This window comes from Ruegeria sp. H7 (assembly GCF_056532945.1).
Genome location: NZ_JBQFNZ010000008.1, coordinates 106,600 through 161,776 on the forward strand (window position 1 = coordinate 106,600; position 55,177 = coordinate 161,776).

The 55,177-nt window shown below is 60.5% G+C and carries 56 protein-coding genes and 1 tRNA gene (2 of these 57 running past the window's edge); 23 read left to right on the top strand and 34 right to left on the bottom strand.

The window, feature by feature from the left end; all coding sequences use genetic code 11:
* Both ACR0AC_RS16995 and ACR0AC_RS17000 read right to left on the bottom strand, forming a co-directional pair.
* A protein-coding gene (locus tag ACR0AC_RS16995) for a GntR family transcriptional regulator (protein WP_170454826.1) crosses the window boundary here: on the bottom strand, positions 1 to 305 show its beginning. It extends 343 nt beyond the left edge of the window; the window shows 305 of its 648 coding nt (coding positions 1-305); the start codon lies at positions 303 to 305; its stop codon lies beyond the left edge, outside the window.
* Positions 306 to 344: 39 nt separating this feature from the next.
* Complete coding sequence (locus tag ACR0AC_RS17000) at positions 345 to 1,031, bottom strand: M48 family metallopeptidase (RefSeq protein ID WP_480874983.1); 687 nt, start codon at positions 1,029 to 1,031, stop codon at positions 345 to 347.
* A 100-nt stretch (positions 1,032 to 1,131) separates the two neighbouring features.
* Between ACR0AC_RS17000 and ACR0AC_RS17005 the strand changes: the two genes are divergently transcribed.
* Together ACR0AC_RS17005 and ACR0AC_RS17010 are read left to right on the top strand one after the other, a co-directional pair.
* Positions 1,132 to 1,458, top strand: coding sequence for a TIGR02300 family protein (locus ACR0AC_RS17005; RefSeq protein WP_170520078.1), 327 nt, complete (start codon positions 1,132 to 1,134; stop codon positions 1,456 to 1,458).
* Between the two features lie 136 nt (positions 1,459 to 1,594).
* Positions 1,595 to 1,670 (top strand) — tRNA-Ala (locus ACR0AC_RS17010).
* 36 nt (positions 1,671 to 1,706) lie between these two features.
* Here ACR0AC_RS17010 and ACR0AC_RS17015 read toward each other — a convergent pair.
* From ACR0AC_RS17015 to ACR0AC_RS17030, 4 genes are all read right to left on the bottom strand, one after another.
* Positions 1,707 to 2,828: an alanine racemase gene (locus ACR0AC_RS17015; protein ID WP_480874986.1), complete on the bottom strand. Its 1,122-nt coding sequence runs from the start codon at positions 2,826 to 2,828 to the stop codon at positions 1,707 to 1,709.
* Positions 2,825 to 4,072, bottom strand: coding sequence for a D-arabinono-1,4-lactone oxidase (locus ACR0AC_RS17020; RefSeq protein ID WP_480874989.1), 1,248 nt, complete (start codon positions 4,070 to 4,072; stop codon positions 2,825 to 2,827). Before ACR0AC_RS17020 ends, ACR0AC_RS17015 begins: the two co-directional genes overlap by 4 nt.
* A gap of 88 nt (positions 4,073 to 4,160) precedes the next feature.
* Positions 4,161 to 4,682, bottom strand: a complete 522-nt coding sequence (locus ACR0AC_RS17025) for a DUF2478 domain-containing protein (protein ID WP_170454843.1) — start codon at positions 4,680 to 4,682, stop codon at positions 4,161 to 4,163.
* A 71-nt stretch (positions 4,683 to 4,753) separates the two neighbouring features.
* Positions 4,754 to 5,419: an NnrU family protein gene (locus ACR0AC_RS17030; RefSeq protein ID WP_170520071.1), complete on the bottom strand. Its 666-nt coding sequence runs from the start codon at positions 5,417 to 5,419 to the stop codon at positions 4,754 to 4,756.
* Positions 5,420 to 5,565: 146 nt separating this feature from the next.
* On the opposite strand from ACR0AC_RS17030, the gene ACR0AC_RS17035 reads away from it, so the two are divergent.
* Both ACR0AC_RS17035 and ACR0AC_RS17040 read left to right on the top strand, forming a co-directional pair.
* The gene (locus tag ACR0AC_RS17035) at positions 5,566 to 6,228 is read left to right on the top strand and encodes a DNA-3-methyladenine glycosylase I (RefSeq protein ID WP_480781595.1); all 663 of its coding nucleotides are present in this window, start codon (positions 5,566 to 5,568) and stop codon (positions 6,226 to 6,228) included.
* Positions 6,229 to 6,270: 42 nt separating this feature from the next.
* Positions 6,271 to 6,957 carry a hypothetical protein gene (locus ACR0AC_RS17040; protein ID WP_170624333.1) on the top strand — a complete coding sequence of 229 codons (687 nt, stop codon included), beginning with the start codon at positions 6,271 to 6,273 and terminating at the stop codon, positions 6,955 to 6,957.
* 3 nt (positions 6,958 to 6,960) lie between these two features.
* Here the strand turns inward: ACR0AC_RS17040 and ACR0AC_RS17045 are convergent, their stop codons facing one another.
* Positions 6,961 to 7,362, bottom strand: a complete 402-nt coding sequence (locus tag ACR0AC_RS17045; protein ID WP_480626947.1) for a c-type cytochrome — start codon at positions 7,360 to 7,362, stop codon at positions 6,961 to 6,963.
* Positions 7,363 to 7,454: 92 nt separating this feature from the next.
* Between ACR0AC_RS17045 and ACR0AC_RS17050 the strand changes: the two genes are divergently transcribed.
* Entirely contained in the window at positions 7,455 to 7,892 is a 438-nt protein-coding gene (locus tag ACR0AC_RS17050; RefSeq protein ID WP_480874994.1) for a DMT family transporter, read from the top strand.
* Here ACR0AC_RS17050 and ACR0AC_RS17055 read toward each other — a convergent pair.
* Together ACR0AC_RS17055 and ACR0AC_RS17060 are read right to left on the bottom strand one after the other, a co-directional pair.
* A complete protein-coding gene (locus tag ACR0AC_RS17055; RefSeq protein WP_480874997.1) occupies positions 7,876 to 8,562 on the bottom strand; it encodes an ABC transporter ATP-binding protein in 687 nt (228 codons plus the stop codon). The genes ACR0AC_RS17050 and ACR0AC_RS17055 overlap by 17 nt on opposite strands.
* Positions 8,555 to 9,850, bottom strand: a complete 1,296-nt coding sequence (locus tag ACR0AC_RS17060) for a lipoprotein-releasing ABC transporter permease subunit (protein WP_480875000.1) — start codon at positions 9,848 to 9,850, stop codon at positions 8,555 to 8,557. The genes ACR0AC_RS17055 and ACR0AC_RS17060 overlap by 8 nt, the downstream gene beginning before the upstream one ends.
* A 374-nt stretch (positions 9,851 to 10,224) precedes the next feature.
* Here ACR0AC_RS17060 and ACR0AC_RS17065 point away from each other — a divergent pair, with 374 nt between their 5' ends.
* Positions 10,225 to 10,584 carry a hypothetical protein gene (locus ACR0AC_RS17065; RefSeq protein ID WP_170454857.1) on the top strand — a complete coding sequence of 120 codons (360 nt, stop codon included), beginning with the start codon at positions 10,225 to 10,227 and terminating at the stop codon, positions 10,582 to 10,584.
* A gap of 36 nt (positions 10,585 to 10,620) precedes the next feature.
* Here the strand turns inward: ACR0AC_RS17065 and proS are convergent, their stop codons facing one another.
* Entirely contained in the window at positions 10,621 to 11,961 is a 1,341-nt protein-coding gene (gene proS, locus ACR0AC_RS17070) for a proline--tRNA ligase (RefSeq protein WP_170454859.1), read from the bottom strand.
* A gap of 167 nt (positions 11,962 to 12,128) precedes the next feature.
* Here proS and ACR0AC_RS17075 point away from each other — a divergent pair, with 167 nt between their 5' ends.
* From ACR0AC_RS17075 to ACR0AC_RS17095, 5 genes are all read left to right on the top strand, one after another.
* On the top strand, positions 12,129 to 13,493 hold the full coding sequence (locus ACR0AC_RS17075; RefSeq protein WP_480875003.1) for an FAD-dependent oxidoreductase: 1,365 nt from the start codon (positions 12,129 to 12,131) through the stop codon (positions 13,491 to 13,493).
* Positions 13,493 to 14,467: an isopenicillin N synthase family dioxygenase gene (locus tag ACR0AC_RS17080; RefSeq protein WP_480875006.1), complete on the top strand. Its 975-nt coding sequence runs from the start codon at positions 13,493 to 13,495 to the stop codon at positions 14,465 to 14,467. Before ACR0AC_RS17075 ends, ACR0AC_RS17080 begins: the two co-directional genes overlap by 1 nt.
* An 88-nt stretch (positions 14,468 to 14,555) precedes the next feature.
* Complete coding sequence (locus ACR0AC_RS17085; RefSeq protein ID WP_480875008.1) at positions 14,556 to 15,629, top strand: AI-2E family transporter; 1,074 nt, start codon at positions 14,556 to 14,558, stop codon at positions 15,627 to 15,629.
* A complete protein-coding gene (locus tag ACR0AC_RS17090) occupies positions 15,630 to 16,319 on the top strand; it encodes an HdaA/DnaA family protein (protein WP_480875011.1) in 690 nt (229 codons plus the stop codon). It abuts the gene before it with no gap.
* A 49-nt stretch (positions 16,320 to 16,368) separates the two neighbouring features.
* Positions 16,369 to 17,913: a Ppx/GppA family phosphatase gene (locus ACR0AC_RS17095; RefSeq protein ID WP_170454869.1), complete on the top strand. Its 1,545-nt coding sequence runs from the start codon at positions 16,369 to 16,371 to the stop codon at positions 17,911 to 17,913.
* A gap of 12 nt (positions 17,914 to 17,925) precedes the next feature.
* Here the strand turns inward: ACR0AC_RS17095 and ACR0AC_RS17100 are convergent, their stop codons facing one another.
* The 6 genes from ACR0AC_RS17100 to scpA all read right to left on the bottom strand — a co-directional run bounded on the left by ACR0AC_RS17100 (position 17,926) and on the right by scpA (position 23,380).
* Positions 17,926 to 18,300 (bottom strand): hypothetical protein, encoded by a 375-nt coding sequence (locus ACR0AC_RS17100; protein ID WP_480626953.1) that lies wholly within the window; start codon positions 18,298 to 18,300, stop codon positions 17,926 to 17,928.
* 37 nt (positions 18,301 to 18,337) lie between these two features.
* On the bottom strand, positions 18,338 to 19,330 hold the full coding sequence (locus ACR0AC_RS17105; protein WP_480875015.1) for an endonuclease/exonuclease/phosphatase family protein: 993 nt from the start codon (positions 19,328 to 19,330) through the stop codon (positions 18,338 to 18,340).
* Between the two features lie 4 nt (positions 19,331 to 19,334).
* Positions 19,335 to 20,015, bottom strand: a complete 681-nt coding sequence (locus tag ACR0AC_RS17110) for a molecular chaperone DjiA (protein WP_170454875.1) — start codon at positions 20,013 to 20,015, stop codon at positions 19,335 to 19,337.
* 45 nt (positions 20,016 to 20,060) lie between these two features.
* Positions 20,061 to 20,549: an N-acetyltransferase family protein gene (locus ACR0AC_RS17115; RefSeq protein ID WP_480875018.1), complete on the bottom strand. Its 489-nt coding sequence runs from the start codon at positions 20,547 to 20,549 to the stop codon at positions 20,061 to 20,063.
* Positions 20,546 to 21,148, bottom strand: a complete 603-nt coding sequence (locus tag ACR0AC_RS17120; RefSeq protein WP_480875020.1) for a VOC family protein — start codon at positions 21,146 to 21,148, stop codon at positions 20,546 to 20,548. Before ACR0AC_RS17120 ends, ACR0AC_RS17115 begins: the two co-directional genes overlap by 4 nt.
* Positions 21,149 to 21,253: 105 nt before the next feature.
* A complete protein-coding gene (scpA, locus tag ACR0AC_RS17125; RefSeq protein WP_480875023.1) occupies positions 21,254 to 23,380 on the bottom strand; it encodes a methylmalonyl-CoA mutase in 2,127 nt (708 codons plus the stop codon).
* 165 nt (positions 23,381 to 23,545) lie between these two features.
* On the opposite strand from scpA, the gene ACR0AC_RS17130 reads away from it, so the two are divergent.
* Positions 23,546 to 23,992 carry a DUF4174 domain-containing protein gene (locus ACR0AC_RS17130; RefSeq protein ID WP_170454883.1) on the top strand — a complete coding sequence of 149 codons (447 nt, stop codon included), beginning with the start codon at positions 23,546 to 23,548 and terminating at the stop codon, positions 23,990 to 23,992.
* A 76-nt stretch (positions 23,993 to 24,068) separates the two neighbouring features.
* Here ACR0AC_RS17130 and ACR0AC_RS17135 read toward each other — a convergent pair whose 3' ends face one another.
* Both ACR0AC_RS17135 and ACR0AC_RS17140 read right to left on the bottom strand, forming a co-directional pair.
* Positions 24,069 to 26,114: an acetyl-CoA carboxylase biotin carboxylase subunit gene (locus tag ACR0AC_RS17135; RefSeq protein ID WP_480875026.1), complete on the bottom strand. Its 2,046-nt coding sequence runs from the start codon at positions 26,112 to 26,114 to the stop codon at positions 24,069 to 24,071.
* Positions 26,115 to 26,233: 119 nt separating this feature from the next.
* The gene (locus ACR0AC_RS17140; protein WP_170454887.1) at positions 26,234 to 26,437 is read right to left on the bottom strand and encodes a hypothetical protein; all 204 of its coding nucleotides are present in this window, start codon (positions 26,435 to 26,437) and stop codon (positions 26,234 to 26,236) included.
* A gap of 650 nt (positions 26,438 to 27,087) precedes the next feature.
* Between ACR0AC_RS17140 and ACR0AC_RS17145 the strand changes: the two genes are divergently transcribed.
* Positions 27,088 to 28,236 carry a DcaP family trimeric outer membrane transporter gene (locus ACR0AC_RS17145; protein WP_170624361.1) on the top strand — a complete coding sequence of 383 codons (1,149 nt, stop codon included), beginning with the start codon at positions 27,088 to 27,090 and terminating at the stop codon, positions 28,234 to 28,236.
* An 80-nt stretch (positions 28,237 to 28,316) separates the two neighbouring features.
* On the opposite strand, the gene ACR0AC_RS17150 is transcribed toward ACR0AC_RS17145, so the two are convergent.
* The 3 genes from ACR0AC_RS17150 to ACR0AC_RS17160 form a co-directional block, all read right to left on the bottom strand.
* The gene (locus ACR0AC_RS17150) at positions 28,317 to 28,667 is read right to left on the bottom strand and encodes a hypothetical protein (RefSeq protein ID WP_170624363.1); all 351 of its coding nucleotides are present in this window, start codon (positions 28,665 to 28,667) and stop codon (positions 28,317 to 28,319) included.
* Between the two features lie 136 nt (positions 28,668 to 28,803).
* Positions 28,804 to 29,289: a DUF6497 family protein gene (locus tag ACR0AC_RS17155; RefSeq protein ID WP_170520000.1), complete on the bottom strand. Its 486-nt coding sequence runs from the start codon at positions 29,287 to 29,289 to the stop codon at positions 28,804 to 28,806.
* A 113-nt stretch (positions 29,290 to 29,402) separates the two neighbouring features.
* The gene (locus ACR0AC_RS17160) at positions 29,403 to 30,935 is read right to left on the bottom strand and encodes an acyl-CoA carboxylase subunit beta (RefSeq protein ID WP_170454895.1); all 1,533 of its coding nucleotides are present in this window, start codon (positions 30,933 to 30,935) and stop codon (positions 29,403 to 29,405) included.
* Between the two features lie 183 nt (positions 30,936 to 31,118).
* Between ACR0AC_RS17160 and ACR0AC_RS17165 the strand changes: the two genes are divergently transcribed.
* Positions 31,119 to 32,324 (top strand): multidrug effflux MFS transporter, encoded by a 1,206-nt coding sequence (locus ACR0AC_RS17165; protein WP_480875032.1) that lies wholly within the window; start codon positions 31,119 to 31,121, stop codon positions 32,322 to 32,324.
* A 65-nt stretch (positions 32,325 to 32,389) separates the two neighbouring features.
* On the top strand, positions 32,390 to 33,790 hold the full coding sequence (locus tag ACR0AC_RS17170; protein WP_170454899.1) for a helix-turn-helix transcriptional regulator: 1,401 nt from the start codon (positions 32,390 to 32,392) through the stop codon (positions 33,788 to 33,790).
* A 73-nt stretch (positions 33,791 to 33,863) separates the two neighbouring features.
* Here the strand turns inward: ACR0AC_RS17170 and ACR0AC_RS17175 are convergent, their stop codons facing one another.
* The 6 genes from ACR0AC_RS17175 to ACR0AC_RS17200 all read right to left on the bottom strand — a co-directional run bounded on the left by ACR0AC_RS17175 (position 33,864) and on the right by ACR0AC_RS17200 (position 39,636).
* Positions 33,864 to 34,103 carry an HP1242/YdcH family protein gene (locus ACR0AC_RS17175; protein ID WP_170454901.1) on the bottom strand — a complete coding sequence of 80 codons (240 nt, stop codon included), beginning with the start codon at positions 34,101 to 34,103 and terminating at the stop codon, positions 33,864 to 33,866.
* 78 nt (positions 34,104 to 34,181) lie between these two features.
* Positions 34,182 to 35,840: a choline dehydrogenase gene (gene betA, locus ACR0AC_RS17180; protein WP_170737516.1), complete on the bottom strand. Its 1,659-nt coding sequence runs from the start codon at positions 35,838 to 35,840 to the stop codon at positions 34,182 to 34,184.
* Between the two features lie 88 nt (positions 35,841 to 35,928).
* Entirely contained in the window at positions 35,929 to 37,437 is a 1,509-nt protein-coding gene (gene betC / locus ACR0AC_RS17185; protein ID WP_170737515.1) for a choline-sulfatase, read from the bottom strand.
* Entirely contained in the window at positions 37,434 to 38,006 is a 573-nt protein-coding gene (betI, locus tag ACR0AC_RS17190; RefSeq protein ID WP_170454908.1) for a choline-binding transcriptional repressor BetI, read from the bottom strand. The genes betC and betI overlap by 4 nt, the downstream gene beginning before the upstream one ends.
* 81 nt (positions 38,007 to 38,087) lie before the next feature.
* Entirely contained in the window at positions 38,088 to 38,996 is a 909-nt protein-coding gene (locus ACR0AC_RS17195) for a DMT family transporter (RefSeq protein ID WP_170454910.1), read from the bottom strand.
* A gap of 40 nt (positions 38,997 to 39,036) precedes the next feature.
* Positions 39,037 to 39,636, bottom strand: coding sequence for a LysE/ArgO family amino acid transporter (locus tag ACR0AC_RS17200; protein ID WP_480626957.1), 600 nt, complete (start codon positions 39,634 to 39,636; stop codon positions 39,037 to 39,039).
* A gap of 87 nt (positions 39,637 to 39,723) precedes the next feature.
* On the opposite strand from ACR0AC_RS17200, the gene ACR0AC_RS17205 reads away from it, so the two are divergent.
* Both ACR0AC_RS17205 and ACR0AC_RS17210 read left to right on the top strand, forming a co-directional pair.
* On the top strand, positions 39,724 to 40,641 hold the full coding sequence (locus ACR0AC_RS17205; RefSeq protein WP_480875041.1) for a LysR family transcriptional regulator ArgP: 918 nt from the start codon (positions 39,724 to 39,726) through the stop codon (positions 40,639 to 40,641).
* A 4-nt stretch (positions 40,642 to 40,645) separates the two neighbouring features.
* Positions 40,646 to 41,335: a nitroreductase family protein gene (locus ACR0AC_RS17210; RefSeq protein ID WP_480875044.1), complete on the top strand. Its 690-nt coding sequence runs from the start codon at positions 40,646 to 40,648 to the stop codon at positions 41,333 to 41,335.
* A gap of 16 nt (positions 41,336 to 41,351) precedes the next feature.
* On the opposite strand, the gene ACR0AC_RS17215 is transcribed toward ACR0AC_RS17210, so the two are convergent.
* Both ACR0AC_RS17215 and ACR0AC_RS17220 read right to left on the bottom strand, forming a co-directional pair.
* Complete coding sequence (locus tag ACR0AC_RS17215; protein ID WP_170454918.1) at positions 41,352 to 42,641, bottom strand: permease; 1,290 nt, start codon at positions 42,639 to 42,641, stop codon at positions 41,352 to 41,354.
* A gap of 169 nt (positions 42,642 to 42,810) precedes the next feature.
* Positions 42,811 to 43,551, bottom strand: coding sequence for a YebC/PmpR family DNA-binding transcriptional regulator (locus ACR0AC_RS17220; protein ID WP_170352472.1), 741 nt, complete (start codon positions 43,549 to 43,551; stop codon positions 42,811 to 42,813).
* 110 nt (positions 43,552 to 43,661) lie between these two features.
* Here ACR0AC_RS17220 and ACR0AC_RS17225 point away from each other — a divergent pair, with 110 nt between their 5' ends.
* The 4 genes from ACR0AC_RS17225 (at position 43,662) to ACR0AC_RS17240 (ending at position 48,789) form a co-directional block, all read left to right on the top strand.
* Positions 43,662 to 45,434, top strand: coding sequence for an SLC13 family permease (locus tag ACR0AC_RS17225; RefSeq protein WP_480781610.1), 1,773 nt, complete (start codon positions 43,662 to 43,664; stop codon positions 45,432 to 45,434).
* Between the two features lie 16 nt (positions 45,435 to 45,450).
* Complete coding sequence (locus ACR0AC_RS17230) at positions 45,451 to 46,185, top strand: glutamine amidotransferase (protein WP_170454922.1); 735 nt, start codon at positions 45,451 to 45,453, stop codon at positions 46,183 to 46,185.
* Between the two features lie 73 nt (positions 46,186 to 46,258).
* On the top strand, positions 46,259 to 47,116 hold the full coding sequence (locus tag ACR0AC_RS17235; RefSeq protein WP_170519950.1) for a bile acid:sodium symporter family protein: 858 nt from the start codon (positions 46,259 to 46,261) through the stop codon (positions 47,114 to 47,116).
* Between the two features lie 11 nt (positions 47,117 to 47,127).
* On the top strand, positions 47,128 to 48,789 hold the full coding sequence (locus ACR0AC_RS17240) for an FAD-binding dehydrogenase (RefSeq protein WP_480875049.1): 1,662 nt from the start codon (positions 47,128 to 47,130) through the stop codon (positions 48,787 to 48,789).
* Positions 48,790 to 48,793: 4 nt separating this feature from the next.
* Here the strand turns inward: ACR0AC_RS17240 and ACR0AC_RS17245 are convergent, their stop codons facing one another.
* The 3 genes from ACR0AC_RS17245 to ACR0AC_RS17255 form a co-directional block, all read right to left on the bottom strand.
* Complete coding sequence (locus ACR0AC_RS17245; RefSeq protein ID WP_480875051.1) at positions 48,794 to 49,246, bottom strand: META domain-containing protein; 453 nt, start codon at positions 49,244 to 49,246, stop codon at positions 48,794 to 48,796.
* Positions 49,247 to 49,343: 97 nt separating this feature from the next.
* On the bottom strand, positions 49,344 to 51,122 hold the full coding sequence (locus ACR0AC_RS17250) for an SLC13 family permease (protein ID WP_170454930.1): 1,779 nt from the start codon (positions 51,120 to 51,122) through the stop codon (positions 49,344 to 49,346).
* Between the two features lie 76 nt (positions 51,123 to 51,198).
* Positions 51,199 to 52,011: a TIGR00282 family metallophosphoesterase gene (locus tag ACR0AC_RS17255; RefSeq protein WP_170454932.1), complete on the bottom strand. Its 813-nt coding sequence runs from the start codon at positions 52,009 to 52,011 to the stop codon at positions 51,199 to 51,201.
* A gap of 88 nt (positions 52,012 to 52,099) precedes the next feature.
* On the opposite strand from ACR0AC_RS17255, the gene ACR0AC_RS17260 reads away from it, so the two are divergent.
* Positions 52,100 to 52,327 (top strand): putative hemolysin, encoded by a 228-nt coding sequence (locus ACR0AC_RS17260; protein ID WP_480875055.1) that lies wholly within the window; start codon positions 52,100 to 52,102, stop codon positions 52,325 to 52,327.
* Here ACR0AC_RS17260 and ACR0AC_RS17265 read toward each other — a convergent pair.
* Complete coding sequence (locus ACR0AC_RS17265; protein WP_480875058.1) at positions 52,324 to 52,887, bottom strand: 5-formyltetrahydrofolate cyclo-ligase; 564 nt, start codon at positions 52,885 to 52,887, stop codon at positions 52,324 to 52,326. The two genes, ACR0AC_RS17260 and ACR0AC_RS17265, sit on opposite strands and share 4 nt — an antisense overlap.
* The gene (gene mgtE, locus ACR0AC_RS17270; RefSeq protein ID WP_480875060.1) at positions 52,884 to 54,278 is read right to left on the bottom strand and encodes a magnesium transporter; all 1,395 of its coding nucleotides are present in this window, start codon (positions 54,276 to 54,278) and stop codon (positions 52,884 to 52,886) included. The genes ACR0AC_RS17265 and mgtE overlap by 4 nt, the downstream gene beginning before the upstream one ends.
* 140 nt (positions 54,279 to 54,418) lie before the next feature.
* Between mgtE and guaD the strand changes: the two genes are divergently transcribed.
* Positions 54,419 to 55,177, top strand: the 5' portion of a protein-coding gene (gene guaD, locus ACR0AC_RS17275; RefSeq protein ID WP_480875063.1) for a guanine deaminase. Its footprint extends 531 nt past the window's final position; the window shows 759 of its 1,290 coding nt (coding positions 1-759); its start codon is at positions 54,419 to 54,421; its stop codon lies beyond the right edge, outside the window.

Here is a 55,177-nt window from a genome sequence, read left to right on the forward strand (position 1 = left end):
AGGGCACGGCTGGCCAGTTCCACCTCAAGCAACGCGCGCAATGCAGCCAGTTCCTCGATCCGGTCATTCGTCAGTTCCGGCGTCGAAACCCGCCCCGATGAGGACAGAAACAACGCCCCTTCCGCCGCCAGACGGCGCACCGCCTCGCGCGCAGGCGTCATCGAGACATCGAACTCCTTGCCGATCCCACGCAAGGTCAGCGCCTCGCCGGGGGCGATCTCTCCGTGCAGGATACGGGACCGCAGGGTGCGATACACCCGGTCATGGGTTGCGATATGCGAGTCGGTCGGGCGTGTGGCTAACATGGTCTCATGTGATCACAAAAACCTGCGGGGTCAACTCGGCTACGCGTCAAAGCGGTATCTGTGCAGCATCGCTCCGTTTTCACGCAACCACCGGCGCGGGGCATCATAGGGGCCAAAAATACGTTCGACCTGCGCCCAGAAGGCGGGCGAATGGTTCATCTCGGCCAAATGCGCCACCTCATGCGCGGCGACATAGTGCAGAACATCGGACGGCGCGAGGATCAGGCGCCAGGAAAACATCAACCCGCCATGCGAACTGCACGACCCCCAGCGGGATCGCGTATCCCGCAGCGTCAGACTGGTGTACGAGCGCCCCAGAATGGCGGCGTAATCGTCGCAGGCCCCAGTCAGCCGATCCCGCGCAAGCTCTTTCAAAAACCGGGCCAGTCGCCGCCCCTCGGCCCCGTCAGGCACGGCCACCGCATCTGTGCTCAGCACCACCCGCCGCCCCGGCGCGGGCACGATTCGACGCTCGGTGCCTTCGATCCAGATCACACCGCCCAGACGCACCTGTTCCAGATCGGGCTGCCCTGCCAGATGTTGCCGGATCCATTCCTCTTTGCTGCGCGCGAAACTCAACGCCTCGGCCTCGGGCACGCCTTGCGGATAGGTCAGGGTAACCCGCCCGTCCAATTGGGAAATCCGCAGGCTGATCCGCCGCGCCCGCGGCGATCTGCGCAGGGTCAGCGGCACCGGCGGCGTTCCCGGCAAAGCGTGTTCTCCCATATCCCGACCTCTTCCGCGCAAAGGCTTTGACAGTGCCCGCCGCCTGTGGCAGGTGAACTGAATCTTTTAGACGACTCACCTGATATCAAGGGGATTTGACATGCCCAAGGAAGAATGGGGCGTAAAGCGCGTTTGCCCGACCACCGGTAAGCGATTTTATGACCTGAACAAGGACCCGATCGTCAGCCCCTACACGGGCGAGATCGTGGAGCTTGAAACCGGCAAAAGCCGGATGATTGCTGCCGATGCCGAGGACGCAGCGACCGCGAAAGCACGCGAAAACGCATCCGAGGATGATCTGGTTCTGGATGATGACGACAATGTCGACGTGGATCTGGACGACGATCTGCTGGACGATGATGACGACAACAACGATGACGTCTCGCTGGACGACATCAAGGACATGTCATCAGAAGACGAAAACTGATCTTAAGGCGGCCCTAGGCCGCCTTGGTTCTTTGTGCGGATGGCCACGGAAAGTTTTTGCACAATTCCATTTTTGGACTTGCACTCCCCGCCGTCGTCTCATAAACGTCCGCCCACTGCTTCGGCAGTACCCGGATGGGGCCTTAGCTCAGTTGGGAGAGCGCTTGCATGGCATGCAAGAGGTCAGGGGTTCGACTCCCCTAGGCTCCACCAAATCTACCTGGATTTGCAGTCTAACAAGACCACCCATCAATTCGGCAAGGTTTGCCACTCGTCGACTACAGCGTCGCCGCCTACCGCCAGGATTGTACCGAACTGGTTCAGAACAGCCTCGCTTTGGCTGGGGCGCAGCAGCGCAATGTCGCCGGGTTGGGCGGTGCTTGTGGCTGGTCCTGTCCAAACCTCCTGATTGCTGGAGCGGCCAAAGATCGAGGAGTAGGCGAACCCCTGTGGATGCACCGGGTGTGCGAGGTAGTGACCGCCAAACACGGCGATATCGGTTTTGCGACGGGGCAGAAAATCCAGTCCGGGCAACCCGTTGCCGGGCATGGTTTTGAGAATTGGTGTGCCGATAAACGCCGCTGGCTGAAAGGCACGGGTTGCGCTGTGGTCGAAATCCGAGGGTTTGACCAGAACCGAGCCAAAGGCGACCTCGGTCGCTGAACTGTCCGAGGCATAGGTCTGGAACGTCAGGCTGCCCCCGGTATTCAGGCACAGGTCTGCGCCTTGATCCGGCAGTGCGGCGACCGCGCAGCGAAAGGTCTGGGCCGAGGCGCGGGCCGCTCTGTTTCTCAGAAAGCCTGGCAGTTTCGCCAGATGGGCCTCATAGCCCATCACACCGCTCAGCCGTGCCAAGGGATGCGCTTGGATGCCCTTGGCGACCTCGGCGACCTGCTCGGGCGTCAGACCGCCGCGATGCAGACCGATGTCGAGTTCCAGCGACAGGCGGAGCCGGGACTGGGTCTGATCGGCAAGGGCCAGATACTCACGCAACCGGTCGGGCGTATCGATCAGCCATTGCACCCGCTCCGCCGCGTCAGGACAGGACGCCAGGACACGGGCGGCGGATCGAACCGGCAGAGGCTTTCCGCTCAGGTGATCCGTTCCGCTTTCTGCTTTCAGCAAAGCCGTCAGCATCGGCGCAGAGAACGTCATCAGGCCCGAGGTTGGGATCAGGCCCCTGATATGATCCAAAAGCGGCAGGCAGGGCAGAGATTTGGCCACCAGTCGCCGATCCAGCGCAGCATCCGCGCCAGCATCGGCGGCTGCGCAATTCGCCTCTAACCGGTCCAGATCGACGGCCACAACGGGCTGATCTACGCCATGTTTGTGCAGCGTTTCGGACAATCGTTTTAGATACGGATCGCTCATGGCCGGAACAGCCGCGCCAATGCGGGTGTCAGGAATTTATCCTGCGGGTCCAGCTGCGCGCGCAAGGCGCAGAAGCGGTCGAAATCCGGATAAAGCCCGGACAGGTCCTTGTAGGTCAGGCTGTGCATCTTGCCCCAATGCGGCCTGCCCCCGGCCTCAAGGAACAGCGGTTCCAGCGCATTGAAGTACCGGCTGTGATCTTGATCCGCATCCGTGTGAACCGCGACCGAGATCCGGGGGCCGCCCTGAAATGGAGACAGACACGCAGTATCTCCGGCGGTTTGCCGAACCTCGATCGGGAAATAGATGTCCTTGTGATCCCGTTCCAGCCTGCGAAATACTTCGTTCAGCACGTCACCGGCAGTATCGGGCGGCAGATGATATTCCATTTCCTTGAAACGAATATGTCTGTCGCTGCACAGAACCTTCCAGCTTTCACCAACATAGTCCTCGTCGGACTGCGCCAGCGTCAGCAGTTTCAACAGCGCGGATCGCAGGCCTGCGCTGAAGCGGCCCGCATTCCGGGCAAGTTTCAGCACCTTGACTGCGATCATATCCAGATCGCGCGGCGCCTTGCTTTCCGGACCATCAACAACGGCATGCCTCAGTTCGACCGCCTTGCCGGTGAAGGGGATGTAGAAGAATTCGAAATTACGGTTCTCGGCCCAGTTCTGGTGCATATTGGCCAGACACTCTGACAAATCGGTCAGGGTCACGCGTCGGCGCAGGTTGTATTTGGGCACGACATTGATGCGTGCTTCGGTCAGCACCCCAAGCAGGCCAAGCGATACCTGTATCATTTCCAGCGGCACGTCACCCGTGGTCAAGATCTCTCCGCCTGCGCTGATCAAACGGGCATCGGTGATCTCGGCCGACAAACAGGGCAAGCTGCGCCCGGTGCCGTGGGTCGCGGTTGCGGTTGCACCGGCCAGAGACTGCGCGTTGATGTCACCGAGATTGCGAAAGGCCAGACCCTGTTGACCCAGTGCGGGCGACAGGTCGCGCAGGCGGGCGTTGGCGTTCACCCAGACCTGACCATCCTTAGCGTCGCCGACTGCGGGCAGGTTCAGGTTTGACAGGTCCAGAATTCTGTCGGCCCCGGCCACAATGGGCGTAAACGAATGCCCGGCCCCGACCACACGCAGGCTTTCGGGCGCGGATACCGCCTGCTGCAACTCTGCAAGCGTTTCGGGGCGCGCGACGTTGATCTTGGCGCTTTCGTTCCCTGCCCAGTTTGACCACATGCTCCTGCTCCTCCGTTGCAAGAGGATTGCAGCCAGCAGACTGTAAAACAAGTCAGGGAATCAGCGCGTTACGCTACGTGACCCGCACCTAAGCCGCGTTGGCCCGCTGCGCTGAGACGCGCTTGAACCACTCGGACACGGCGGTCAGGTCCGGGGCCAGCTGCTCGGCCTCGCCATCCGTGAACTCTTGAAACTTTTCGCTGTTCATCCCATTCACACCGACCAGAACCGGGATGTCCTGCGCCAATGCCTCGGCAATCACAGGGCGGAACCCACGGCCATCAGCTTCATGCTTGCCGAACTTGTTGATGATCAATAGCTGCGGCGCATCCGACAGCGAGGCGGTGACATAGCCAACCGCCTGTTCCAGCGCCGCCGGGTCCAGACGACACCCACGGGATTCGGTCCCCAAGGATTGGGAAATCCGGATTGTCTCACCTTCCGGCAACACGCGCACATCCATGTCGCATTTGCTGCTGTCAGCGCATTCCGTGTTGGTCTGGACAACGCCTGCCAGCTTCGCGCCCGATGCCAGCAGGTGCTCTGCCACTGCGCTCAGCAAGCGGTCGGTTGCGCCGCGATCGGTGGTTGTGACATAGGCCAGATTCATCTTTGGACCCCCGTGGGATGAGTTTCAGAGTTTCAAATAGCACGCCGACTGCGGCTCGACCACTCCCGGCGTCAGGGAAGCGGCGACAGACCGGTCACGAGAGGGTGTAGCACAAGCAGCACCGCATAGGCCGCAACCGCGCTCACCCACACCCAAGGCCCGGGCCAAGGGCGGGGCGCGCGCAGCGACAGGCGCGCGGTATTGCGCGACAGGCGCACCCACTCTGGCCCCATTTCTCGGGCCTTGCGGCGATCGATCAGGGCCATTCCCATCAGCGCGAACCCGGCAAACAACCCAAAAAGGATCACATGGGACAGGCTGCCATTGGCGACCAGATGCGCGGCGGCCCACAGCATCAGGGCGGCAAGGATGGGATGGCGCGTGGTGCGCAGAATACCCGGGCATTCGGGGTCAAACCTGCGCGTACCCATGCCACCAAACGAGAACGGGTTTTCGATACTCAAACCGGCGACTGCCAGCCAGCACACAAGCGGCATGACCAACATCGGAACCCATCGCAGGGCCTGCGCCGGTGGGATGATCTCGACATAAGGCGCGTTTGCGGCGGCTATGATCAGCCAGATCAGCACTGCGACGGACAACAACGAATAAGCGGCGAAATAGGCCCGCCGCCCCATCGCATCGATCAGCCATCCACGAACGGGTGGGCGCACGGGTATGACGTGGCTGAGCAGAAATACTGTCAACGCTGCTATGAAGATGCCCCATCCGGCCATTTCGATCTCCGAACCTGTTTTCTGGAATTGGTAGGTTTACCGGACCGGCGGGTCTTTGTCCGAAATCAAGTCGCCGGGCCATGGATTGGCAAAACCTCCTGCAATCTGGCATCAAAGAAAAAGCGTCACAGGCGGAGGTCGCAACAATGCGTTCATTTGATGAGATTTTTGACATCGCAGCAGGTCGCCACGGCGGGGTCGACGCCCTGAATGCAAACCTGAGCAAGCCCAAAACCCCCGCAGAACTGGCTGCGATGCCCGAGGATCGCTGGCTTGCGACCCTGACCAAATGCATCTTTCAAGCCGGGTTCAACTGGAAGGTCATCGAGGCCAAGTGGGGCGGATTTGAAGAGGCGTTTGACGGCTTCGACGTGGGCCGCTGCGCCTTTATGGATGACGAGAAATTCGACGCGCTTTTGCAGGACACACGTATCGTGCGCAACGGCACCAAGATTGCCACCGTGCGCGACAATGCGGCGTTTCTGCTCGAACTGAGGGGTGAAGGCGGTGCCGGTCAGGTTCTGGGCGGTTGGCCCTCGACCGATTACATCGGCCTTCTGGCGATGCTGGCAAAACGGGGATCACGGCTGGGCGGGGCCTCGGCCCAATATGCGATGCGGTTTGCCGGGCGCGACAGTTTCATCCTGTCACAAGACGTGACAGCCCGGTTGATCGCCGAAGGCGTGATCGACAAGGCCCCGACGTCCAAAAAGGCGCTGGCTGCCGTGCAAGAGGCATTCAATGCATGGATGGATCAGTCCGGACGCTCACTGACGGAAATCAGCCGTGTTCTGGCGATGAGCATATGAAAACGGCTTGCGGAACCGATGGGGCAAGCTAAATTTTGCTTCATGGGTTTGCGTTTTTTGGTTCTGGCGTTTCTGTTTCTGGCGGCTTGCGGACGCCCGTTGACTCAGCAGGAACGCGACTTTGCTGATGCCGTGCAAGGCGAGACGCTGAATCTGGATCGCGTTCGTCTTGTAGAAGGTGCCCCGGTCGCGCCGATCACCTATTACCGCGAAGCCCGCCCGCGTCTGGCCTGCCGCGAGCGCATTCTTCCCCCGGTCGAGCCGGGACCGGTTACCGGGAAACCTGCGGCCATCGCCTTGTTCAACAAGGTTTATTTCGCCCGCGACTGGTATCTTGAGGACTATATGTCTGACTATCCCGAGCAGATGAACCTGATCGCGGCCATGTTGCTGGCGCATGAATTGACCCATGTCTGGCAATGGCAAAATCGCAAGACCACTGGCTATCACCCCCTGCGCGCAGCGGCAGAGCATGGCGGGCGCAAGGATCCGTATCTGTTCGATCTGGATACCTCGCCCGATTTCCTGTCCTACGGCTATGAACAGCAGGGCGCGATTGTCGAAGAGTATGTGTGCTGCCGCGCGCTGGACCCACAGGCGCAGCGGACCAAACGGCTGCACCGTATGCTGGGCGCGCATTTTGACCTTTCTCCGCTGCCGCAGGAAGGGCGCGAGCGTGCGGTTGCCATCCCATGGAGCGATGCGAAGGTCGAAGGGATCTGCAGCTAAGCGTCAATTACGCTGCAGGGTTTTCAGATACGCCACCAGATCGACGATTGGCTGACTTGTCAGGATAGGCTGGCCATCTTCGGTTTTCATCGACGTGTCCTGCCCGTCGAAATACGGCCCGTAAACCGGCATCGGGCTTCCGTGGCTGACCAACGGATCACGCCCGTCAATCCGGGCAACAACGCGCGCGGTTGGAAAGCCACCCCCTTTCGCCAAGCCCGTCAGGTCGGTCGGCTGAATGACCAGAACCCCGGCCATCGGACCTTGGCCGGTGGCATCTATGCCATGGCACGTCGCGCAATAGTGCTGATACAGTTCCGCGCCCGTTTGCGCATCCTGCGCCGCCGCACTGTGTCCGGCGAACAAAAGCAAGACAGATACAGTTCCGAGCTTTGACCACTTCATCGCATCCTCCTGTCAGCATTGGCATTTACAGGCTTGCCCGAGCGGCGGCTTGGCGCAATGATCCAGATCAACGAGGCAGGAGGGTTCGGGCCATGACACAATACGCAGCCATCATGCTGGCCGCCGGGATCGGCGTTCCCATTCTTGCGGCATTGAATGCGGCCCTCGGCAAGCTGATCGGCTCACCCACAACAGCCGCCGTGATCCTGTTTGCCATTGCGTTTGCCGCGTCGGCCCTGGTGATGCTGGTGTTTCCCGGTTTCGAGGCGCTGTCCAAGGTTGCACAGGCCCCAAAACACCTTTTGCTGGCAGGCGTTCTGATCGCCTTCTACGTGCTGTCGATCACCCACGTTGCCCCGCATTTCGGGGTCGGAAATGCCGTCTTCTTCGTCCTGCTGGGTCAGTTGGTCAGCACAGCCGCGATTGACCATTTCGGGCTGTTCGGCGCGCAGGTCACGCCCCTGACATGGATGCGCGCAGGTGGGATTGCCGTGATGGCCGTTGGCGTGGCGATCACTCAGCTGGCTTGAGAACGCCACCTTCAAGCCGCACCATCCGGTCCATCCGCGCGGCAAGCTCCATGTTGTGTGTGGCGATCAGGGCAGACAGCCCCTCATCCCGCACCAGCACCATCAACGCATCGAACACCTGATCCGAGGTCTCGGGGTCAAGATTCCCGGTCGGCTCATCGGCCAGCAGAACCTTCGGCTTGTTCGCCAGCGCCCGGCAGAACGCCACGCGCTGTTGTTCGCCGCCGGACAGGGCCGCCGGGCGGTGGCCGGCGCGTGGGGCCACGCCGACGCGGCCCAGTAGGTCCATGGCCCGCTCCTGCGCCGCTTTTTCAGAGACGCCATTGGCCAATTGCGGCAGGGTGATATTTTCCAACGCGGTGAACTCGGGCAGCAAATGGTGGAACTGATAGACAAAACCCACATCCTGCCGCCGCAAAGCCGTTCGCGTCCGATCGCCCTTGCCGCTGACATTCTGCCCGCCGATCTCGACCTGGCCGTCATCCGGCATGTCCAGAAGGCCCGCGATATGCAGCAGGGTGGATTTGCCAGCGCCCGACGGCGCAACCATCGCCACCGCCTCACCCGCGCGCAATTCCAGATCGACGCCGCGCAAGACCTGCACCTCGCCCGGAGTACCTTGCAGATAGGTCTTTGTCAGGCCGTTCAGTCGCAATGTCACATCATTCATAGCGCAGCGCCTCAACCGGGTTCAGCCGCGCCGCGCGGCGGGCGGGGAAATAGGTGACGATGAAGGACAGGCCCAGCGACAGGGCCACAGCCTTGAGCACGTCACTCAGATGGAGTTCAGCCGGAAGGGAATAGATGCCGCGGATAGACGGATCCCAGACGCCACCGCCCATCACATAGTTCACGAAAGAGAAGATCGGATCGATATAGATCGCAAACAGGCAACCCAGGATCACGCCCATCACGGTTCCGATGATGCCGGTGAAGGCACCGCAGATGAAGAACACCCGCAGAACCGAACCCTCGCTCAGGCCAATCGTGCGCAGAATGCCGATGTCGCGGCCCTTGTTTTTCACCAGCATGATCAGACCCGAGACGATGTTCATTGCCGCAATCAGCACGAGGATCGACAGGATGATGAACATCACGTTGTCCTCAACCTCAAGCGCGCGCAGGAACCCGCCCGAGGCGTCCTGCCATGTCCAGATCTGACTGCGCTGGCCCGACGCTTCGAGGATGGGGATCAGGATCGGGCCCAGCGTTTCGGGTTGGTTGACCATCACCTCGATCTCATCCGCCACGCCCTCGCGGTTGAAAAAGCCCTGAGCTTGGGAAAACGGCATGTAGACGCGGGTACGGTCGATGTCATAGCGGCCGGCGGAAAACACATAGACCACGCGATAGGCATTGACGCGCGGTGAGGTTCCAAAGGCGGTTTTCACCCCGTTGGGTGAGGTCAGCTTGACCGTATCCCCCACAGTGGCCCCGATGCTGCGCGCCACGCCCGAGCCGATGGCGATCACGTCCTCTCCGGTCTGAAACAGGGACAGATCCCCTGCCGCCTGTTCGGCTTGCGCAATGCCCGGCAAGTCCATCAGGTCATCGGGACGGATGCCAAATACCTCGACCCCGCTGCTGCGGTCGCGGTTGGTGATCAGCACCTGACCTTTGACCAAAGGCGCAGCCCGTTCGACGCCCGGCACCTCAGCGATCCGCGCGGCCCGTTCCTCATAATCTGCCATGGTGCGCACCGGGCGGCCCTGCGCGTCAATCTCGCCCGAGGAATACACGGCGACATGCGCGTTGGCCCCAAGGATCGTGCCCACGAACTCGGCCCGGAACCCGGACCGCACCGCCAGGGTCGCGATCAGGGCAAATACCGCCAGAGTGATCCCGATCAGCGAGATCCACGTCATCACGCTGACGCCCCCCTCGGCCCGGCGGGCCCGAAGGTATCGCCACGCGATTTTCCATTCGAAAGGGGCAAAAGGCGGGGGTGTCTTGGCCATGCCTGCTCCGGTCTTGTTGTTTGGCGGCGACCCTTTCGGCATTTCGCGCGATGGTCAAGCCGCTTATGGGCGTGTCGGTCCCGGCAGGCGAATTCGGCGTGGAAAACCCCAATATCGAACCGAATCAGTTCCGGCTGCCGGACACAGCGCTCAGATAAAAAGTGATATTAGAATCAAAGACTACACTATTGGTTGTGACGACCTTCACAGACCGCGCGTCATTGTTTCAGCTATGAAGTCAATATCGGCATTGCGTGATCGACTGAACTCAAAATGCCACATATAGTAAGCAATATTATTTCGCTTTTTGCTTATTTTCAGAAACTTTGTCACCCTGCTTGCGGGGGAACACATTTCAGAGCGGGGGTCGCTCAATGAATATTCACAATACACCGGAAGGGTTGGACCCGATTTTGGTCCGCGCATCATCAACGGAATTGGATTGCGAAACGGCCGCGTTGCTGCGGGCCGCGATCCGGCCAATCTTCGCAAAAGCAGCAAGCTGGGGCAGCTTAGCGGATCGGCTAAGGGAAAAGGGCTATCGCCTTGCCTTTCTCAAAGGCCGCCTTTGCATCACCGATCGTACAACCGGTCAGCGCATCTGCGGGATACGGTTTCTGGGCTTTGAGCTGAAAGAACTGGTCAACCGGCTGGGCCGCCCCATCGTGGTTGCACGCGGCAATCAGGCGGATGGCGAGCTGCTGATCGCCCGCCCTGCGTCGGCGCGGTTGTAACACCGCGCCAGCATTGATCGAGGCCTATCGCCGTGGTCAGGCGATACCCTGATAAATTTCAGCGATCTTGGTAACAGCCGCCTCGGGGCTTAGTTCTTCGCTTTCGCCGGTCCGGCGGCTGGTCAATTCAACCACACCGTTTTTCAAACCACGCGGTCCGACAGTGATCCGCCAGGGCAGACCGATCAGGTCCATCGTGGCAAACTTGCCCCCGGCCCGTTCGTTGCGATCATCATAGAGCGGCTCAAGGCCTAGTGCCGTCAGCGCGACGTAGAGTTTCTCACAGGCCGCATCCGCCTCTTCATCGCCCTGCTTCAGGTTGACGATCCCGCAATGGAACGGGGTCACGCCTTCGGGCCAGATGATGCCCTTGTCGTCATGGCTGGCCTCGATGATCGCACCGATCAGGCGGCTGACGCCGATACCGTGGCTGCCCATATGTACCGGAACCGGCTTGCCATCGGGGCCCTGAACGGTCGCGCCCATGGCCTCGGAGTATTTGGTGCCGAAATAGAATATCTGGCCGACCTCGATCCCGCGCGCAACGCGGCGGCGATCTTCGGGGACCTCGTTGAACAGCGCCTCGTCATGGGTTTCATCGGTGCGCGCGTATTTCGAGGTGAACTCTTCCAGGATCGCCTGACATTGGTCGCGGTTGTCATAGTCGATCTCCCGATCCCCAAAGGTCAGATCGGTCACTGCGCTGTCATAGAAAACCTCGGACTCGCCAGTGTCGGCCAGTACCAGAAATTCATGCGTGTCGTCGCCGCCAATGGGACCAGAGTCCGCGCGCATCGGGATTGCTTGCAGACCCATGCGTTCATAGGTGCGCAGATAGCTGACCAGATGGCGGTTATAGGCGTGCAGCGCGTCCTCTTTCGTCAGGTCGAAATTGTAGCCGTCCTTCATGTAGAACTCGCGCCCGCGCATAACACCAAAGCGCGGGCGGATTTCGTCGCGGAACTTCCACTGGATCTGGTACAGCGTCAGCGGCAGGTCCTTGTAGCTGCTGACATGGCCGCGGAAGATGTCCGTCACCAGTTCTTCGGCTGTGGGTGTATAGAGCATGTCGCGGCCATGGCGGTCCTGCATCCGCAACATCTCCTGACCGTAGTCGTCATACCGCCCGGACTCGCGCCACAGGTCCGCCGATTGCAGAATCGGCATCTGGATCGCGATATGACCCGCGCGCGCCTGTTCTTCATGCACGATGTTTTCCAGCTTGCGCAGCACTTTGAAGCCCAGCGGCAGCCAGGAATAAATCCCGGCGGCGGCCTGCTTGATCATCCCGGCGCGCAGCATCAGCCGGTGGCTGACGATCTGAGCCTCGGAGGGGTTTTCCTTGAGAACGGGCAGAAAGTAACGGCTGAGGCGCATGGGTGGACCTTCAAAGGTGAATTTGGACTTCAAAGGTCATTATTCCAAAGCCCCGCCGGGGGCAATCGCGCATTGGCGAATTTGCGACCCCAGACCTGTCGGTTTTTGATTGACCCGCCAGTCAGGGTTTTCAATTGTGACAGGAATGTAAAACCCATGAGGCGCCGATGCAGACGATTCAGGAACCCGCCCGCCAAATCCCTGTTGTTCACCAGACCGATATTCTGGTCGTCGGCTCAGGCCCTGCCGGGCTGGCGGCTGCGTTGGCGGCGGCGCGGGCGGGGGCCGAGGTGTCTCTGGTCGACCGGTTCGGCTGCATGGGCGGCAATATCACCGCCGTGGGGGTCGAGGGGTTCGCCTGGTATCGCCACGAACAGACCGTCGAAGCCGGCGGTATCGGCATGGAGTTCGAAACCCGCGCCAAAGAGATGGGCGCGGCAGTGCCCGAAAGCCAATCGCTGAGTTATGAGCTGGACAGCGAAGGCTTCAAGCTGGTGGCTGACAAACTGGTCGAAGAGGCGGGCGTGCATCCGATGCTGCACCGTCAGTTCGTCGCCCCGATCATGGACGGCGACCGGATCACCGGCATCATCACCGAATCCAAAGCCGGGCGTGAGGCAATTCTGGCCAAGGTGGTGATCGACGCCACCGGCGACGCGGATGTGGCCCTTCGTGCCGGAGCGCCCACGCATAAGACGCCGCGCGAAGACATGATGGCCGCCTCGGTCATGTTCCATCTGGCAGGCGTCGACAAGCGCGCGTTCATGGAGGGCGTCAAGGCCGACCCCCAGACCTACAAGGACTGGGGCGGCGGTGGTGAGTGGAACATCGAAACCAGCGGAAAAGAGGACGACATGTTCTCGCCCTTCGTGCACAAGCCGTTCCAGCAAGCCATCGATCAGGGCCTGATCCCGCCGCATCTGAACACCATCGCGGGCACTTGGGGCGCGATGCATGACACGGGTGAGCTGACCTATATGAACCTCATCCATCTGGCTGAAGTCGATGGCACCGATCCCGACAGCCTGACAAAGGGTGAGATCGAAGGCCGACGCCAGTCGATGCTGGCCATCGAAGCCCTGCGCCGGTTTATGCCGGGCTGTGAAAACGCACGGCTTCGGAATTTCGGCATGACCATCGGCATCCGCGACACCCGCAAGATCGACGCGGTTTACAATATGACCGAGGATGACGCCCGCCATCAGGGCCGGTTCGAGGACACGATCGGCATCTACCCCGAATTCATCGACGGCTACGGCATCCTGATCCTGCCGACCACGGGGCGATACATGCAAATCCCTTATCGCTCGATGCTGCCCAAAGGGGTCAAGGGCCTGCTGGTCGCCGGGCGCTCGCACGGTGCGGACCGTGTGGCCCACGCGGCCACACGCAACATGGCCTGCTGTGCGGTGATGGGTCAAGGCGCGGGCATTGCGGCCGCGCTGTCGCTGAAAAGCAATCAGGAGCTAGATCGGTTGAATCTGACCCCCGTGCATACCGAATTGGAACGTCAGGGCGTAAGGATCAGCTGATGGATACAATCCCGACCATAGATATCTCGGCACTGGCACACCCGGACAGCCCCGAATACAAGGCGACGGCACAGCAGATACTCGACGCCTGCATTGGCATCGGCTTCATATCGATTACCGGGACGGGCGTGTCGCAGGGCAGCGTCGATCAGGTCCGGCAGACGGTGCGCAAGATCTTCGACCTGGAAGAGAGCCGCAAATGGGATCAGGCCATCACGCGCGAAAACTATCGCGGCTACATTCCGATGGGGTTTTTCACCCCGAATGACGGGTCGGGCAAAGCTGACAAATACGAAGGCTACAAGCTGCATCACGAGGTGACGGAGAATGCGGACATCCGGCAGGCCTTTGCGCTGTATAGCCCGAATATCTGGCCGGACCACGCGCCCGAGGCGCGCGGGATCATTCTGGACTATTGGTCCCAGTTGGACCGCGTGACCGACCTGTTGCTTGGCGCGCTTGAGACCGGCCTGAACCTGACACCGGGGCAGTTGCAAGACGCGTTTCGCAATCCGATGACCAACATGACCCTGCTGCACTATCCGCCGCAGGCCCCGGAAGAGGATGGGTACGGCATCCATCCGCATAAAGACACCGACGCGCTGACAATCATCGCCCCCGACCCGGTCGGCGGGCTGGAGGTGCAAACCCGCGACGGTGGCTGGATCACACCTGACTGTCCCGAAAGTGGCTTTGTCGTAAACATTGGCGACATGTTAGAGCTATGGTCAGGCGGGCGGTTGAAATCGACACCGCACCGCGTCGTCAATCGATCCGGCAAGGAACGGTACTCGTTCCCGTATTTCGCCGTCCCGCGCCATGACGTGGTGGTCCAGCCGCTGCTGCCCGCCCTGCCCGGCTTTGATCGCCCGGCCGTGCATTGCGGTCATTGGTCGGCGGAAATCTGGCGCACAAACTGGCCGGACGAGGCGGCGACAAGCGACACTCCGGAATTGGGGACGCTGGCGGATTAAGCGCCTAAATCTGCGTGTCATGAACCGCTTGCATCATGTGCCGGTATAAGCGAAGAACATCCCCGACGGTCAAAGCACGAGGACGACCATGGCGCTTCCGGTAAAGGATCAACTGAGATACTGGGGCTTCGCCGCAGCGATTTTCATTCTGATCCTGTGGGCCTTGGGCGACGTCCTTCTGCCTTTTGTGATTGGCGGCGCGATTGCCTATTTCCTCGATCCGGTTGCCGACCGGCTGGAAAAGTTGGGCCTGTCTCGGGTTGCGGCGACCGGCATCATAACCGTTGTCGGCGTTCTGGGATTCGTCCTGATGATCCTGATGGTCGTCCCGGCCCTGATCACGCAGTTGCTCGAACTGGTCGACATCCTGCCCAGCCTGTTCAAGCAATTGCGCGGCTTCGTCGAACAACAATTCCCATCCTTGCTGGACCGCGAATCCAGCACCCATCAGATGCTGGTCTCATTCGGGGAAACTCTGAAATCGAAAACCGGCGATGTGCTGGAAACGGTGCTGGCCTCGCTGGGATCGGCCATCAACATCGTTGTTCTGCTGGTCATCGTCCCGGTTGTCGCGGTCTACCTGCTGCTGGACTGGGACCGTATGATCGCCCGTATCGGAGAGCTTCTGCCCCGCGATCACGCCCCCACAATCAAGCGGCTGGCCAGTGAGATCGATGCAGTTCTGGCCTCATTCGTACGCGGTATGGGCACGGTCTGTTTAATCCTGGGCACCTACTACGCAGTTGCCCTGATGATTGTCGGCCTGCAGTTCGGGCTGATCGTCGGCTTTATCGCCGGGCTCGTCACCTTCATCCCCTATCTGGGCGCGCTGATCGGGGGCACTCTGGCCATCGGGCTGGCCCTGTTCCAGTTCTGGGGCGATTGGGCCCATATCGGTCTGGTTGCCGGGATTTTCGCGCTGGGTCAGGTGACCGAGGGCAATTTCCTGACGCCCAAACTGGTCGGCAGTTCGGTTGGATTGCACCCGGTCTGGCTGTTGTTGGCCCTGTCGGTCTTTGGGGCGCTGTTTGGTTTTGTCGGAATGCTGATCGCTGTGCCTGTCGCCGCAGCCTTGGGGGTTGTGGCGCGGTTCGGCACATCGCTTTATCTTGACAGTCGCCTTTACACCGGCCTGGAAAGCCCGGATCAGGAAGACAAATAAATGGCTCGACAACTGAGCTTTGATCTACCAGCCAAAACCGCGCTGGGGCGCGAGGATTTCTTTGTCTCGCCCTCAAATGCGCTGGCCGTGGCGATGATTTCGGCCTCATCCTGGCCCGGCAACAAACTGGTGCTGAGCGGCCCCGCAGGCGCGGGCAAAACCCATCTGGCACATGTCTGGGCCGCCGAAACCGGGGGACGTATCGTGTGCGCGGCGGATCTGCACCATGACGAGGTGCCGGAACTGGCACGCTCGGCCATCGCGGTCGAAGACGTGCCGGATATTGCGGCTGATATCGAACAGCAAAAGGTCCTGTTTCACCTGCACAATCTGGTCCTTGCCGAAGGTCACGCCCTGCTGATGACCGGCCGCCTTGCGCCTCGGTTCTGGCAATTGCCGCTGGCCGATTTGCAAAGCCGGGTCGAGGGCGCGCATCACGTTGCACTGGATCCCCCCGATGACGCGCTGTTGGGCGCGGTGTTGGCCAAGCTGTTCGTCGACCGCCAGCTGAACCCCGGACCCGAGGTCATTGCCTATCTGGTCAAACACATGGACCGCCGCTTTGAAACCGCAGCGGACGTTGTGCAACAACTGGACCAACTGGCCCTGGCCGAAAAGCGCGAGATCACGCGGTCGCTGGCCATCCGGGTTCTGAACACGGACCAATACGAAATGGATACTGGCGATTGACCGGGCACCGGGGATTTCGCATCTTACGTCTGGAATATCTGGAAGACACATGGATCAGACCGTCGAAACCGACATCCCGGATTGGGGCCCTTTCGGTAAACCTCTGTTCGATGACCCTGGCAGCCGCGCGCTGTCGCGGGTGGGGGTCGTCGATGTAGGGTCGAACTCGGTCCGCATGGTGATCTTTGACGGCGCGGCGCGCTCGCCCGCCTATTTCTACAACGAAAAGGTCATGTGCGAGCTTGGCGCCGGCCTGTCCGAGACCGGCAAGCTGAACCCGCGCGGGCGCGACCGGGCGCTGGCAGCGTTGCGCCGGTTCCAGCATCTGGCCCGCGATCTGGACCTGCCCGGCCTGCATGTCGTTGCCACCGCCGCCGTGCGCGAGGCAAAGGACGGCCCGGATTTCTGCGCCCAGGTCAAAGCCGAAACCGGCCTGCATGTGGCCGTGATCGACGGCGGGGAAGAGGCCCGGCTGTCCGCTCAGGGCGTGCTGCTGGGCTGGCCCGGAGCCTATGGTTTGATCTGCGACATCGGCGGATCCTCGATGGAACTGGCCGAGATTGGCGACGGGCAAGTGGGTCGCCGTGTAACCTCGGACCTTGGCCCCCTGAAACTGCGCGACATCAAGGGCGGGCGTCGGGCGCGCAAAGCACACATCAAGGGCACGATGGAAGACCTGCGCGCGCAGCTTGGCCAGCAGCGCGACCGCCTGTTTCTGGTCGGCGGCAGCTGGCGCGCCTTTGCGCGGCTGGACATGTTGCGGCGCGGCTACCCACTGAATGTCATGCACGAATACCGCATGACCACCAAACAGGTGCGCGAGACGATCAAGTTCATCGAAGCCAATGATCACGACAAGCTGCGCAGTCAGGCTGGCGTGTCCAGTTCCCGGATGGCTTTGATCCCCTATGCGATGGATGTTCTGGCCCGACTGATCCGCACCTTCAAACCCAAGGATATCGCGATCTCAAGCTATGGCATCCGCGAGGGGTTGCTGTACGAACAAATGTCGCAGGAAATCCGCGACCGCGACCCGCTGATCGAGGCCAGCCGATTTTCCGAATCCAAAGACGCGCGCCTGCCGGGCTTTGGGCGGCACCTGTATGACTTCGTCATGCCCCTGTTCAAATCCGCCCCGCCCGCGCGGGTTCGGCTGATCAAGGCGGCGTGCCTTTTGCACGACGTCAGTTGGCGCGCGCATCCCGACTACCGGGCCGAGGTGTGTTTTGACTATGTCACCCGCGCCAATCTGGGGGGCCTGAAACACTCGGAACGGGTCTTTATCGGCCTCGCCTTGCAGCATCGCTATCGCAACAAACGCGAAGGCAACCGGTTCGCACCGTTTTACGAGCTGCTGGACGAGCAAGGGCAAAAACAGGCTGAGATTCTGGGCAAGGCGATGCGGTTCGGCGCGATGCTGTGGATGCATAACGATGCCAATATGGGACGGTTGCGGTTCTATCCCAAAAAGCGGCAGCTTGACCTGTTCCTGCCCAAAGCCGCGGGTCCTCTGTTCAACGAAGTGGCCGAGGCGCGCCTGAACTCGCTCTCAAGCGCGCTGAAATCCGAGGCGCGGGTGATCATCAAAGGTTAAGCACGAAACGCTTCAGATATCCGTGCCTTCATCAGGGGTTTCTTCCTCGGCTTTCGGATCCTCTGGCGCGTCCTGAGTTGGCTTCTTACGGATGATAATATCGCCATTTGGCAGTATTTCGGGCGCTTCATAGGCGCTCCAGTCCTTGACCTCTGCGGCCAGTTCCGCCAGCGCAGGGCCCATTTCTTCCAGAAAGGACTGCATCGCCGGGCCGAAGGTTTCAGCCATGCCCAACAGCTCGTCCAGTGCAGGCTCCATTTCCTTGCGCAAGCCTTCCAGGAACAGTTCGGCCCCTTGCTCCATCAGGGATTTGCTGTCCTCTTCCTGCGCGAACGCAGTTGTACCGATGCCGGACGACAAGGCGGCGATGATCAGAATGTGTTTCATGTCAGAAATATAGGCACCGGGGTGGCGTGAGGGAAGATCACAGATCGATATCCAGCGTGACCGGGAAATGGTCCGAGGCTGTCAGCAACGCCTCGCGCAGTTCCGGGTTCGACCAACAGGTCGTGTCACGAAACGGATGCCAAATGCGCCATGCCGGGCGGCGGGCGCGCAGGTCGTGGCTGATCATGATGTAATCCAGCAGCGCCTCAAGGAACTTCCCCTCCTTGGGCCGCGCAAACCGCGCGGTCGAGGGGACCGAGCCCGGTCGCGGGCCATGTGCCGTCACCGCATGCGGATCAAACAGACCCGCCTGCAGCAAGATTTCGACCGAGGATCGCCCGAACAGATGTTCGAACTCATCCAGTCCCGGCCCGTCGTTGAGGTCCCCCAGCAGGATCACCGGTTCCTGCGCCTCGACATGCGCCTCGACCCGCCGGGCCAACCAGATCGCTTGTGCCAACTGCTTGCGCCGATTGGCAATCGAAATCCGGATCGCTTCGTCCCGCGTTTCCGCCCCATGCGGTGCCTTGGATTTCAGATGCGCCCCGATCAGACGAAATTCAAATCCGGCCTGTGTCTGGATCGACAGCTCCATCGGCGGTTTCGAAAAGCGCACCACATCTTCGGTGGCGTCCACATCCAGATCGATGCGGAAATCGCCATCAAAACGGGGCGTATGAGCGTCGTCCCGAGGATCGTGTCGCGCAGTCAGGGCTCCGGGATCATACAGCAACGCCAGTTCCTGATGCGTATCGTTGGCAAACCCCATGATCGCATGACTGGTTCGCAGATCGAACGCTTCGGCAAACTGTTGCAACGCCCGCACGGTGTTCTGTTTGCGTCCGGTGTTCGGAGCTTCGACAATCAGGATCGCATCCGCATCCAGCGCAGTCAGAACCTTGGCAATCGCCTCGATCTGCTGCGCCTTGGTCACGTCGTGCCGCCCGGACCAACTGTCATCCACGATCAGCGCGTCGTTCTTGTCGAACAGATTGGCGAACCATTCGATATTGTAGGTCGCCAGCCGCATCCGCTCAGGCTCGCGCGCCGTTGATGTCGTCCCAGGCGCGGTTGATGTCGATCATCTTTTTCTCGGCCAGCCGGATCGCCTCTTCCGGGACGCCACGTGCCATCATCGCGTCGGGATGGGTCTCGCGCACCAACTGACGCCAGACCTTGCGAATCTCGGACACCGGCATATCGCGCGAGACACCCAGCACCACGTAAGGATCGTTCGGCGCATCCGGCACAAAACGCGCGCGCAGGGCCAGAAACTGCGCGTCGGTCTGGCCGAAGATGCGGCTGACATCCTCAAGAAACTCGTTTTCGTTGGGATGATAGAACCCGTCGGCCATTGCGATGTGGAACAGCCCCTCCATCAAATCGCACAGCGTGGTGCTGTCTTCGGCGAACATCCGGGCGATCTTGCGGGCATAGTCCTGATAGCCTGCCACATCTGTCCGCGCCATGTTGAAGACGCGTGCAGCGCCTTCCTCATCCTCGCGCGCGATCTGGAACACATCGCGGAAGGCCGTGACCTCATCCCGTGTCACCTGCCCATCGGCCTTGGCCATTTTGGCGCCCAGGGCAATCACCGCGATGGTAAATGCCACGGATCGCTCGGGCGGCGAGCGCAGCTTCTCGAAAACAGCGGTCAGGCTTTCGCCTTGGGCCAGCGCGCTCAGCGCGTCGGATATGCGGGTCCAGATCGACATGGGCGTACCCTAGCGTCCCATTTCGGGACTGTCAGGTGGAACAGGTCACTCAGTGGCAAGAATTTTCTGCATCAGCACAAGATCCAGCCACCGGTTCCATTTGAACCCCACTTCCGGCATCAGGCCGACCTGCTGAAAGCCCAACGCCTTGTGAAACGCAATGGCCGCAGGATTGGCCGAGGATACCCCGGCGACCAGAACATGGATCCCGTCAGCACATGCGGCGGCTTCCAATTCCGTCATCAAAGCCCGTCCCGCGCCTTTGCCTCGCGCATCCGGGGCCAAATAGATCGCGTGCTCGCAGCTACGGGCATAGCCGGGCCCATTCCGAAATGGGCCGTAGGTGGCAGAGCCTAGTACCGTGCCGTGATCCTCGACCACCAGATAGGACGGGCCACGTTGGCGGATGTCGGCTGCAATCGCCTCGGCACTGCGTTCGTCGGTCGTGAAGGTCACCAGCGTGTCGCGAATGATCGCGTTGTTGATCGCGGCAATGTCGGCGGCGTCCGAAGGTTGGGCCTGACGTACCTTCATTCCAGCACGCGCAGCCCGTGCGGCGTATCAAACTCGGCCCGCATGGACACCGGACCGGTGTCAAAGACAACCAGATCGAGCGCACCCAGATGCTGTGCCAAACCCATGGCGTCCGGATGGTACACCACCAGTCGCCGCAAGCTGCACCCGCTGTCCTGCAACATCTGCGCCGGATGCAGATCGCCCTGCCACTGGATCAGCGCGGGAAACAGATTGTCAAAAGGCAGGCGGCCATTGGGCGGCACAGCCATGCGCCAGCGCAATGCCCCTCGGGTCAGATCGATCGGCGTGCCAACGCCGTCGGGAAACAGCGCAAGCGACGCTTCGATGTCGGGCACACGGCAAATCCAGTTGGTCAGGCGCGGCTTGCCCGCAAACCGATCCAGATCGAACCAGCGGGTGCGCTGGGGTGCGGGCGCATTCGGATCGATGGCAATTGCTTCCAGATACAGACCATCCCGCAAGCCCAGCAGGCGATTATAGGTGCCGAATTTCTTGTGCTTTCCGCCGGGCTGAAGCGGTACACCCAGCGCCTGTTCGATATGCGCGGACGCCTCCTCCAGCGTCTCACCCGCAACGGCCAAATGATCGAGTATCATGCGCGCCCTCCCAACAAAAACGACCAGACCCAAGCAGGTCTGGTCGCATGTTTTCGCCAAAGGCGGCGGACCACAAGATTTTTCGTCGAAAAACCGCGGTCGCTATTAGCCGCGCGCTTCCCTGATCAGGCGCAGAATGTCCTGCGCAGCTTCGGGAATGTTTGTCCCCGGCCCAAAGATCGCCTTGACGCCGTGGTCATACAGGAACTGATAATCCTGCTGTGGGATCACACCACCACAAATGACGATGATATCCTCGGCACCGGCTTTCTTGAGTTCCTCGACCAGTTGCGGTGCCAGCGTCTTGTGCCCCGCCGCCTGAGACGAAATGCCGATCACGTGCACATCGTTGTCCACCGCGTCCTGCGCCGCCTCGGCAGGCGTCTGGAACAGCGGGCCAACATCTACGTCAAAGCCGATATCGGCAAAGGCGGTGGCAATCACCTTGGCACCGCGGTCGTGACCGTCCTGGCCCATCTTGACCACCAGCAGACGCGGGCGGCGGCCTTCGGTCTCGGCGAATTCCTCGATGGATTTCTGGATCGCGGCAAAGCCTTCGTCGCCTTCGTAAGCCGCGCCATAGACGCCAGCCAGCGTTTTCACTTCGGCGCGGTGACGGCCGAACTCTTTTTCCATTGCCATGCTGATCTCTCCTACGGATGCGCGGGCACGGGCGGCCTCGACGGCAGCGGCCAGAAGGTTGCCACCCTCGCGGGCGGTGGTGGTCAAGGCCTCAAGCGCGGCCTGACATGCTGCTTCGTCGCGGGTGGCACGGATACGTTCCAGACGCGCGACCTGAGCCTCGCGCACGGCGACGTTATCGACGTCCAGAATGTCGATCGGGTCTTCCTGTTCCTTGCGGTACTTGTTGACGCCGACGATCACCTCTTCGCCCCGGTCGATCATCGCCTGACGACGTGCCGCGCTTTCCTCGATCCGCAACTTGGGCATACCCGAAGCCACGGCCTTGGTCATGCCGCCCATCTCCTCGACCTCTTCCATCAGGGCCCAGGCTTTTTCGATCAACTCGTTGGTCAGGCTTTCGATGTAATACGAGCCCGCCAGCGGATCGACCACATCGGTCACGCCGGTTTCTTCCTGCAGCACCAGCTGCGTGTTCCGCGCGATACGGGCCGAAAAGTCAGTCGGCAGCGCAATCGCCTCGTCCAGCGCGTTGGTGTGCAGCGACTGGGTGCCGCCCAGAACCGCGCTCATCGCCTCATAAGCGGTGCGGATCACGTTGTTATAGGGGTCTTGTTCCTGCAGCGACACGCCCGAGGTCTGGCAGTGGGTGCGCAGCATTTTCGACCGCTCGGATTTGGCCCCGAATTCGGTCATCACGCGATGCCACAGGGTCCGGGCCGCGCGCAGTTTGGCGATCTCCATGAAGAAGTTCATACCGATGGCAAAGAAGAAGGACAAACGGCCCGCGAACTTGTCCACATCCATCCCGGCTTCGGTCGCGGCACGCACGTATTCGCGGCCATCGGCCAGCGTATAGGCCAGCTCCTGCACCAGGTTCGCACCGGCCTCTTGCATGTGGTAGCCCGAGATCGAGATCGAGTTGAATTTCGGCATCTCGTTCGACGTGTATTCGATGATGTTCGAGATGATCCGCATCGACGGCTCGGGCGGATAGATATAGGTGTTGCGCACCATGAACTCTTTCAGAATGTCGTTCTGAATGGTGCCCGCCAGCAGCGATTTGTCATGCCCCTGCTCTTCGCCTGCGACGATGAAATTCGCCAGAATAGGGATCACCGCGCCGTTCATGGTCATCGAGACCGAGACCTTGTCCAGCGGAATGCCGTCAAACAGGATCTTCATGTCCTCGACGCTGTCGATGGCCACACCGGCCTTGCCCACGTCACCCACCACGCGCGGGTGGTCGCTGTCATAGCCACGATGCGTCGCCAGATCGAAGGCCACCGAGACGCCCTGCTGACCTGCGGCCAGGTTGCGGCGGTAAAACGCGTTCGATTCCTCGGCGGTCGAGAAACCGGCATACTGACGGATCGTCCACGGGCGCCCCGCATACATAGTGGCCTTCACGCCGCGCGTGAACGGGCCGAAACCGGGCAGCGAGCCCATATGCGGCAGATCGGCGGTGTCTTCCTGCGTATACAGCGGTTTGACGTCGATGCCTTCCAGCGTTTCCTTGGTCAGATCGTCCAATGGCCGTCCGCGCAGCTCTTTCTCGGCCAGCGCGCGCCAATCCTTTGTGTCGGTCATTGAGGGGTCCTCTTGTCAATTCGGATCGCAGATGGCTGCAATCCGTGCGTATGGTTGATCAGCATCCAATCGGTCGGGGCAACGCGCAACAAATTGAGCATCATGTGCATTTCGTCAGTCGCATTCGCGCGCGCAGAGGCTATATTCAACGGGACAGGAGGCCCCATGAACAGAACGCTTGCCCTTGTTTTCTCGGCACTAATCCCGCTGGCCGCGATGGCCGCTGACGGGTCTGCACCTGCTGATGATGAATTTGTCCGCCCGGTCGGCGACAGTGAATTGTCTGAATTTCTGTGGACCCACCGGCCCATAATCGTCTTCGCAGACACGCCAGCCGACCCCCGGTTCCAGCAACAGGTCGACATGCTGCTTGAGGGGGAAGAGGCCATGCGGGACCGAGATGTGGTGGTCCTGACCGACACCGATCCGTCGGCCCGATCCCCGATCCGGTCGCAACTGCGCCCGCGTGGGTTCCAGATGGTGTTTGTCGACAAGGACGGCGTGGTCAAACTGCGCAAGCCCTCGCCGTGGAGTGTGCGTGAGATTGGCCGGTCCATCGACAAAACCCCCCTGCGCGAACGCGAAATCCGCGAGCGGCGCGAGGGCGGCTGAGCGTTTTTGCCACGCCCGAAGGCCCCAGCGCAAAACGCCGGATACCTTTGGAGATATGACAAAAACGCGGTCATGATCACTCGAATTCGATGATCACATCGTCCACGGCAAGGCTGTCGCCGGGGCTTGCGTTGATCTTGGCAACCACGCCTTTCTTCTCGGCGCGCAGGATGTTTTCCATCTTCATCGCCTCGACGGTGCACAGCGCCTGACCTTCCTGCACTTCCTGACCCACCTCGACATCGACCTTTACGATCAGGCCGGGCATCGGACACAGCAGCATTTTCGAGGTATCCGGCGGCAGTTTTTCCGGCATCAGCTTGGCCAGTTCAGCCTGACGCGGACGGCGCACCTGCACCTTCAGGTCAGCACCCCGGTTGCGCACGCGGAACCCGCCCGAGATCTTGCCAACCTTCAGAACCAGCGGGCTGCCATCGACGTCCAGAACGGCCAGTTGGTCGCCCGGTGTCCAGTCAGAGGCCACGCGCAGGGTCGAGCCGTCCTCGAACTTGACCGTCGCGCCTTCTTTGTCGGCGTTGACCTGAACGGCGAACTCGTGACCTTCCAGCGAGACGACCCAACGCTTGCCAACCTTGCGTTCATGGTTGTCCATCCGGCCCGATACGCGGGTGCGGCGAATTTCGGCCACGCGGTGCATCGCGGCGCACGATGCTGCGATCTGGCGCAGATCGCCCTCGGGTAGGGTGACACCTTCGAACCCTTCGGGATATTCCTCGGCGATGAAGGCGGTGGTCATGTCGCCGCTGATGAATTTCGGGTGATCCATCACCGCAGACAGGAACGGCAGGTTGTGGCCGATACCTTCGACCTCAAAGCTGTCCAGCGCCACGCGCATTGCCTCGATCGCGGCCTCACGGGTCGGGGCCCAGGTGCACAGCTTGGCGATCATCGGGTCGTAATACATGCTGATCTCGCCGCCTTCATAGACGCCGGTATCGTTACGCACTGCGGCCTCACCTTCGGGTGCCTCGCCCTGCCATTTGCCGTTTACCTGCATCGGGCCAGCCGCGACCTCTTGCGGCGGGCGATAGCGGGTCAGACGCCCAATCGAGGGCAGGAAGTTGCGATAGGGATCTTCCGCATACAGACGGTTTTCGATGGCCCAACCGGTCAGGGTCACGTCATCCTGCGTGATCGACAGAGGCTCACCGGCTGCAACACGGATCATCTGCTCGACCAGATCGACGCCGGTGATCAGCTCGGTCACCGGGTGTTCCACCTGCAGGCGGGTGTTCATTTCAAGGAAGTAGAAGTTCTTCTGACCATCAACGATGAATTCCACCGTACCGGCGCTGGCATAACCCACGGCCTTGGCCAGGGCCACGGCCTGTTCCCCCATCGCTTTGCGGGTCGCTTCGTCCAGGAATGGCGACGGCGCTTCTTCCACCACTTTCTGGTTCCGGCGCTGGATCGAGCATTCGCGTTCGCCCAGATAGATGCCGTTTCCGTGGCTGTCGCACAGAACCTGAATCTCGATGTGACGCGGCTGGGTCACGAATTTCTCGATGAAAATCCGGTCATCGCCGAACGAGTTCGCGGCTTCGTTCTTGGAGGACTGGAAACCTTCGCGCGCTTCTTCGTCGTTCCACGCGATCCGCATGCCTTTACCACCGCCCCCGGCGCTGGCCTTGATCATCACCGGATAGCCGATCTCGTTCGAGATCTTGACCGCTTCTTCCGCGTCTTCAATCAGGCCCATGTAGCCGGGAACCGTAGAAACACCGGCGTCCTGAGCGATTTTTTTCGAGGTGATCTTGTCACCCATCGCCTCAATCGCGCCTTTCGGGGGGCCGACAAAGGCAACGCCTTCGGCCTCAAGCGCTTCGGCGAATTTGGCGTTTTCCGACAAGAAGCCATAGCCGGGGTGCACCGCCTGCGCGCCGCTTTGGCGGATGGCGTCCATGACCTTGTCGATCACGATATAGGACTGGTTCGCAGGGGGCGGGCCGATATGCACGGATTCGTCGGCCATCGACACATGCAGCGCGTTTTTGTCTGCGTCCGAAAAGATGGCGACAGTGCCGATACCCATCTTACGGGCGGTCTTGATAACCCGGCAGGCGATCTCGCCCCGGTTGGCGATCAGGATCTTATTGAACATGGAACGTCCTTTGGCTTGGTGTTCTGGAAACGCACAACGCCGCCGCAGGGAATGACCCCCACGACGGCGTGATGCGCGATGACGGACGGGGCGACGAAACGCGCCCCGGGAATTTCAGGTTAGCGGCAGGTATTCTGCGTTTTGCAGTAGAGCACGTTGCCCGCGGCGCCCACTGCGGCCCCGAACAGCGGATCGGCGCTGAGCACGGCCGCCCCGACAGCCCCTGCACCGCCGCCCAGGATGGCCTGTTCGCCGGTTGTGTCGCCGCACGCGGCAAGGCCCGCACAGGTTGCCGCAACAAGGAAGAAACGTGAGAGTCGCATGATGTCTGCCCTTTTTGTCGTCTCGATAGCTTTGAGGGCAGATGCCGGTTTTGGGCCTTGTTATTCAATATCAGACGCGGAATTTCCGCGTTTTGCGCAGATTTATGCCGCTTTACGCCTACAGGCTGCGCAAAGAAAAACGCGGACAGGACTATGTGGGGAACACAAGCCTGCCCGCGGAAGGAAGGGGTACGGAATAGTAGGTGCATGTGCGGCGCAGGCAAAGTAGAGCCGCACGGCTTGAACAGGTTGCACGCCACAATCATGGCCGCAAACAAAGTATTGTTTCCAAGCGAGATTCCGGCTGGAAATTGCCCATCCGGCGAAAATCCGCGCAAAATCGTGCCGATCCGGTTTTCTGACATTCCAGCCACATGCACGAGATCAGCAGTCACATTGCTGTTACATTTTTCTCTCTGGCTGAGACTATTCGCACACGCAGCATCACAATCCAATGACTCGCCGCCGTGCAGAAACACGTTCGGATTCACAGGGTTGACCGATCTGTTCACCTTGACGTGAGAATTTTCCGCAACCAAAGCACAATTGCTTGAGAAGTTTGGGCTTTTCGATCCCATTCTCGTGATTTCCTTCACTAACAACTGCGTGAAACGGTGCGAGCGCACACTCGCACACAAGGAAACACCTACATGAAGACCATACGAACCAAGGCAATCCTGCTTGCTGCCTCTGCGCTTTGTGTGACCGGCACGGTTGCTTTTGCCCAGGACGCCTCGCAGGCCGAACTCGATGCGCTGCGCGCCCGGGTCGAAGCGCTCGAGGCCAACAAGTCCGGCCCCGCCAACGGCGACTTCAGAATCGGAAACACCACTCTGGACGTCTATGGATACGTCAAAGCCGACTTCTTCTATGATTTCGAATTCGATCAGGGGGATACAGCTTTTGTGAACGTCATCGGTGAGCCTTCTGCGGCTACTGATGGGACGTTTGGCGCCACGATCCGCCAATCGCGCATCGGCTTGCGGACAAGCACCCCCACCAGCATCGGCGAAATCGGAGGTCAGTTGGAACTGGACTTGTTTGCCAGTGGCGGCGCTGCTGAGCTTCGCCTGCGTCACGCGAACATCACCATTGGTGATCATTGGCTCATCGGTCAGTACTGGACAAACTTCCAGCCGCTGGACACCTATCCTACCTCGGTCGAATTCAACGGTCCGGTTGGTATTCCGTTCGCTCGCGTACCCCAAGTGCGCTACACGAACACCATTGGCGCGAACACTACTTTCGCAGTGTCTGTTGAAGAGAACGTAGGCGGCTCGAACTCGGACGATCCGGTTCTGACCGGTGCGGTGGAGTACAATGATGGCAAGTACATCGCGCGTGCGTCGGCGCTCTACGGCAAGGCTGAGTCCGGTAGCGTCGAGGTGGATCAGACCGGCTTTACACTGTCCGGTTCGATCCGTCCTTGGCAGGGCGGCTTGTTCCAAGTCAACTACGTGACCGGCGAAGCGCTTGGCCCCTACCTGATCGGCCTTGGTGATCCAATCGTCGGCGGGCAGGCCAACGATGTCGACGGCTACACGATAGAGTTCCGGCAGGATCTGAGCCCGAAGTGGAATGTCGGCATCGCCTACGGTCGCGAGGATTACGACCTCCCCACCTCGACCGGCGATCTGGCCTTCACCGAACTTGAGACGATCCACGTCAACGCCTTCTACAAGGCCACCGACAACCTGACGCTCAGCGCCGAGTACATCTACGGTGAGCGGAATGACGTGAATTCCGGCGACACCTTCGATGGCAGCCGGGTACAAGTCGCCGCCCAGCTGAACTTCTGATACCGCAAATCGGCCTCGCCCATTTCTGGGCGGGGTCTTGCCACACCGGACGAGATTATGCGGCATCGGCCTCTGCATGATCAGGCCGCTCCAAACAGATCAGGGAACGACGCACGCGCCGCATCCGGGTCGATCACCAGCAGCGCATCATAGCTTGCCGGATCAAACGGATCTTCCGCCGGAACAACCTCGCGCCCGAACAGCCAGCTTAACCGGCCTGCATCCAGGTTGCCGCGTTCAAACGGCTGATCTCCGAAATGGTGCCACAGCGCTTCCATGAACGCCGCATCAGCCCGCCGGTCCGCCGGTTTGCGATCCCGAAACCGCTCGCGCCGTGTGATCGGCGTCACGCCCTTGGGGTTGGCGCGGCGGATGGTGAATTGAAAATCTGTCCCGGCCAGACGTCCGGGGAATCCACGATGTTTCAGCATGTCGTTACCTCCGTGCCCCGGGTAGCACCGAGACGGGAAATAACACAGCCTTTATGGGGCGCTTTCATGCGGCGCACCCCGAATATGGCAGCTTTGGCCTGCGGCGCGCTGAGGTCGCGAAACCCGAAGGACATGATCAAAGCCCCTCCCAGATGCAATCTGATGATTCCAGCCGGTAGGCTTCGAAGAATTGCGTGGCATCCGGTGCCGTGTTGCCGAACTCGATCGGGCGATCGGCCAGCGAAATGATCACCAGCGCCGGGTCCAATTCATGCTGCGCAACATATGCCACCGCCAGCGTCTGGCACAGATGCGCCATGTCCTGCGATGCCACATCATATCCGATCCGTCCCACCGTCGCACCGATCTTCGGAGCGATGAACCGGAACCGCACCCACAGCTCTCCGGGGTTATTGTCCAGCAAGACATCGTTCAGGTGCACGGGTTGTCCCGACGGAACCGGCAAGGTTACGTCGGATTGCGCAAAGGTTGCGGTGCCAAGAACGGACAAGACCAGACCAATGGCGCGACCCCGGACCCACCGACGGCAGGCTCCTCCTTCCGGAGTCGCGCGCGCAGTGCTGTTGGCCTGCGCGGTTCTATGTCTGGTGGGACGGATCATTTAACTATTTATCGGCTATTGTCAAACCTGCCTCATTTGGCGGTGAGTTCTGACCTGTTTTTCGCGTCACCCGGCCAAGGGCCGGATGGGGTGGGTTGCCCCACCCCGTAGGCTTACAACGGAATATTGTCGTGCTTTTTCCACGGGTTCTTCAGCTGCTTGCCGCGCAGGCTGGCAAATGCGCGCGACACCCGGCGACGGGTCGATTGCGGCATGATCACCTCATCGACAAAGCCACGCTCGGCCGCCACGAACGGATTCGCAAAGCGGTCTTCGTAGTCCGCCACATGCTGCGCCGTCTTGTCGGCATCGTCCAGATCGGCGCGATGGATGATCTCGGTCGCGCCCTTGGCGCCCATCACGGCGATTTCAGCAGTGGGCCAGGCATAGTTGAAATCGCCGCGCAGGTGCTTGGACGCCATAACCACATAAGCACCGCCATAGGCCTTGCGGGTGATCACGGTGACCTTCGGCACGGTTGCTTCGCCATACGCGTACAGCAGCTTGGCCCCGTGCTTGATGACGCCGCTATATTCCTGCTGCGTCCCGGGAAGGAAGCCCGGCACGTCGACCAGAGTCAGGATCGGGATCTCGAAACAGTCGCAGAAGCGCACGAACCGCGCGGCCTTGCGCGAGCTATCAATGTCCAGACACCCGGCCAGAACCATCGGCTGGTTGGCCACAACGCCGACCGTCTGCCCTTCGAGACGGATGAAACCGGTGATGATGTTCTTGGCGAAATCTTCCTGAATTTCGTAGAAATCGCCCTCATCCGCGATCTTGGTGATCAGCTCTTTCATGTCATAGGGCGTGTTCGGATTGTCCGGGACCAACGTGTCCAGCGATTTCTCGACGCGGTCCGGTTCATCAAAGAACGGGCGAACCGGCGGCTTCTCGCGGTTGTTGAGCGGCAGGAAATCGACCAGACGACGCACCTCGGCAAGCGCCTCGACATCGTTTTCGAATGCGCCGTCCGCGACGGACGATTTCTTGGTGTGGGTCGATGCGCCACCCAGTTCCTCGGCGGTCACGACCTCGTTGGTGACGGTTTTCACCACGTCGGGGCCGGTGACGAACATGTAGGACGAATCCTTTACCATGAAGATAAAGTCCGTCATCGCCGGGCTGTACACCGCGCCACCGGCACAGGGGCCCATGATCACGCTGATCTGCGGCACCACGCCCGAGGCCGTGATGTTGCGCTGGAACACTTCGGCGTAACCGGCAAGCGAGGCAACACCTTCCTGGATTCGCGCACCGCCCGAATCGTTGATGCCGATGATCGGCGCGCCGTTCTGCACCGCCATATCCATGATCTTGCAGATCTTCTGAGCGTGCGTTTCAGACAGAGAGCCGCCGAACACGGTGAAATCCTGGCTGAACACATAGACCATACGGCCATTGATCGTGCCCCAGCCGGTCACCACACCGTCACCGGCAGGCTTTTGTTTATCCATCCCAAAATCTGTGCAGCGATGGCTGACAAACATGTCGAACTCTTCAAAGCTGCCTTCATCCAGCAACAGTTCGATCCGCTCGCGCGCGGTCAGTTTGCCACGCCCGTGCTGTGCATCAATTCGCTTTTGCCCACCACCCAAACGGGCGGCTTCGCGACGGTCTTCAAGCTCGGAAAGGATGTCTTTCATGGCGCGTATCCCCTATTAAATTTGGACGGACAGTATATGCAGTTGTGATCCGACCAAAGCCCTTTTCGGCAAATTTGCAAAGTTTTGGCAACTGCATTTTGGAAAACTGTAAAAGTGCAAATTGCTGACGTGGCGGCAGCACCCGTCTGGCATTCCTCGGAACCGCAGCTATACATGTGAACTATGCAGTTCAGAACGTCACCGGCCCGCCGCACACCCCCAAAGATCGGCACACTTGTCTTGCTGTCTGGCCTCGCCGCGCTCAGCATGAACCTGTTTCTGCCCAGCCTGCCGAACATGGCGCTGCATTTCGAGACCGACTACAAGGTCATGCAACTGTCCATCGCGCTGTACCTGCTGGTGAACGCTGTCCTGCAAATCCTCCTTGGCCCGCTGGCTGACAAGGCGGGGCGCAGACCGGTTCTCCTGTGGGGGCTGTCGCTGTTCCTGCTGGCCACGCTGGGCTGTATTTTCGCTCCAACTGCCGAGATATTTCTGGCCTTCCGCATGTGTCAGGCGGTGGTTGTTGTCGGCATGGTCCTCAGCCGGGCAGCCGTGCGGGATCTATACGATCAGGACCAAGCCGCATCAATGATCGGCTATGTCACAATGGGCATGGCGGTGGTTCCGATGATCGGTCCCGCCATTGGCGGATTGCTCGAAGAGACCTTCGGCTGGAAGGCCAATTTCTGGCTGCCATTTGCCTTGGGCGCACTGACGCTTCTTTTGACATATGTGGACTTCGGCGAGACCTCGGCCAAAAGCGGCAAAACCCTGATCCAGCAATTCCGCGAATACCCCGAGCTTCTGAAATCCCCCCGCTTCTGGGGCTATTCGCTGTCTTCAGCGTTTTCGTCAGGCGCATTCTTTGCCTATCTCGGTGGCGCACCCTTCATCGGAACCGAGGTTTTTGGCCTGAGCGCGGCCGAGGTCGGCATTTACTTTGGCGCGCCTGCCGTCGGGTATTTCCTCGGCAACTTCCTCAGCGGTCGGTTTTCTGTCCGCTTTGGCGTCAACCGTATGGTTCTGTGGGGCAGCATTCTGAACGCAACCGGCGTCGCCATTTCTGCGGTCATTTTCCTGACCGGGATGGGAACTGCGCTTAGCTTCTTCAGTTTCATGACCTTTGTCGGCGTCGGCAACGGCATGACCATCCCAAACGCCACATCCGGCGCGCTGTCCGTGCGCCCGCATCTGGCGGCCACGGCCTCGGGCATCAGCGGGGCGATCATGCTGGGCGGCGGGGCGGGCCTGAGCGCGCTAGCCGGCGCATTGCTGACCGTGGAATCGGGCGCCATGCCGCTGCTTTGGCTGATGCTGACCACCGCCATCCTGGCCATCTGCGCGATCTGCACCGTGATCTGGCGCGAGCGGCAATTGGGTCTTTAACATCGCTTGCCATTGTGGGTTTGCAAAGTTAGCCTGCAACAAAAGTAAAGTTGCAAAGGCATTCCATGGCCACCCAGAAACTCTACGCCGGTGCAAAACTGCGCGAGATGCGCACACGAATGTCCCTGACACAACGGGAATTCGCCGCAAAGCTTGGCGTCTCACTGCCCTACCTCAATCAAATGGAGAATAATAACCGTCCGATCTCGACCACAGTGGTTCTGGCCTTGGCGCAGGAATTTGGCATGGACGTCACCGAGCTTAGCACCGGTGACAGCGAACGCCTCGTGTCGGACATGCGCGAGGCGCTGGCCGATCCGGTCTTTGCCGACGCGGTCCCGCCGCTGGCCGATCTTCGCCTGACGGCCTCGAACGCCCCGGCCCTGGCCCGCGCCTTTATCGAACTGCACCGCACTTACCGCCAGACCCACGAACGTCTGGCATCGCTGGACGAAGCATTGGGGCGCGAGGATGCCAGCACACAGGCCAGCCCCTGGGAAGAGGTGCGGGATTTCTTCCATTATTGCGACAACTATATCGACGCCGTCGACCGCGCAGCCGAACTGTTTGCCAACCGCGCAGAAGAGCCGGGCGGCATACGAGAAGCAGCCCTCAGCAGCCTGTCCGAGCGCGGGATTCAGGTCGTCTTTTCCGATATCGAGGACCTGCGCGTCTACGACGCCGAAAGCAAAACGTTGCGACTGTCCTCACGGACCGCACCACAGACGCAGGTTTTTCAACTGCTGCTGCAAGTGGCTCTGATCAGCCAGGACAAGCTCCTCGAAGCCACACTGGATTTCGCCAAATTCCAAAGCGAGGAGGCGCGCTCGATCGCCAAAATCGGACTAGCCAATTACTTTGCAGGCGCGTCCCTGATGCCCTATGCCAAATTTCTGGCCGCCGCACAGGATTACCGGCACGATCTGGAATTGCTCAGCACCCGGTTCGGGGCATCAATCGAACAAATCGCCCACCGCCTGTCCACACTTCAAAGACCCGGCGCAAAGGGCATCCCGTTCTTCTTCGTACGCGTCGATCAGGCCGGAACAATCACCAAACGCCACTCGGCCACGCGGCTGCAATTTGCGCGTTTCGGCGGTGCCTGCCCCCTGTGGAACGTTCACCGCGCGTTTGAGACACCCGGTCACTTCCTGTTGCAACTTGCAGAAACGCCGGATGGCGTCCGCTATATCTCGTTGGCCACAGATGTTTCGAAATCGGGCGGATCTTATGGCGCGCCCGTCCGCCGCTATGCCATTGCATTGGGGTGCGAGGTGCGCCACGCCCAAGCCCTGGTCTATGCCGACAACCTCGACATCAACAACGCCAGCGCTTATGAGCCCATCGGCATTTCCTGCCGCATCTGCGAGCGGCAAACCTGCCACCAGCGCTCGGTTCCGCCGTTGGAACGTCGCCTCACCATCGACACCCATACCCGCGGCACCCTGCCCTATCAGGTCACCTGAACTTCACCTGGCTGAAAATATCCCGGGGGAGTCGCGGCCTGCCGCGACGGGGGCAGAGCCCCCGCCACATGGCTCAGGCTTTTGACAGAATCGCCCAGATCTCGTCTTTCAGGGCTGCGCGTTTCTTGCGCATCTCACCCTCAGCCAGATCTTCCATCGGCTCGATATTGGTTTCGGCCCGATGCACGACGCGATTGATCTCGTGATATTCCTCGGCCAACCGGGCGAAATGCGCGTCCGATTGCTTGAGCTGGCTCATCAATTCGACCTTGTCCGGAAACTCTTCGGCCAGTTCATGCGGGGTGTGGGACATTCCTGTTCGCTCCTGAATTATGTCATTGCAAGTCACATCTACAGGTCGCTGCCTCACCCCGCTTTGACGCGGATCAAATCACCGTTGCGCAATGGCCCATTGCGGGTGAATCCACGGGCGATCATTGGCCTTTGGCAACGCGTCTTTACCCAGCAGGTGGTCCGAGACTTTCTCGCCAACCATGATCGACGGCGCATTCAGGTTGCCGTTTGTGATCTGCGGGAAAACCGAGCTGTCGGCGACGCGCAAACCGTCCACACCGATGACACGACCTTCGGGATCGACAACGGACATCTTGTCGTCCGCCCGCCCCATCCGACAGGTGCCGCAGGGGTGATAGGCGCTTTCGGCATGTTCCGCGATGAAGCCGTTCAATTCCTCATCACTTTGAACATCTGCGCCCGGCTGAATTTCTTTCCCCGCATAGGGCTTAAAGGCATCCTGACCAAAGATTTCGCGGGTCAAGCGGATGCAGGTTCGGAAATCCTCCCAATCCTCTTCGTGGCTCATGTAATTGAACCGGATAACAGGCGCATCCTCGGGCCTGCTCGACCGCAAGGTAACTGCCCCGCGCGAGGGTGAGCGCATCGGACCGACATGCGCCTGGAACCCATGCCCCTCGGCCGCTGCCTGCCCGTCGTACCGAACAGCCATAGGCAGGAAGTGGTACTGAATATCGGGATACTCCACACCCGGTTTCGACCGGACAAAGGCCGCGCTTTCGAACTGGTTCGAGGCACCAAGCCCGGTTTTGGTGAACAGCCATTGCGCCCCGATCAGCCCTTTGCTGATCAGATTCCAATGCTTGTACAGCGTGATCGGCTGCAGCGAGGCCTGCTGGATGTAAAGCTCCAGATGATCCTGAAGGTTCGCACCCACGCCGGGGCGATCCGCGACCACGTCGATCCCATGCTCGGCCAGATGGGCCGCAGGGCCGATCCCCGACAGCATCAGCAGTTTGGGAGAGTTGATCGACGATGCGGCCAGAACCACTTCGCGCCGGGCGCGGATAATTTCGGTCTTTCCACCGCGCACCAGCTCGACACCGGTGGCGCGCCCGTTTTCCATCACCACACGCGCCGCCAGACCGCGGATGATTTCGCAATTGTCCCGTTTGAGCGCAGGCCGCAGATAAGCATTCGCCGCCGACCAGCGCCGCCCTTTCCAGACGGTCTGCTCCATCGGGCCAAAGCCTTCCTGCTTTTCGCCATTATAGTCGCCCGTGACTTGGTATCCCGCTTGCCGACCTGCATCGACGAAAGCCTGGAACAGCGGATTTTCGCGAGGGCCGCGCGAGACATGCAGCGGGCCATCCGTACCACGCCATTCGGGATCGCCCCCATGGCCGCCATCGTGCCAGGTCTCCATCCGTTTGTAATAGGGCAGCACATCGGCATAGGACCAACCGTCAGCCCCCATCTCGGCCCAGGTGTCAAAGTCGCGGGCATGGCCGCGCACATAGACCATGCCGTTGATCGAGGACGACCCGCCAATCACCTTGCCACGCGGGCAAGCCAGACGGCGGTTGTTCAGATGTGGCTCGGGTTCCGAGCTAAAGCCCCAGTCATAACGCGACATATTCATCGGGTAGCTCAGCGCGGCGGGCATCTGGATGAACGGTCCGGCATCCGTGCCACCATGCTCGATCACCAGAACCGAAGCCCCGGCCTCGCTCAGGCGATAGGCCATCGCGCAACCGGCGGAACCGGCACCCACAATGACGAAATCAGCTTCCATTTTCGGGTCTCCTTTGCCCGCCAGCCCAGATTATCCGTCGCATAATCAATTCGCCTCCGGCGGGAGTATTTTCAAAAAGATGAAGAGGTTATTCGCCGCGCGGGAAGCGCTGGCTTTCCTCGACGATGTTCAGATCCATGTGGTTGCGCATGTAGCGTTCCGAGGCCTTTTGCAGCGGCTGGTAATCCCAGGGGTAATAACCGCCCTGCCGCAACGCCTCGTAAACCACCCAGCGGCGGGCCTGACTGGCGCGGACATCAGCATCGAACCGGTCGAGATCCCAGCGTGCCTCGGATTTGGCGCGCAGGGTTTGCAACGTGCCTGCGTGTTCCGGATTGCCCGCCAAATTGGTCAATTCCTGCGGGTCGTTTTCCAGATCGAACAGTTGGTCCGGGTCCAGCGCGCAGCGGTTGTATTTCCATTTGCCATAGCGCAGTGACACCAGCGGCGCATAAGACGCTTCGGCCGCGTATTCCATCGCAACCGGCGCGGTACGCTCGGTACCGTTGGCCAGCGGAACAAGGTCTTCGCCATCGGTCCAAGGGGCGATCTCGGCCATATCCACACCTGCCAACGCGCCTAAGGTCGGCGTGACGTCGATGGTCGAAACCGGCGTATCGATACGTCCGGCAGGCAGGTCCGGCGCGGAAATCATAAGCGGTACACGTGCCGAACCTTCGTAGAAGTTCATTTTGAACCAAAGGCCCCGTTCGCCCAGCATATCACCGTGATCCGAGACAAAGAGGATGATTGCCTCTTGCCGGGTGCTTTCCAGGACCTCAAGGATTTCGCCGATCTTGTCGTCCAGATACGAGATGTTGGCGAAATAGGCCCGGCGGGACTTGCGGATGTCGTCTTCGGTAATGTCAAAGCTGCGCCAGTCATTAGCATCGAAGATGCGCTGCGAATGCGGATCCTGATTGTCATAGCCAAGGTCTGCGACCTCGGGCAGCAGGTGCTCGCAATCCTCATAAAGGTCCCAGTATTTCCGGCGCGCCACATACGGATCGTGCGGATGGGTAAAGCTGACGGTCACGCACCAAGGGCGCTCATCCTTGCCCCGGGCCAGATCGTAAAGCTTGGCCTTGGCGTTGTAGGCGACCTCATCATCATATTCCATCTGGTTCGAGATTTCGGCCACGCCCGCGCCTGTGACCGAGCCCATGTTGTGGTACCACCAGTCGATGCGTTCGCCCGGTTTGCGATAATCAGGGGTCCAGCCGAAATCGGCGGGGTAGATGTCGGTGGTCAGGCGATCCTCGAACCCGTGCAACTGGTCGGGACCGACGAAATGCATCTTGCCTGACAGGCAGGTGTAATAGCCCGCCCGGCGCAGGTGGTGCGCATAGGTGGGGATATCGCTGCGGAATTCAGCGGCGTTGTCATATACTCCCGTGCGCGAGGGCAACTGACCGGACATGAAGCTCGCCCGCCCCGGCGCGCAAAGCGGCGATGCCGTATACGCATTGGCAAACCGGGTCGAACGTTCGGCCAGCTTTTTCAGGTTCGGTGCATGAAGCCATTCCGCGGGACCATCGGGGAAGAGGGTTCCGTTCAGCTGATCCACCATCAGGATCAGAATGTTCGGGTTTGTCATTTTTCAGCCTCGAGCAGAGTGTTGAGGACACGCATCGCATGGTTCACGGCCAATTGCGGGTCTTCGGGCGCGCTGAGCGCCGCGCGGATATACAGCCCGTCGATCAGGGCGGTCATGTCTTCCGCAGCAGCCACCGGATCGTCGAGCAAGGGCCGCAGCCCGACGATCAGGTTCGACCGGATCCGCGCCTGATAGATCTTCCACAACCGCAGCGCGTCATCATTGGTCTGCGCGAGAACGTAGAATGTCATCCAGGCGGCGATCACATCCGGCGAGAAACACGAAGGGGCAAAACAGGCGCGGATGATGGCCTGCGCGCGTTCGGTCGGGGCGGCAGCTTTGAGCTCGGCCCGCGCCTCGGCCCCGAAATCCGACAGAATCTGACGCATGGCCGCCAGAAAGATCTGGTCCTTGCCGCCGAAATAGTGATGGGCCAATGCGCTGGACATGCCCGCCCGTTTGGCGATCTGGCTGACCGTGACGTCCAGGGATTTCTTTACGCCAAGCTCGGCGATCGTGGCACGGACAATCGCATCGCGACGGATTGGTTCCATTCCGACTTTCGGCATCCCTACCCCCTGAACTGGCGCTACACGCCAAAGCTAGGGCGTTTTTATTGACTCGTCAATCAATAACGAAGCCACGCCGGGTTACAGCTTGGTCGCGATGCTGGGTGGGGTCACGTCGCGGCGGTTCAGTACCAATTCGCGCCAGGAAATGAAACTGACCGCCGCAAGGATCAACGTACCACCAGCCACCACCCACACGTCAACGCCTTCGTGAAACACAGCGGCGCCCAGCAAGGTCGCCCAGATCAGTTGCAGGAACGTTACCGGCTGCGTCACCGCAACCGGGGCCGCCTGCAAGGCAAGCGTCATGAAATAATGCCCGGCAGTGGCGAAAGTGGCGATCAGGAACAGAACACCGATGTCGCGCAGGCTGGGCGCGCTCCAGACCGCAATGGCGAAAGGGATCAAAGCCAGCGTCGTCCAGATCGACAAATGCGCCACCACGACCGAGGGCGGGATGTCGCGCACCAGCAGCTTGGCCAACAGGTAAGACCCGCCCAGTGTCAGAGCGGTACCGATCATCGCTATGTGCCCGGTCGAGACCTCTCGGAATCCGGGGCGCAGGATGATAAGCACGCCCACCACCGCGACCAGAATGGCAGCGATCCGGCGAAAGGCGAGTTTTTCGCCCAAAAACAGCGCAGCCCCAAGAGTGACGTAAACCGGCGTCATGTAGTTCATTGCGGTAACTTCGGCCAATGGGATCTGGGTCATCGCATAGAACCACAGCATCACTGCGCCCGCATGGATCACGCCGCGTAGCCCGAACAGCGTCAGATCACGTTTGCTGAGACGGGTGGCCAAGATGGATCGCAAGGCGGGCAGCAGAAACACAAGCCCCAGCGCATAGCGCAGAAACGCCGCCTGAATGGGGTCCATCGTCGAACCGAGCGATTTCACCAGCGCGGTCATGACAACAAAGCACAGCCCGGCGGAAAACATCCAGAACATGCCTGCGATCGGGCGGGATGAAACGGCAAGGGTGGTCATGGCTTTGGTTGAACACTGAAACCCGGTCGGGAACAACCCTTCACATGATAACAAGTTTCAAAGCGATACTCAGCATGACCAGACCGATAAGGACATCCAGCACCTGCCAGGCCCGAGGACGTGCAAAAAGCGGGGACAGAATTCGGGCCCCGTAGCCAAGGGAAAAGAAGAACACAAAGCTGGACAGAATGGCCCCGACCGCAAAGCTCAGCCGGTCGTCATATTGCGCCGAAATCGAACCGATCAGGACAACCGTATCCAGATAAACATGCGGATTCAGCCAGGTGAAGGCCAACACTGTCAGCAACGCGCTGCGCAGGCTGGTGCGTTGACCATTGCCTGCCTCCAATGCCGCGCCACCTCGCCAGGCCGACAGAAAGCTGCGCAGCCCGTACCAGGTCAGAAACGCGGCCCCGCCGTACCGCATGACGGGTTCGAACCAGGGCATTGCCTTTGCCAACGAACCAAACCCCGCCACACCCGCTGCAATCAGGATCGCGTCAGAGACCCCGCAAGTCAGGCACAGGACAAACACATGCTCGCGCCGCACACCCTGCCGCAGGATGAAGGCGTTTTGCGCCCCGATGGCAAGAATCAGGCTGAAGCTGAGTACAAATCCGGCGATGAGGGTTGTCGACATGGGGCCTCCTGCTGTTGCGAGGCGTTGACTAGCGGTCGCGGGGCGTTCTATCAAATTAAAGATGCTGAAGCGAATTAAATCTGGCTAATGCTACTTGATCCCAACCATCTGTCGGCTTTGTCCGCCATTCTGCGCCATGGCAGCTTTGATGCCGCTGCAAACGTGCTGGCGGTGACGCCTTCGGCGATCTCGCAACGGATCAAAGCGCTGGAGGATCGCATCGGCGCGGCGCTGATCAACCGGGGGACACCCTGCACCGGCACACCGGCTGGCCTGCGCATCGCACAATATGCCGAGGATATCGGACTGCTAGAGGCGCAGCTGGCCCGCGAGCTCACGCTGGATCAAGGCACCGATCCGGCACTTGTTCGGGTGGCGATTCCGGCAGATGTTCTGGCCACATGGTTCGTGGATGCGATGGCCAGCGCACCGGGCTTGCTGTTCGATCTGGTCATCGACGATCAGGATCATTCTGCCGAGTGGCTGCGCCGGGGCGAAGTCAGCGCGGCGATCACCGTGGGCGGCCAGCCGGTCACGGGCTGCGACGCGGTCGAGCTTGGGGCCATGCGATACCTGCCAACCGCCAGCCCGGACTTCATCCGACGCTGGTTTCGCGACGGTGTCGATGCCGAATCCCTCAGCGCGGCGCCCAACCTTGTGTTCAATCGCAAGGACGGGCTGCAAAAGGCGTGGATTGCCGGGCGGACCAGTCGCCGTATCTCTCCTCCGTCACATTTTTTGCCGTCATCCCATGGGTTCGTCGATGCGGCGATTGCGGGGATCGGCTGGGGCATGAACCCCGAACCCCTTGTGCGCGGCCCCATATCAGATGGGCGCTTGCAACCGATTGTCCTGGACGCGCCGCTGGACATTGCGCTGACCTGGCAGGTCAGGCGCGTTCTGGCCCCGGCGCTGGCCCCGTTGACCCGGGCAGTCAAACACGCTGCTGCCAAAGTCTTGATCTCTGTCGCTGACCGCCGGATAAAAGGGAAACCTTCGGAGTAACTTTATGTTTTCACGCGACGCTCTCAGCTATGATCCCATTCCCCTGCCCGACCGCTGCGATATCACAGACGCACAGATGCAGGAGGCGGCGCAGGCCTTCTATGACAAGATGCGGCAGCGCCACTCGGTCCGCGACTTCACAGATCGAGCGGTTGAAAAACAGGTGATCGAGACCTGCCTGCGTACGGCGGGTTCCGCGCCCTCTGGTGCGAACCATCAACCCTGGCATTTCGCGGCCATTTCCGACCCTGCCCTGAAACAGCGCATCCGCGAAGAGGCAGAAGAAGAAGAGCGCCGGTTCTACGATGGCGGTGCAAGCGATGAGTGGATCAAGGCGCTGGAACCCATCGGCACCAACGCCGTCAAAGAGCACCTGACCATCGCCCCCTGGCTGATCGTGGTGTTCGCCCAGCGCTGGGGTGAGTTCGAGGACGGGACGCGCTACAAGAACTACTACGTTCCCGAAAGCGTCAACATCGCCACCGGCTTTTTGCTGGCCGCCTTGCACCACGCGGGGTTATCTACCCTGACGCACACGCCCAATCCCATGAAATTCCTCAACGACGCTTTGGGGCGTCCGGCCTCGGAAAAGCCCACGATGATCATCGCGGTCGGGCACCCGTCGAACAGTGCGACGGTTCCGGCTGTGGCCAAGTTGAAAAAGCCGCTGGAGGAGATTTCCTCCTTCTTCTAAGCAACGCGATCTTGGATCAGGTGCCGGTTGCGCTGCCTGGCGCAACCTGTGCCTCTTTCGGCAAAACCACACGGTAACAGGCCACCGCGGCGATCAAACTGCACAACACGATGAAGGCGACCGCCAGCGACACCTCATGCAGATGCGCAACGCCTGCAAGGGCGGCGGATACGGCAACGGCGGTCAGGCGCACGATGCTTTTGATCGCGGCTGACCCCTGAACGCGCTGCTCTTTCGGCGCGACATCCAGAAAGTACAGCTTGCGGGCGCTGCTGATCCCGGTCACCGCGACCGTGACGATGAACAACGCAATCGCGTGCAGGTGAACCTCGTGATCGATACCAAGATAGTGAAACCCCAGCAGGATGATCCCCGTCGCCGCCACCATCAGCGTTCCGGCCACCATCACCGCGCGATGAGATTTCATGTTCACGATCTGCCAAAGCGGGGCCGAGACCAGATATCCCGACGCCGACGACACAATCATCGCCGTCAGCCCTTTGGCCGAACTGTGATGCGCCTCGGCCGCGATCAACGCGAAGAAGGGCACAGATAGCGAGACAACAACCAGCGGCATCCGCATGACCAGATAGCGCCGGAACCACTGATGTTGAAACATGCTGAGAACGGATTGGATATTGGCCCTCAGCGACAGTTTCGGTGTCGATTTTTCAGTGCCTTTGCCCTGTATAGCCTGACCAATCTCGGCCATGGCAAGGATCGACAGGCCGGACAGCAGGAAGAACGTGACCGAAACGGCAATAACGGCAGAATGGCGGGAAAAGGGCGGGTTGTCCTTGGTGATTTCGTGGACCAGCAATGCCAGCCCAATTGCGCCCAAACCGCCTGCACCCAGTTGCAGGTAATGCATCAGCATTCGGGATTTGGACTGAACATGATCCCCGATCAGATCCGTATACATCAGGTTTTGGATCTCATCGAACAGACCGATCAGGAAAAAGATCGAAATGAATGCAACCGCGATCAGGGGCACCAATCCCGTCGCCGCCACAGCTATGGCGATCAACAGGCAGGCGCCAATTGCAACCTCGGTCATCGCGATCCCGCGCTTTTTCTGCGTCTGGGCGGCAATGGTTCGGGCCAGGAAAAAATCGGCGATCATGCTGCCGACCATCCGAACCGAGACCAAAGCCCCGGCGACGAACATCGGCAATTCAAAAGACACCGCCAGAAACGGCAGAACAACGGATGGGCTTCCCAACGTCCAGGCGACCTGAGACAGAATGCTCTGCCCCGCCAAAACCGGAACGTTTCGCCTTGCCAGATCTGATGGGTCTTTTGCCATGCTTGTCAAAATCCCAAGCCACGCAGCCAGCCTGCGGGCCCGTCCCGGTTGCTTTGTCAGGCCCCCAGACTATTGCGTTCCCGGGCCTTGACCAAGCATCCCGTGAAATGCCCGAAACAAAAAAGCCCGGCCAAACTGGCCGGGCCCAACACCAATCGGGTTGAAAGGGTCAGAGCTGCGCCATGACCTCATCAGTCGCTTCGAAATTGGTTGTGACGCGCTGCACGTCATCATCGTCTTCCAGCGCATCGACCAGTTTCATCAGCTTTTGCATGTCTTCCAGACCAAGTTCGGTTGTGGTCGTGGGTTTCCAGACCAGCTTGGTGGATTCGGATTCACCCAGCGCCTCTTCCAGCGCGTTGGACACGTCGTTCAAATCGGTATCCGCGCACCAGATGATGTGACCGTCTTCCGAGCTTTCGACATCTTCGGCCCCGGCCTCGATCGCGGCTTCGAAAATGGTATCCGCGTCGCCTGCGTCCGCCTGATAGACAACCTCACCCTTGCGGTCGAACATGAACCCGACCGAGCCGGTCTCACCCAGATTGCCGCCATTCTTCGAAAACGTCGAGCGCACGGTCGAGGCCGTCCGGTTGCGGTTATCCGTCATCGTCTCGACAATCACGGCAACACCATTGGGGCCGTAGCCCTCATACCGGATTTCTTCGTATTCATCGCCTTCACCCGCGACCGATTTCTTGATCGCGCGGTCGATCACGTCCTTGGGGACCGAGTTCGACTTGGCCTCTTTCACCGCCAGACGCAGGCGCGGGTTCTTGTCGGGATCGGGGTCGCCCATCTTGGCGGCCACGGTGATCTCTTTCGACAGTTTGGAAAACAGTTTGGACCGCGCGGCGTCCTGACGTCCCTTGCGGTGCTGGATATTGGCCCATTTGGAGTGGCCTGCCATAATGCGTCCTCGTCATCGTGTTTGCGTATTCGGCGCTCATATAGACGTTTGCGGGGGGCAGGATCAAGAGACCGGCTTGCGAGACGCCCCCTTGCGGGTATGGTGAGCCCATGACGACAGATCAAATCATTCTTTTTGCGCTTTTCATTACTGTTTTTGGACTGCTGCTGTGGGGGCGTTTCCGCTATGACCTTGTGGCCTTTGCCGCCTTGATGGTGGGCGTCGTGCTGGGCGTGGTGCCGGTCGACGACGCTTTTGCGGGGTTTGGGCACCCGGCCACGATCATCGTCGCACTTGTGCTGGTCGTCTCGGCCGGGCTGGTCCGGTCCGGGGCCGTGTTCCTGATCACGCGCACTCTGGTCGATGCCTCGCGCGGTCTGGGGGCGCATATCGCGCTAATGGGTGGGATCGGTGCGGTCCTGTCGGCCTTCATGAACAACGTCGCCGCACTGGCCCTGTTGATGCCGGTGGACATTCAGACCGCACGCAAGGCGGGACGATCCGTGGGCCTGTCGCTGATGCCGCTGAGTTTCGCGACCATACTGGGCGGGATGGCAACCCTGATCGGTACGCCGCCCAATATCATCATCGCCTCAATTCGGGCAGAGACGCTGGGTGAGCCCTTCAGGATGTTCGATTTCGCCCCGGTCGGTGGCATTGCCGCCATTGCCGGGCTGGCCTTTGTATCTCTGATCGGCTGGCGACTGATCCCCAACCGGGGCAAGCAGGAAGAGGCGTCCGAGACCCTTGCCGAATATATCGCCGAACTGACCCTGCCGCCTGAATCGTCCCATATCGGCAAGCGCGTCAGCGAGCTGTACGAGGCCGCCGAAAAATCCGACGTGGCCATTATCGGCCTGATCCGGGACGGCAAGCGGCGCTATGGCCGCTCTGCCCATGCGACTCTGGCCGAAGGCGACGCGCTGGTTCTGGAAGCCCGCCCCGAGGCGCTGGACGAGTTCCGCGCCGCCCTGAACCTGGATTTCTCGGATACCCGGCGGCAAGAAGTGCTGACCGCCGAAGGCGAAGGGCTTGAGGTTATCGAGGTCGTCGCCACCGAAAGCGCCCGGATCACGGGCCGTACCGCGCAAGGGTTGGGGCTGGCCTGGCGGCAGAGCACGGTGCTGATGGGTATTTCCCGTCAAGGCCGCCGGATCACAGAACAGGTCCGCAAGACGGAAGTCGAGGCCGGTGACATCCTTCTGCTGCTCTGCCCCCGCGACCGGGGAGCCGACGTCACCGAATGGCTGGGCTGTCTGCCTCTGGCGCAACGGGGCCTGAACGTGACGGCGAATGAAAAGGCGTGGCTCGCCATTGGTCTGTTCGCAGCCGCCGTTCTGGCCGCCAGTGTCGGCCTGATCTATCTGCCTATCGCTTTGGGATTGGTGGTCATCGCCTATGTCCTGACCAAGATCATGCCCATCAGCGACATCTATAATCACATCGAATGGCCGGTTGTCGTGTTGTTGGGTTCGATGATCCCGCTGGGCAGCGCTTTGGAGACCTCGGGCGGCACCGAGTTGATCGCCAACGCCTTGATCCAATTGACCGGCGGATTGCCCGCTTGGGCCATTCTGACCGTGCTGATGGTTGTGACGATGACACTGTCAGACGTTCTGAACAACACAGCCACTGCCATTGTCGCCGCCCCGGTCGGTATCCAGATGGCCCGCACGCTTGACGTTTCGCCGGATCCGTTCCTGATGACGGTGGCCGTGGCAGCCTCGGCCGCGTTTCTGACGCCGATTGGGCACAAGAACAATACGCTGGTTCTGGGTCCCGGAGGGTATCGGTTTGGCGACTATTGGCGCATGGGATTGCCGCTTGAGATCCTGATCATCGCCGTCTCGATCCCCGCCATCCTTGTGTTCTGGCCGCTTTGACAGGTAAAGCCAGCCCATGAAACGTTTTCTGATCCTCCAACTGCGTCCCGAAACCGATGCCTCGGACGCGGAATATGCCTCGATCCTGGACAAGACCGGTCTGTCGCCCGAGCAGACCCACCGCATTCGGCTGGATTGCGAAGACCTGCCCGCGGGGCTGGATGTCACCGACTATGCGGGCGTCATCGTCGGCGGTGGCCCGGGCTGCGTCAGTGACGAGCCCGAGACAAAATCCGCGTTGGACGCAAAGATCGAAGGCGCGGTAATGGGGCTGATGCCTCAGATCACGGCGCAAGATCATCCCTTCATGGGCTGCTGCTATGGGCTGGGCGTTCTGGCCGCGCATCTGGGCGGGGATGTCAGCAAAGCCCGGTTCGGCGAGCCGGTTGGCCCATCATCCTGCCGACTGACCGACGACGGCGCATCAGACCCTTTGACAGCAGGGTTGACCCCGGAATTCGACGCCTTTGTCGGCCACAAGGAAGCCGTGCAAGCTCTGCCTGACGGCTGCGTGCACCTTATTGCGTCTGACCCCTGCCCGTTTCAGATGATCCGCTGGGGCCGGAACGTCTATGCCACGCAGTTTCACCCCGAGGCGGACGCAAAGGATTTCGAGCAGCGCATCAATATCTACAAGCATCACGGCTATTTCCCGCCTGAAGACGCGCAACGTCTGATCGATATCTGCAACGCCGCAGACGTCACCCAACCCGGAGAAATCCTGAGACGCTTCGTCGACCGCTACAAGTGACCTAACGGCGGTATTGCCTGCGGCTTTCAGGCTAGCATAGGCTGATCCGAAACGACTTGGGGAGGAGTTGTTCTTGGATCTACTCATTAATGTCGGCCTGCCGATCTCGCTGGCCATTATCATGCTGTCGCTGGGCGTCGGGCTTGAAATCGCGGATTTCCGGCGTGTGCTGAGCCGCAAATACCCTTTTGCAATCGGTGCGGCATGTCAGGTCGTCCTTCTGCCCATCGCGGCGTTCACGACCGTCAAGCTGTTCGGCCTGCCACCTGAAATCGCGGTCGGTTTCATGCTGCTCAGCTTTTGTCCCGGCGGTGTGACCAGCAACATCCTGACCAAACTGGCCAAGGGGGACGTGGCCCTGTCGGTCAGCCTGACGGCGGTGATCAGCATCCTGTCGATCCTGACGGTACCCGTTCTTGCAGCATGGTCCATCACGCATTTCATGGGCGAAAACGCGCCCGAGGTTTCGATCAGCGGTCTGGCCATTGCCATGTTCCTGATCACAACACTTCCCGTGGCCATCGGCGTGGGACTTCGCAGGTTTGCAACTGGGTTTGCAAACCGGATCGAAAACGGTTTGTCCAAGCTGGCAACCGTATTGTTCGTTCTGATCGTCGTCGCCGCGCTGGCCGGAAACTGGCAGCTTTTTGTCGATAACCTCGGGATCATGGGTGCGGGCTTGATTTCCCTGAACGTTGCGCTTTTGCTGATCGGGCTGGGGATCGCGCGTGCCGCAAATCTGTCATGGCCCGAGAGTAAAACTGTCTCGGTCGAAACAGGTATCCAGAACTCGACGCTGGGGATCACGCTGGCGGCCCTGATCACCGGCACGGATAGCGGGTTCAGCCCCCTGGCCCTGCCATCTGCTGTCTATGGGATTACGATGTATGCGGTCGTGTTCCCCTTCCTTGTCTGGTTTCGCCAACGCTGAAAGGACTGTTCATGACCAATAACACGGCAGATGCGGTTGTCGTCGGTGGCGGACTGGCGGGATTGGTTGCGGCAGCGGAACTGGGTGATCGGGGTAAAAAGGTAATCCTGCTGGATCAGGAGCCTGAGCGTTTTCTGGGCGGTCAGGCATTCTGGAGCCTTGGTGGGCTGTTCATGGTCGATACCCCCGAACAACGTCGGATGGGGATCAAGGACAGCCACGACCTGGCCTTGCGCGACTGGATGGGCAGCGCGCAGTTCGACCGGGACGAGGACGCGTGGCCGCGCAAATGGGCCGAGGCTTATGTGGAATTCGCCGCCGGAGAAATGCGCCCATGGCTGCACGAGATGGGTCTGCGCTGGTTTCCAATCGTGGGATGGGCCGAGCGAGGCGGGTCTTATGCGGACGGTCACGGCAACTCGGTTCCCCGGTTTCACATCACGTGGGGCACCGGTCCGGGCGTTCTGAAACACTTCATCCGCCGCGTGCATGACCATGTCAGCGCCGGACGGATCGAGTTGAAATTCCGCCATCAGGTTAGCCATATCATCATGCAGAACGGCAGCGCCAAGGGCGTCTCGGGCGAGGTGCTGGCGGATGATACCGCTCCGCACGGTGCCAAAACCAACCGGGATGAGGTGGGTGAGTTCGAGGTCTATGCGCCCTCGGTTATCGTCACCTCGGGCGGGATCGGCGGCAATTTCGAGATGGTGCGCAAGAACTGGCCCCGTGACAGGCTGGGCGAGCCCCCGAAGGACATGGTGGCGGGTGTTCCGTTTCATGTGGATGGCCGCATGATCGCGATCAGCGAAAAGGCCGGAGGGCACGTGATCAATGGCGACCGGATGTGGCACTACACCGAAGGGCTGCGCAACTGGAACCCGATCTGGCCCTCGCACGGTATTCGCATCCTGCCCGGCCCCAGTTCCATGTGGTTCGACGCGCGCGGCAACCGGATGAAACCGCCATGTCTGCCGGGGTTTGACACGCTGGGCACGCTGAAAGAAATCCTGAAAACCGGGTATGACTATAGCTGGTTTGTGTTGACCCAGAAGGTGATCAAGAAGGAATTCGCCCTGTCGGGGTCTGAACAAAACCCCGACATGACCGAAGGTGGCTGGCGCGAGGTGCTGTTCCAGCGCGTCCTGACCGGGTCAAAAGCCACTACCCCGGTCGAAGCGTTCAAGGAACATGGCGAGGATTTCATTGTTGCCAACACGCTAACCGAACTGGTCAGCGGCATGAACCAACTGGGCGGCGGCCTGATCGACGAGGCGCATCTGCGCGCCCAGATCGAGGCGCGGGACAGCCAGGTCGACAACCCCTTTACCAAGGACGCGCAGATTGCGGCGATTCTGGCGGCGCGCAACTATCGCGGCGACAAACTGATCCGCACAGCCAAGCCGCACAAATTCCTCGACCCGTCCAATGGCCCGCTGATCGCGGTCAAGCTGCATATCCTGACCCGCAAGACTTTGGGCGGATTGCAGACCAATCTGGACAGCCAGATGATCGGCGCAGATGGTCAGGTCGTCCCCGGCCTGTTCGCCGCCGGAGAGGTCGCCGGGTTCGGCGGCGGTGGCTATCACGGATATAACGCGCTTGAGGGCTCGTTCCTGGGTGGCTGCATCTTCTCGGGCCGCAACGCAGGCCGGTCCCGGGCCGTGGCGTAAACGCTTAGGGCAGGCGGATGAATTTCAACACCGGCTCGCCATTCTGATCCAGCATGACCAGACTGTCGCCCGCAACGGCATAGGTCGCGACCTGTTGCAGCGCGTCAAAGAACTGGCGTTCCGTCTGCTCGGCCTCGGGCGGGCAGGCCATCAAGGTCGCGGCGATATTCTCGGGGAATTCGATCTGATCCCCAGACATCTCGGCCCGTCCGGTAAACCGGTTGCACCCGCCGCTGCCGCCAAAGGCACCATCGGTTTCAAAGGCAAGCTCGGGGCTTTTTTCGGCGTTTAACACGGCCCCATCGATACCGATGGCGGACCATTTGGTGTTCTCCAAAACCGCGGCATCCGGAGTTTGTGCCGGATCGCTGTCACTCTGCGCCATGCTGTGGGTGCCCAACAGGGTCAATACGATTGCACCGGCAACAATGGCCTGACCGATCTTTGGAAAAGGCATCGCTCTGTCCTTTCACTTCAAACATTTGAAGAAAAGATTGGGACAGAAACGGGATTTACAAGGTTGCGAAGTTGCGTTCGGCAAAACAGCGCCGGTATCACAGCGGCCAGATCAGCGGGATCAGCAGCGAGGCCAGCAAGCCGACCGTCAGGTTCAGCGGGATGCCAACCTTCATGAAATCGGTGAACCTGTAGCCGCCGGGGCCGTAGACCATCATGTTGGTCTGATAGCCGATAGGTGTCGCGAACGAGGCCGAGGCGGCGACCATGACGGCAACAACCAGCGGGCGCGGATCAATGCCCACCGCCTGCGCCAAACCGATGGCAATGGGGGTCACAACCACCGCCACCGCGTTGTTTGACACCAGTTCGGTCAGGACCGAGGTCAGAAGGTAAACCGCCCAGATGATCAGGAAGGGCGGCAATAGCCCTAGCGATGGCGCGATGGCTTCCACGATCAGCGACACCGCGCCCGAGGCGTCCAGCGCCGCCCCGATAGCCAGCATGGCAAAGATCAGGGCCAAGAGGCGGCCTTCGACAAAGGAAAAAGCCTCATCCGCGTCGATGCAGCGGGTCAAAAGGACAATCGCAACAGCAAGGATCGACAGCAACAGGATTGGGGCCACGCCCAGCGCGGCCAGAGCGACGATGCCGATCAATGCGCCAATCGCAATCGGGGCATGGCTGCGGCGGAACGCTCGGGCCGAAGGTTGGCTGACATCGACCATATCCATTTCCGCCGCCAGACGCTGAATATCCGCCGGGGCCCCTTCCAACAGCAGCGTGTCCCCGACACGCACCACCAGATCATCCAACTGTCGCCCGATATTCTGATTCCTGCGATGTACGGCCAGAGTGTAGACACCATACCGGCGACGCAGACGCATTGCGCCCAACGTGCGACCGACCATGCGGCATCCGGGGGTGATCAGAACCTCGACAGTTTTTGTCTCAACCGCCGAAACCTGATCAACGCGCTTTAGCTCTTTATTGCTTTGCAGGCTGAGAAGCTCGGTCATTTCGGTGCGAAGAACCACTCGGTCACCGACGCGCAGCTCGATCCCTTTAAGGTTGCGCCGCAGCGACTCGTCGCCCCGAACCACGTCGATCAGACGCACGCCGGGGCGTTTGAACAGCTGGACCCCAGTAACCTCGCGTCCGATCAGGTTGCTGTCTGGGGGAATGACGGCCTCGGTAAAGAATTTCATCTTTGACCGGTCGCTGAGCAGGGTTGCCATGCTGTCGCGATCCGGCAGCAGGCGCGGGGCGATAAAACGCAGATAGACCATGCCATAAATGACCAGAGCGATGCCCAATGGCGTAACCTCGAAGATCGTAAACGCCGCCATGCCCTGCGCGCGGGCTACGCCGTCCACCAGCAGGTTGGTCGAGGTTCCGATCAGGGTCAGCGTTCCGCCCAGAATGGCCGCATAACTCAGCGGGATCAGCAGTTTTGAGGCCGGAACGTTCAGCGTGCGTGCGATCTGGACAAAGACCGGGATCATCACCACAACGACCGGCGTATTCGACACAACCGCCGAGGCCAGCACCACAAACGCCATCAGCAGCCCAATGGCAATGCGCGGGTTCACCTGCGCCTGTTTCTGCGCGGTCGAGGTGAAGGCGTCCAGTGCTCCGGTGCGCACCAGCGCCCCCATGATGATGAACATCGCGGCAATGGTCCACGGGGCCGGGTTCGACAGGACGGCCAGCGCGCTTTGATAGGGCAAGATCCCAGTGACCAGCATCAGGGCAACGCCGCCAATGGCCACAACCTCGGTCGGGTAGACCTCGCGCAGGAACATGACGAACATGCCCGCAACAATCAAAAGCGCCAGAATTGCGCTGCCCGTATCTGTCAGTGTGAGGAATTGCATTCGTGGTATTCTGTCCGAACCCTGGCCCAAGCGCCTGATGGGTAGTTTCCCGTATTGCGCGGGGCAGAGCAAGCCTTTACGGCCCCGCCTGCTCCAACCGCCCACCGACGCGCACCATTCGCACGGTTTTTGCGCTGCCGTCCTGATCGTTGGTCTCGACGAATACACCGCTTAGCGTTGCCTCGCCATTCGCCGGGGTAAAGCGGGCCTTGGGCATGCCGGTGATGAAACGGCGCATCGGCTCGATCTTGTCCATGCCAATGACCGAGTCATAGTCGCCGCACATCCCCGCATCCGTCAGATAGGCGGTGCCACCGGGCAGGATCTGTGAATCCGCCGTCGGCACATGCGTATGCGTTCCCACCACAAGGCTGGCGCGCTTGTCGCAATAATGGCCCATCGCCATTTTCTCGGACGTCGCTTCGCAGTGCATATCTACGATAATTGCGTTCGCCTGCCCGCCGCGCGGGTGGGATTTCAGGATCGGTTCAATGGCCGAAAACGGATCGTCAAAGGGCCGTTTCATGAAGACCTGTCCAAGCACCTGAGCCACCAGCACCTTGCGGCCGCCGGGCGCATTGAACAGGCGATGCCCCCGCCCCGGTGCGCCTTTGGCAAAGTTCACCGGGCGCACGATGCGCGGCTCTTTCTCGATGAATTGCAGCATGTCCTTCTGATCGAAGGCATGATCACCCAGCGTCAGACAATCCGCGCCCGCATCCAGCAACAGCTTGGCGTGATCGCCCGTCAGGCCCATCCCGTTCGAGGCATTCTCACCGTTCACCACAACGAAATCCAGCCGCCAGTCTTCGCGCAGACGCGGCAGATGCTGCTGGATGGCCGTGCGTCCCGCGCGGCCCATGACGTCACCCAGAAAAAGTATCCTCATGCCAACCGTCCTAAGTGTGGTCAATGCCAAGCACAAGCGGTTAAACTATGGCGTTAGAGCGCAAAACTGCATTGGACAGGAGAGATTTATGACCCGCTACCTCATTTCGGTTGCCATGCTGATCCCTCTGGCGGCCTGCGATCAGCCGTCGGAACAATCGACCGAACTTGCCAACCCAGCGGCGACCTACTGCGTCGAAAAAGGCGGGCAGTACGAGATACAGGACAGCGCGGAGGGTCAAACAGGGACCTGCACCTTGCCCGATGGCTCAACACAAGATGCGTGGGAGTATTTCCGGGCGGAGAATATGGGTTAGGGTCCGAAGCTCAGCACCCGGCTTTCAGTGATGACCATGTCCAGCGGCTGATCGGTCGGTTCCAGCGGCAGCCCGTCGGCCTCTTGCACATCGAAGGCAAAGCCGATGGCAAGCGTCGGTCGTTTGGCGCGCAGTCCTTCCAGTGTGCGGTCATAAAATCCTCCGCCATAGCCCAGGCGGCCACCCTGCGCATCGAAGGCCACCAGTGGGACGATCAGGATCTCGGGGTCGAAATAGTCGTCAACCTCGGGCACTTTTGCCCCGAAAGGCCCGTCTTTCAGCACGCCTTCGGGCGTCCAGCGCGAGAACTTGAGCGCCTGACCGGCAGCTTGAATCACAGGCACACCGACCGGACCATAGGCCGAGGCCTCGGCCATGGCGGGCAGCGGATCAATCTCGGTTCGGATCGGCATGTAGCCCGACAGCGGCACACCGCGGTAGCCAGCCAGCACTTCGGACAGACGCCCGGCGGCGCCGGGCAGGCGCGCATCGAACGCGGCTTTGCGACGGGCGAACGCCGCTTTGCGCGCTGCGGCCTTGATTTCAGTCAGATCGGTCACAAAAGCACCACGCTGGCCAGCCCCAAGAAAATGAAGAACCCCATGACATCCGTTGTGGTGGTCACAAAGGTCCCCGATGCCAGAGCCGGGTCAACGCCCATTCGGTCCAGCAAGACCGGTACTACCGTACCCGCAAAGCCTGCGATGATCATGTTCACGACCAAGGCTGATCCAATCACGACGCCCAGCAGCGGCGAGTCGAACCACAGCATCCCAACCGTCCCCAGAACGATGGCAAAACACAGCCCGTTGAGCATGCCGACCAGCAACTCTCGCCGGATCACGCGCCCCACGTTCGCACCGGTCAGGTCGCGCGTGGCCAACGCCCGCACCGCAACCGTGAGCGACTGCGTACCCGCATTGCCGCCCATCGAGGCCACAATCGGCATCAGGATCGCCAGTGCTACCAGTTGATCAATTGCCGCCTCGAACTGCGAAATCACCAGCGAGGCACAAATGGCCGTACACAGATTCACCGCCAGCCACGGCAGACGCCGACGACTGGTCGCGGCCACACTATCCGACAGAGAGCTTTCGTCGCTGACACCGGCCAGACGCAGGATGTCTTCCTCGTGCTCTTCGTCCAGAACCACCATGGCGTCGTCGATGGTGATCACCCCGACCAAACGGCCATCGGCGTCAACCACGGGGGCCGAGATCAGGTGGTACTGGTTGAACGCATAGGCCACATCCTCTTCGTCCTGATCGACGGGAATGATGTGGAATTCCTCCTCGGTCAGATCCAGCAACGGAACCTCGCGCCGCGTCGCCATCAACTTGCCCAGCGTGACCTGAGCAATAGGTTTCAGGCGCGGGTCGACCAGAACGACGTGGTAGAATTGCTCGGGCAGATCATCATTGGCGCGCATGAAGTCGATGGCCTGACCCACGGTCCAATGCTCGGGCGCCATGACGACCTCGCGCTGCATAAGGCGACCGGCCGAGTTTTCGGGGTAGGACAACGCCTGCTCTGCCGCCAAACGCTCGGAATCTTCCAGAGCGTCAAGGATGGTCTCCTGCTGGGGTTCCTCAAGGTCTTCCAGCAGGTCGACGACATCGTCGCTTTCCATGTCCCGCACCGCTTCGGCCAGAACATCCGGCTTCAGAACACCGATGACCTCTTCCCGGACGGCTTCATCAAGTTCCGACAGAATGTCGCCGTCGAATTCCTTGTCATACAGACGGATCAGGCGGGCGCGGTCATAGGGGTTGATCTGTTCCAGAAGGTCGGCGATGTCGGCGGCGTGCAGCGGCTCCATCAACTCGATCAGCTGGGACCGGTCTTCCACATCCACCGCATAGAGAATCGCCGCCACGGTTCGGCGGTCCAGCGCATAGACGTCTTCGTCGGTGGCAGAGTCGGCTACGGGATCATCAAAGCCTGTCGTCATGTGCTGCTCCCGCTTATTTTGCCATTGGCCCTTAATTAGAAGAAGCAGCTACCGGAAAACAATGACAATGCGCCGATTTACCCACATCTTTCGCACGCCTATGCTGATCAACGGTCTCAAACAGCTAGGGAACAGGGCGAATGGCGCAAAAGACGCTTTTGAAAGGGCGCGTTCTGAGTTTCGACGGATCGCCGTTTGAAGGGGAGCCAACCGACGCGACCCGGCTGGACGAAGCCGTTCTGATCGAGGACGGGCGCGTTCAGGCAGTCGGCGCGCTGGACGCGCTGCGCACCGCGCATCCGGATGCCGAAACGCGGGATTTTGGCGACCATCTGATCATGGCGGGCTTTGTTGACCCCCACGTTCATTACCCGCAAACCGCAATGATCGCGAGCTGGGGCAAACGGCTGATCGATTGGCTGAACACCTATACGTTTCCAGAAGAGATGAAGTTCGGCGACACGGATTATGCGACCGAGATTGCCAACCGCTATCTCGATCTGACAACGGCACATGGCACGACGACCATGTGCAGTTTTTGCACGATCCATCCCGAAAGCGTCGATGCGTTCTTCTCGGTCGCTCAACAGCGCGGCCAGCGGGTCGTCGCGGGCAAGACCTGTATGAACCGCAACGCCCCCGAAGGTCTGCAGGACACCGCGCAAACGGCCTATGACCAATCCGAGGCACTGCTGGAGAAATGGCACCGCGTGGATCGGTTGTCCTACGCGATCACGCCGCGCTTTTCGCCCACCTCGACGCCCGAACAGCTTGAGGCATTGGGGGCGCTATGGGCCGAGCATCCGCATTGCCTGATGCAAACTCATCTGAGCGAGCAAACGGACGAGATCGAGTGGGTTCGGTCCCTGTTCCCCGACGCGCGGGATTATCTGGACACC

Excerpts from the sequence above, each read along its gene's own strand:
- ACR0AC_RS17035 (WP_480781595.1), top strand. The coding sequence starts at position 5,566 with ATGCGTTCATTTGATGAGATTTTTGACATCGCAGCAGGTCGCCACGGC.
- betC (WP_170737515.1), bottom strand. The coding sequence starts at position 37,437 with ATGACAAACCCGAACATTCTGATCCTGATGGTGGATCAGCTGAACGGA.
- ACR0AC_RS17130 (WP_170454883.1), top strand. The coding sequence starts at position 23,546 with ATGAACAGAACGCTTGCCCTTGTTTTCTCGGCACTAATCCCGCTGGCC.
- ACR0AC_RS17195 (WP_170454910.1), bottom strand. The coding sequence starts at position 38,996 with ATGACCACCCTTGCCGTTTCATCCCGCCCGATCGCAGGCATGTTCTGG.
- ACR0AC_RS17205 (WP_480875041.1), top strand. The coding sequence starts at position 39,724 with ATGCTACTTGATCCCAACCATCTGTCGGCTTTGTCCGCCATTCTGCGC.
- ACR0AC_RS17175 (WP_170454901.1), bottom strand. The coding sequence starts at position 34,103 with ATGTCCCACACCCCGCATGAACTGGCCGAAGAGTTTCCGGACAAGGTC.
- ACR0AC_RS17210 (WP_480875044.1), top strand. The coding sequence starts at position 40,646 with ATGTTTTCACGCGACGCTCTCAGCTATGATCCCATTCCCCTGCCCGAC.
- ACR0AC_RS17225 (WP_480781610.1), top strand. The coding sequence starts at position 43,662 with ATGACGACAGATCAAATCATTCTTTTTGCGCTTTTCATTACTGTTTTT.
- ACR0AC_RS17090 (WP_480875011.1), top strand. The coding sequence starts at position 15,630 with ATGGCTCGACAACTGAGCTTTGATCTACCAGCCAAAACCGCGCTGGGG.
- ACR0AC_RS17230 (WP_170454922.1), top strand. The coding sequence starts at position 45,451 with ATGAAACGTTTTCTGATCCTCCAACTGCGTCCCGAAACCGATGCCTCG.
- ACR0AC_RS17255 (WP_170454932.1), bottom strand. The coding sequence starts at position 52,011 with ATGAGGATACTTTTTCTGGGTGACGTCATGGGCCGCGCGGGACGCACG.
- ACR0AC_RS17120 (WP_480875020.1), bottom strand. The coding sequence starts at position 21,148 with ATGATACTCGATCATTTGGCCGTTGCGGGTGAGACGCTGGAGGAGGCG.
- ACR0AC_RS17055 (WP_480874997.1), bottom strand. The coding sequence starts at position 8,562 with ATGAATGATGTGACATTGCGACTGAACGGCCTGACAAAGACCTATCTG.
- ACR0AC_RS17100 (WP_480626953.1), bottom strand. The coding sequence starts at position 18,300 with ATGAAACACATTCTGATCATCGCCGCCTTGTCGTCCGGCATCGGTACA.
- ACR0AC_RS17110 (WP_170454875.1), bottom strand. The coding sequence starts at position 20,015 with ATGTCGATCTGGACCCGCATATCCGACGCGCTGAGCGCGCTGGCCCAA.
- ACR0AC_RS17135 (WP_480875026.1), bottom strand. The coding sequence starts at position 26,114 with ATGTTCAATAAGATCCTGATCGCCAACCGGGGCGAGATCGCCTGCCGG.
- ACR0AC_RS17170 (WP_170454899.1), top strand. The coding sequence starts at position 32,390 with ATGGCCACCCAGAAACTCTACGCCGGTGCAAAACTGCGCGAGATGCGC.
- ACR0AC_RS17005 (WP_170520078.1), top strand. The coding sequence starts at position 1,132 with ATGCCCAAGGAAGAATGGGGCGTAAAGCGCGTTTGCCCGACCACCGGT.
- ACR0AC_RS17080 (WP_480875006.1), top strand. The coding sequence starts at position 13,493 with ATGGATACAATCCCGACCATAGATATCTCGGCACTGGCACACCCGGAC.
- mgtE (WP_480875060.1), bottom strand. The coding sequence starts at position 54,278 with ATGACGACAGGCTTTGATGATCCCGTAGCCGACTCTGCCACCGACGAA.
- ACR0AC_RS17105 (WP_480875015.1), bottom strand. The coding sequence starts at position 19,330 with ATGCGGCTGGCGACCTACAATATCGAATGGTTCGCCAATCTGTTCGAC.
- ACR0AC_RS17095 (WP_170454869.1), top strand. The coding sequence starts at position 16,369 with ATGGATCAGACCGTCGAAACCGACATCCCGGATTGGGGCCCTTTCGGT.
- ACR0AC_RS17050 (WP_480874994.1), top strand. The coding sequence starts at position 7,455 with ATGACACAATACGCAGCCATCATGCTGGCCGCCGGGATCGGCGTTCCC.
- ACR0AC_RS17155 (WP_170520000.1), bottom strand. The coding sequence starts at position 29,289 with ATGATCCGTCCCACCAGACATAGAACCGCGCAGGCCAACAGCACTGCG.
- ACR0AC_RS17200 (WP_480626957.1), bottom strand. The coding sequence starts at position 39,636 with ATGTCGACAACCCTCATCGCCGGATTTGTACTCAGCTTCAGCCTGATT.
- ACR0AC_RS17065 (WP_170454857.1), top strand. The coding sequence starts at position 10,225 with ATGAATATTCACAATACACCGGAAGGGTTGGACCCGATTTTGGTCCGC.
- proS (WP_170454859.1), bottom strand. The coding sequence starts at position 11,961 with ATGCGCCTCAGCCGTTACTTTCTGCCCGTTCTCAAGGAAAACCCCTCC.
- ACR0AC_RS17000 (WP_480874983.1), bottom strand. The coding sequence starts at position 1,031 with ATGGGAGAACACGCTTTGCCGGGAACGCCGCCGGTGCCGCTGACCCTG.
- ACR0AC_RS17240 (WP_480875049.1), top strand. The coding sequence starts at position 47,128 with ATGACCAATAACACGGCAGATGCGGTTGTCGTCGGTGGCGGACTGGCG.
- ACR0AC_RS17145 (WP_170624361.1), top strand. The coding sequence starts at position 27,088 with ATGAAGACCATACGAACCAAGGCAATCCTGCTTGCTGCCTCTGCGCTT.
- scpA (WP_480875023.1), bottom strand. The coding sequence starts at position 23,380 with ATGACCGACACAAAGGATTGGCGCGCGCTGGCCGAGAAAGAGCTGCGC.
- ACR0AC_RS17220 (WP_170352472.1), bottom strand. The coding sequence starts at position 43,551 with ATGGCAGGCCACTCCAAATGGGCCAATATCCAGCACCGCAAGGGACGT.
- ACR0AC_RS17165 (WP_480875032.1), top strand. The coding sequence starts at position 31,119 with ATGCAGTTCAGAACGTCACCGGCCCGCCGCACACCCCCAAAGATCGGC.
- ACR0AC_RS17215 (WP_170454918.1), bottom strand. The coding sequence starts at position 42,641 with ATGGCAAAAGACCCATCAGATCTGGCAAGGCGAAACGTTCCGGTTTTG.
- ACR0AC_RS17045 (WP_480626947.1), bottom strand. The coding sequence starts at position 7,362 with ATGAAGTGGTCAAAGCTCGGAACTGTATCTGTCTTGCTTTTGTTCGCC.
- ACR0AC_RS17020 (WP_480874989.1), bottom strand. The coding sequence starts at position 4,072 with ATGTGGTCAAACTGGGCAGGGAACGAAAGCGCCAAGATCAACGTCGCG.
- ACR0AC_RS17040 (WP_170624333.1), top strand. The coding sequence starts at position 6,271 with ATGGGTTTGCGTTTTTTGGTTCTGGCGTTTCTGTTTCTGGCGGCTTGC.
- ACR0AC_RS17075 (WP_480875003.1), top strand. The coding sequence starts at position 12,129 with ATGCAGACGATTCAGGAACCCGCCCGCCAAATCCCTGTTGTTCACCAG.
- ACR0AC_RS17115 (WP_480875018.1), bottom strand. The coding sequence starts at position 20,549 with ATGAAGGTACGTCAGGCCCAACCTTCGGACGCCGCCGACATTGCCGCG.
- ACR0AC_RS17030 (WP_170520071.1), bottom strand. The coding sequence starts at position 5,419 with ATGGCCGGATGGGGCATCTTCATAGCAGCGTTGACAGTATTTCTGCTC.
- ACR0AC_RS17015 (WP_480874986.1), bottom strand. The coding sequence starts at position 2,828 with ATGAGCGATCCGTATCTAAAACGATTGTCCGAAACGCTGCACAAACAT.
- ACR0AC_RS17060 (WP_480875000.1), bottom strand. The coding sequence starts at position 9,850 with ATGGCCAAGACACCCCCGCCTTTTGCCCCTTTCGAATGGAAAATCGCG.
- betI (WP_170454908.1), bottom strand. The coding sequence starts at position 38,006 with ATGCCGAAAGTCGGAATGGAACCAATCCGTCGCGATGCGATTGTCCGT.
- ACR0AC_RS17160 (WP_170454895.1), bottom strand. The coding sequence starts at position 30,935 with ATGAAAGACATCCTTTCCGAGCTTGAAGACCGTCGCGAAGCCGCCCGT.
- ACR0AC_RS17150 (WP_170624363.1), bottom strand. The coding sequence starts at position 28,667 with ATGCTGAAACATCGTGGATTCCCCGGACGTCTGGCCGGGACAGATTTT.
- ACR0AC_RS17140 (WP_170454887.1), bottom strand. The coding sequence starts at position 26,437 with ATGCGACTCTCACGTTTCTTCCTTGTTGCGGCAACCTGTGCGGGCCTT.
- ACR0AC_RS17025 (WP_170454843.1), bottom strand. The coding sequence starts at position 4,682 with ATGAATCTGGCCTATGTCACAACCACCGATCGCGGCGCAACCGACCGC.
- ACR0AC_RS17245 (WP_480875051.1), bottom strand. The coding sequence starts at position 49,246 with ATGCCTTTTCCAAAGATCGGTCAGGCCATTGTTGCCGGTGCAATCGTA.
- ACR0AC_RS17085 (WP_480875008.1), top strand. The coding sequence starts at position 14,556 with ATGGCGCTTCCGGTAAAGGATCAACTGAGATACTGGGGCTTCGCCGCA.
- ACR0AC_RS17250 (WP_170454930.1), bottom strand. The coding sequence starts at position 51,122 with ATGCAATTCCTCACACTGACAGATACGGGCAGCGCAATTCTGGCGCTT.
- betA (WP_170737516.1), bottom strand. The coding sequence starts at position 35,840 with ATGGAAGCTGATTTCGTCATTGTGGGTGCCGGTTCCGCCGGTTGCGCG.
- ACR0AC_RS17260 (WP_480875055.1), top strand. The coding sequence starts at position 52,100 with ATGACCCGCTACCTCATTTCGGTTGCCATGCTGATCCCTCTGGCGGCC.